The organism is Stenotrophomonas sp. SKA14 (assembly GCF_000158575.1).
Lineage (GTDB): Bacteria > Pseudomonadota > Gammaproteobacteria > Xanthomonadales > Xanthomonadaceae > Stenotrophomonas > Stenotrophomonas forensis.
Genome location: NZ_DS999412.1, coordinates 4,643,653 through 4,699,951 on the forward strand (window position 1 = coordinate 4,643,653; position 56,299 = coordinate 4,699,951).

Annotated in this window: 51 protein-coding genes, 1 other RNA gene and 1 riboswitch (2 of these 53 running past the window's edge); of the genes, 15 read left to right on the top strand and 37 right to left on the bottom strand. The window is 67.0% G+C overall.

The window, feature by feature from the left end; translation table 11 throughout:
* The 8 genes in view from ftsW to mraZ are tightly spaced (at most 14 nt apart) and all read right to left on the bottom strand, a layout consistent with a single transcriptional unit that may run on beyond the window.
* On the bottom strand, positions 1-1,058 hold the 5' portion of the coding sequence (gene ftsW / locus SSKA14_RS21350; protein ID WP_040008918.1) for a putative lipid II flippase FtsW. Its footprint begins 262 nt before the window's first position; 1,058 of the gene's 1,320 nt are visible here — the first part of the coding sequence; it begins with the start codon at positions 1,056-1,058; its stop codon lies beyond the left edge, outside the window.
* A 1-nt stretch (position 1,059) separates the two neighbouring features.
* A complete protein-coding gene (mraY, locus tag SSKA14_RS21355) occupies positions 1,060-2,145 on the bottom strand; it encodes a phospho-N-acetylmuramoyl-pentapeptide-transferase (protein ID WP_004154219.1) in 1,086 nt (361 codons plus the stop codon).
* Positions 2,135-3,529 (bottom strand): UDP-N-acetylmuramoyl-tripeptide--D-alanyl-D-alanine ligase, encoded by a 1,395-nt coding sequence (murF, locus tag SSKA14_RS21360; protein ID WP_008267190.1) that lies wholly within the window; start codon positions 3,527-3,529, stop codon positions 2,135-2,137. Before murF ends, mraY begins: the two co-directional genes overlap by 11 nt.
* Complete coding sequence (locus SSKA14_RS21365) at positions 3,526-5,034, bottom strand: UDP-N-acetylmuramoyl-L-alanyl-D-glutamate--2,6-diaminopimelate ligase (protein ID WP_040008921.1); 1,509 nt, start codon at positions 5,032-5,034, stop codon at positions 3,526-3,528. The genes murF and SSKA14_RS21365 overlap by 4 nt, the downstream gene beginning before the upstream one ends.
* Positions 5,031-6,875, bottom strand: a complete 1,845-nt coding sequence (locus tag SSKA14_RS21370) for a penicillin-binding transpeptidase domain-containing protein (RefSeq protein ID WP_004154216.1) — start codon at positions 6,873-6,875, stop codon at positions 5,031-5,033. The genes SSKA14_RS21365 and SSKA14_RS21370 overlap by 4 nt, the downstream gene beginning before the upstream one ends.
* Positions 6,872-7,135 carry a cell division protein FtsL gene (gene ftsL / locus SSKA14_RS21375; RefSeq protein ID WP_005412242.1) on the bottom strand — a complete coding sequence of 88 codons (264 nt, stop codon included), beginning with the start codon at positions 7,133-7,135 and terminating at the stop codon, positions 6,872-6,874. The genes SSKA14_RS21370 and ftsL overlap by 4 nt, the downstream gene beginning before the upstream one ends.
* Entirely contained in the window at positions 7,132-8,100 is a 969-nt protein-coding gene (gene rsmH / locus SSKA14_RS21380; RefSeq protein WP_008268738.1) for a 16S rRNA (cytosine(1402)-N(4))-methyltransferase RsmH, read from the bottom strand. Before rsmH ends, ftsL begins: the two co-directional genes overlap by 4 nt.
* Positions 8,101-8,114: 14 nt before the next feature.
* Complete coding sequence (gene mraZ / locus SSKA14_RS21385; protein WP_004143635.1) at positions 8,115-8,561, bottom strand: division/cell wall cluster transcriptional repressor MraZ; 447 nt, start codon at positions 8,559-8,561, stop codon at positions 8,115-8,117.
* 323 nt (positions 8,562-8,884) lie between these two features.
* Here mraZ and SSKA14_RS21390 point away from each other — a divergent pair, with 323 nt between their 5' ends.
* The gene (locus tag SSKA14_RS21390) at positions 8,885-9,637 is read left to right on the top strand and encodes an NRDE family protein (protein ID WP_008266329.1); all 753 of its coding nucleotides are present in this window, start codon (positions 8,885-8,887) and stop codon (positions 9,635-9,637) included.
* A 101-nt stretch (positions 9,638-9,738) separates the two neighbouring features.
* Positions 9,739-10,218, top strand: coding sequence for a DM13 domain-containing protein (locus SSKA14_RS21395; RefSeq protein WP_008265547.1), 480 nt, complete (start codon positions 9,739-9,741; stop codon positions 10,216-10,218).
* A gap of 123 nt (positions 10,219-10,341) precedes the next feature.
* Here the strand turns inward: SSKA14_RS21395 and rnpB are convergent.
* An RNA gene (rnpB, locus tag SSKA14_RS23165) (RNase P RNA component class A) lies at positions 10,342-10,693 on the bottom strand.
* Positions 10,694-10,869: 176 nt separating this feature from the next.
* Positions 10,870-11,688 carry a 16S rRNA (cytidine(1402)-2'-O)-methyltransferase gene (gene rsmI / locus SSKA14_RS21400; protein WP_008265809.1) on the bottom strand — a complete coding sequence of 273 codons (819 nt, stop codon included), beginning with the start codon at positions 11,686-11,688 and terminating at the stop codon, positions 10,870-10,872.
* An 81-nt stretch (positions 11,689-11,769) separates the two neighbouring features.
* Between rsmI and SSKA14_RS21405 the strand changes: the two genes are divergently transcribed.
* From SSKA14_RS21405 to SSKA14_RS21415, 3 genes are all read left to right on the top strand, one after another.
* Complete coding sequence (locus SSKA14_RS21405; RefSeq protein ID WP_040008927.1) at positions 11,770-13,491, top strand: penicillin-binding protein activator; 1,722 nt, start codon at positions 11,770-11,772, stop codon at positions 13,489-13,491.
* Positions 13,481-13,849, top strand: coding sequence for a YraN family protein (locus tag SSKA14_RS21410; protein ID WP_040009909.1), 369 nt, complete (start codon positions 13,481-13,483; stop codon positions 13,847-13,849). Before SSKA14_RS21405 ends, SSKA14_RS21410 begins: the two co-directional genes overlap by 11 nt.
* Positions 13,850-14,153: 304 nt before the next feature.
* The gene (locus tag SSKA14_RS21415) at positions 14,154-15,539 is read left to right on the top strand and encodes an FAD-linked oxidase C-terminal domain-containing protein (protein ID WP_008265731.1); all 1,386 of its coding nucleotides are present in this window, start codon (positions 14,154-14,156) and stop codon (positions 15,537-15,539) included.
* 216 nt (positions 15,540-15,755) lie between these two features.
* Here the strand turns inward: SSKA14_RS21415 and SSKA14_RS21420 are convergent, their stop codons facing one another.
* The gene (locus tag SSKA14_RS21420) at positions 15,756-16,316 is read right to left on the bottom strand and encodes a dihydrofolate reductase family protein (protein ID WP_157635995.1); all 561 of its coding nucleotides are present in this window, start codon (positions 16,314-16,316) and stop codon (positions 15,756-15,758) included.
* Positions 16,317-16,785: 469 nt separating this feature from the next.
* Between SSKA14_RS21420 and SSKA14_RS21425 the strand changes: the two genes are divergently transcribed.
* The gene (locus tag SSKA14_RS21425; RefSeq protein ID WP_008265840.1) at positions 16,786-17,187 is read left to right on the top strand and encodes a hypothetical protein; all 402 of its coding nucleotides are present in this window, start codon (positions 16,786-16,788) and stop codon (positions 17,185-17,187) included.
* Positions 17,188-17,277: 90 nt separating this feature from the next.
* On the opposite strand, the gene SSKA14_RS23895 is transcribed toward SSKA14_RS21425, so the two are convergent.
* From SSKA14_RS23895 to SSKA14_RS21445, 4 genes are read right to left on the bottom strand one after another with little or no spacing between them, the layout of a single operon-like run.
* Entirely contained in the window at positions 17,278-18,297 is a 1,020-nt protein-coding gene (locus SSKA14_RS23895) for a type 1 fimbrial protein (RefSeq protein WP_008266536.1), read from the bottom strand.
* Between the two features lie 32 nt (positions 18,298-18,329).
* Complete coding sequence (locus SSKA14_RS23140; RefSeq protein ID WP_157635997.1) at positions 18,330-19,322, bottom strand: fimbrial protein; 993 nt, start codon at positions 19,320-19,322, stop codon at positions 18,330-18,332.
* A gap of 16 nt (positions 19,323-19,338) precedes the next feature.
* Entirely contained in the window at positions 19,339-19,845 is a 507-nt protein-coding gene (locus SSKA14_RS21440) for a fimbrial protein (protein ID WP_008267853.1), read from the bottom strand.
* Positions 19,842-22,397: a fimbria/pilus outer membrane usher protein gene (locus SSKA14_RS21445; RefSeq protein WP_157635999.1), complete on the bottom strand. Its 2,556-nt coding sequence runs from the start codon at positions 22,395-22,397 to the stop codon at positions 19,842-19,844. Before SSKA14_RS21445 ends, SSKA14_RS21440 begins: the two co-directional genes overlap by 4 nt.
* A 296-nt stretch (positions 22,398-22,693) precedes the next feature.
* On the opposite strand from SSKA14_RS21445, the gene SSKA14_RS21450 reads away from it, so the two are divergent.
* From SSKA14_RS21450 to SSKA14_RS21460, 3 genes are all read left to right on the top strand, one after another.
* Positions 22,694-23,203, top strand: a complete 510-nt coding sequence (locus SSKA14_RS21450) for a fimbrial protein (protein WP_008267588.1) — start codon at positions 22,694-22,696, stop codon at positions 23,201-23,203.
* Between the two features lie 53 nt (positions 23,204-23,256).
* Positions 23,257-23,970 (top strand): fimbria/pilus periplasmic chaperone, encoded by a 714-nt coding sequence (locus tag SSKA14_RS21455; protein WP_008267708.1) that lies wholly within the window; start codon positions 23,257-23,259, stop codon positions 23,968-23,970.
* Positions 23,971-24,130: 160 nt separating this feature from the next.
* Positions 24,131-24,502, top strand: coding sequence for a DUF805 domain-containing protein (locus tag SSKA14_RS21460; RefSeq protein ID WP_008267101.1), 372 nt, complete (start codon positions 24,131-24,133; stop codon positions 24,500-24,502).
* Positions 24,503-24,867: 365 nt separating this feature from the next.
* On the opposite strand, the gene thiL is transcribed toward SSKA14_RS21460, so the two are convergent.
* The 5 genes from thiL to SSKA14_RS21485 form a co-directional block, all read right to left on the bottom strand.
* Positions 24,868-25,830, bottom strand: coding sequence for a thiamine-phosphate kinase (gene thiL, locus SSKA14_RS21465; RefSeq protein ID WP_008265095.1), 963 nt, complete (start codon positions 25,828-25,830; stop codon positions 24,868-24,870).
* 120 nt (positions 25,831-25,950) lie between these two features.
* On the bottom strand, positions 25,951-26,430 hold the full coding sequence (gene nusB, locus SSKA14_RS21470) for a transcription antitermination factor NusB (RefSeq protein WP_008266434.1): 480 nt from the start codon (positions 26,428-26,430) through the stop codon (positions 25,951-25,953).
* A complete protein-coding gene (gene ribH, locus SSKA14_RS21475; RefSeq protein ID WP_008266794.1) occupies positions 26,427-26,894 on the bottom strand; it encodes a 6,7-dimethyl-8-ribityllumazine synthase in 468 nt (155 codons plus the stop codon). Before ribH ends, nusB begins: the two co-directional genes overlap by 4 nt.
* A 184-nt stretch (positions 26,895-27,078) precedes the next feature.
* Positions 27,079-28,179, bottom strand: a complete 1,101-nt coding sequence (ribB, locus tag SSKA14_RS21480; protein WP_008265585.1) for a 3,4-dihydroxy-2-butanone-4-phosphate synthase — start codon at positions 28,177-28,179, stop codon at positions 27,079-27,081.
* Positions 28,176-28,778, bottom strand: a complete 603-nt coding sequence (locus SSKA14_RS21485) for a riboflavin synthase (protein WP_040008930.1) — start codon at positions 28,776-28,778, stop codon at positions 28,176-28,178. Before SSKA14_RS21485 ends, ribB begins: the two co-directional genes overlap by 4 nt.
* 74 nt (positions 28,779-28,852) lie before the next feature.
* Positions 28,853-28,997, bottom strand: a riboswitch (FMN riboswitch).
* 230 nt (positions 28,998-29,227) lie between these two features.
* On the opposite strand from SSKA14_RS21485, the gene SSKA14_RS21490 reads away from it, so the two are divergent.
* The 3 genes from SSKA14_RS21490 (at position 29,228) to SSKA14_RS21500 (ending at position 31,633) form a co-directional block, all read left to right on the top strand.
* Positions 29,228-29,848: a hypothetical protein gene (locus SSKA14_RS21490; RefSeq protein ID WP_008265909.1), complete on the top strand. Its 621-nt coding sequence runs from the start codon at positions 29,228-29,230 to the stop codon at positions 29,846-29,848.
* Positions 29,849-29,990: 142 nt separating this feature from the next.
* Positions 29,991-30,647 carry a hypothetical protein gene (locus tag SSKA14_RS23145; protein WP_050413399.1) on the top strand — a complete coding sequence of 219 codons (657 nt, stop codon included), beginning with the start codon at positions 29,991-29,993 and terminating at the stop codon, positions 30,645-30,647.
* Positions 30,648-30,748: 101 nt separating this feature from the next.
* Positions 30,749-31,633: a hypothetical protein gene (locus tag SSKA14_RS21500; protein ID WP_008268430.1), complete on the top strand. Its 885-nt coding sequence runs from the start codon at positions 30,749-30,751 to the stop codon at positions 31,631-31,633.
* A gap of 41 nt (positions 31,634-31,674) precedes the next feature.
* Here the strand turns inward: SSKA14_RS21500 and SSKA14_RS21505 are convergent, their stop codons facing one another.
* A complete protein-coding gene (locus SSKA14_RS21505) occupies positions 31,675-32,772 on the bottom strand; it encodes a hypothetical protein (protein ID WP_008266592.1) in 1,098 nt (365 codons plus the stop codon).
* Between the two features lie 239 nt (positions 32,773-33,011).
* On the opposite strand from SSKA14_RS21505, the gene SSKA14_RS23150 reads away from it, so the two are divergent.
* Positions 33,012-33,596 (top strand): TonB family protein, encoded by a 585-nt coding sequence (locus SSKA14_RS23150; protein WP_157636001.1) that lies wholly within the window; start codon positions 33,012-33,014, stop codon positions 33,594-33,596.
* Positions 33,597-33,635: 39 nt separating this feature from the next.
* Here SSKA14_RS23150 and ribD read toward each other — a convergent pair whose 3' ends face one another.
* The 6 genes from ribD to SSKA14_RS21540 form a co-directional block, all read right to left on the bottom strand.
* On the bottom strand, positions 33,636-34,721 hold the full coding sequence (gene ribD, locus SSKA14_RS21515) for a bifunctional diaminohydroxyphosphoribosylaminopyrimidine deaminase/5-amino-6-(5-phosphoribosylamino)uracil reductase RibD (protein WP_050413401.1): 1,086 nt from the start codon (positions 34,719-34,721) through the stop codon (positions 33,636-33,638).
* Between the two features lie 116 nt (positions 34,722-34,837).
* Positions 34,838-35,359 (bottom strand): transcriptional regulator NrdR, encoded by a 522-nt coding sequence (nrdR, locus tag SSKA14_RS21520; protein ID WP_008268493.1) that lies wholly within the window; start codon positions 35,357-35,359, stop codon positions 34,838-34,840.
* A gap of 138 nt (positions 35,360-35,497) precedes the next feature.
* Complete coding sequence (locus tag SSKA14_RS21525; RefSeq protein WP_008266896.1) at positions 35,498-35,947, bottom strand: hypothetical protein; 450 nt, start codon at positions 35,945-35,947, stop codon at positions 35,498-35,500.
* Positions 35,948-35,974: 27 nt separating this feature from the next.
* Entirely contained in the window at positions 35,975-36,391 is a 417-nt protein-coding gene (locus SSKA14_RS21530; protein WP_008268247.1) for a hypothetical protein, read from the bottom strand.
* 67 nt (positions 36,392-36,458) lie between these two features.
* Positions 36,459-37,712: a serine hydroxymethyltransferase gene (gene glyA, locus SSKA14_RS21535; protein WP_008266020.1), complete on the bottom strand. Its 1,254-nt coding sequence runs from the start codon at positions 37,710-37,712 to the stop codon at positions 36,459-36,461.
* A 172-nt stretch (positions 37,713-37,884) separates the two neighbouring features.
* Entirely contained in the window at positions 37,885-38,358 is a 474-nt protein-coding gene (locus SSKA14_RS21540; RefSeq protein WP_008267952.1) for an RcnB family protein, read from the bottom strand.
* Positions 38,359-38,611: 253 nt separating this feature from the next.
* On the opposite strand from SSKA14_RS21540, the gene ettA reads away from it, so the two are divergent.
* Positions 38,612-40,276, top strand: a complete 1,665-nt coding sequence (gene ettA, locus SSKA14_RS21545; protein WP_005412220.1) for an energy-dependent translational throttle protein EttA — start codon at positions 38,612-38,614, stop codon at positions 40,274-40,276.
* An 84-nt stretch (positions 40,277-40,360) separates the two neighbouring features.
* Entirely contained in the window at positions 40,361-41,677 is a 1,317-nt protein-coding gene (locus tag SSKA14_RS21550; RefSeq protein WP_008268362.1) for an NCS2 family permease, read from the top strand.
* Between the two features lie 39 nt (positions 41,678-41,716).
* On the opposite strand, the gene bcsZ is transcribed toward SSKA14_RS21550, so the two are convergent.
* From bcsZ to SSKA14_RS21600, 10 genes are all read right to left on the bottom strand, one after another.
* Positions 41,717-42,859 carry a cellulose synthase complex periplasmic endoglucanase BcsZ gene (gene bcsZ, locus SSKA14_RS21555; protein ID WP_008266929.1) on the bottom strand — a complete coding sequence of 381 codons (1,143 nt, stop codon included), beginning with the start codon at positions 42,857-42,859 and terminating at the stop codon, positions 41,717-41,719.
* The gene (bcsC, locus tag SSKA14_RS21560) at positions 42,843-46,424 is read right to left on the bottom strand and encodes a cellulose synthase complex outer membrane protein BcsC (protein WP_008266107.1); all 3,582 of its coding nucleotides are present in this window, start codon (positions 46,422-46,424) and stop codon (positions 42,843-42,845) included. The genes bcsZ and bcsC overlap by 17 nt, the downstream gene beginning before the upstream one ends.
* The gene (bcsB, locus tag SSKA14_RS21565) at positions 46,424-48,793 is read right to left on the bottom strand and encodes a cellulose biosynthesis cyclic di-GMP-binding regulatory protein BcsB (RefSeq protein ID WP_008267973.1); all 2,370 of its coding nucleotides are present in this window, start codon (positions 48,791-48,793) and stop codon (positions 46,424-46,426) included. Before bcsB ends, bcsC begins: the two co-directional genes overlap by 1 nt.
* Entirely contained in the window at positions 48,790-51,414 is a 2,625-nt protein-coding gene (gene bcsA, locus SSKA14_RS21570; RefSeq protein ID WP_008266134.1) for a UDP-forming cellulose synthase catalytic subunit, read from the bottom strand. The genes bcsB and bcsA overlap by 4 nt, the downstream gene beginning before the upstream one ends.
* Entirely contained in the window at positions 51,414-52,169 is a 756-nt protein-coding gene (gene bcsQ / locus SSKA14_RS21575) for a cellulose biosynthesis protein BcsQ (protein WP_050413402.1), read from the bottom strand. The genes bcsA and bcsQ overlap by 1 nt, the downstream gene beginning before the upstream one ends.
* Complete coding sequence (bcsR, locus tag SSKA14_RS21580; RefSeq protein WP_040008936.1) at positions 52,166-52,345, bottom strand: cellulose biosynthesis protein BcsR; 180 nt, start codon at positions 52,343-52,345, stop codon at positions 52,166-52,168. The genes bcsQ and bcsR overlap by 4 nt, the downstream gene beginning before the upstream one ends.
* The gene (gene bcsG, locus SSKA14_RS21585) at positions 52,345-53,976 is read right to left on the bottom strand and encodes a cellulose biosynthesis protein BcsG (RefSeq protein ID WP_040008938.1); all 1,632 of its coding nucleotides are present in this window, start codon (positions 53,974-53,976) and stop codon (positions 52,345-52,347) included. The genes bcsR and bcsG overlap by 1 nt, the downstream gene beginning before the upstream one ends.
* Positions 53,973-54,152, bottom strand: a complete 180-nt coding sequence (gene bcsF / locus SSKA14_RS21590; RefSeq protein ID WP_040008940.1) for a cellulose biosynthesis protein BcsF — start codon at positions 54,150-54,152, stop codon at positions 53,973-53,975. Before bcsF ends, bcsG begins: the two co-directional genes overlap by 4 nt.
* Positions 54,149-55,687 carry a BcsE family c-di-GMP-binding protein gene (locus SSKA14_RS23155; protein WP_157636003.1) on the bottom strand — a complete coding sequence of 513 codons (1,539 nt, stop codon included), beginning with the start codon at positions 55,685-55,687 and terminating at the stop codon, positions 54,149-54,151. Before SSKA14_RS23155 ends, bcsF begins: the two co-directional genes overlap by 4 nt.
* A 213-nt stretch (positions 55,688-55,900) precedes the next feature.
* Positions 55,901-56,299: the 3' end of a fimbrial protein gene (locus tag SSKA14_RS21600; RefSeq protein ID WP_040008943.1), read on the bottom strand. Its footprint extends 639 nt past the window's final position; the window shows 399 of its 1,038 coding nt (coding positions 640-1,038); the start codon falls outside the window, past its right edge — the gene reads right to left on this strand; the stop codon is at positions 55,901-55,903.

Genomic DNA, 56,299 nt, shown 5'->3' on the forward strand with positions numbered 1-56,299 from the left:
CCGCCGGAGGAGATCAGCGGCAGGGTCAGGCCCTTGGTCGGCAGGATGCCCAGGTTCACGCCGATCGAGACGAAGGTCTGCATGCTGATCCACAGGCCGATGCCGAAGGCGATGTAGCCGGAGAAGTGGCGCTTCATTTCCACGCAGCGCATGCCCAGCCAGAAGGTGCGGCCGACCAGCAGCGCGTACAGGGCCACGATCACGCAGGTGCCCAGGAAGCCGAATTCCTCGGCGGTGACCGAGAAGATGAAGTCGGTGTGCGCTTCGGGCAGGTAGTACAGCTTCTGCACCGAATTGCCCAGGCCGACGCCGGTCCACTCGCCACGGCCTACCGCCATCAGCGCGTTGGACAGCTGGTAGCCGTCGCCCTGCTGGTCGGCCCACGGGTCCAGGAAGGAGGTGATGCGGCGCATGCGGTACGGCTCGATGATCGCCAGCGCGCTCATGCCGACCAGGCCAATGATCACCGGCATCGACATGCGCGGCATGTTGACCCCACCCAGCACCAGCATGCCGGCGGTGATCGCCAGCAGCAGGGTCGAGGAACCGAAGTCCGGCTGCAGCAACAGCAGCACCACCAGCGCACCGGCCACGCCCAACGGCTTGAGCATCGCCGGCCAGGTCGCGTTGACCTCGTCGCGGAAGCGCACCAGGTAGCTGGACAGCCAGACGATGTACAGCACCTTCACCGCCTCGACCGTCTGGAACTTGGAGATGCCCAGGTTGATCCAGCGGCGCGCGCCGTTGACCGTGCTGCCCAGGCCCGGCGTAAACACCGCCAGCAGCAGCACGAAGCAGCCCAGCAGCAGCATCTGGTTGTACTGCTCGATCGACTTCAGCTCGGTGCGCGCGGCAATCACCGCCAGCACGATGCCGACCGCCAGGAAGATCAGGTGGCGGTTGAGGTAGTAGAACGGGCTGCTCATCAAGGCGATCGAGCTGGACGCCACCATCACCACGCCCACACCGGTGAGCGCGATGATCGCGCCCAGCAGCCACTTGTCGTAGCTGCCTTCGATGGCTTCAAGGCGTGTTGCCTGGCGGGACAGGTCGTTCATCTCAGCGCACCTTCAACGTGGCCAGGCCGATCAGCACGAGCACGACGGAGATGATCCAGAAGCGCACGATCACGCGCGGCTCGGGCCAGCCCTTCAGTTCGAAATGGTGGTGGATCGGCGCCATGCGGAACACGCGCTTGCCGGTCAGCTTGAACGAGGCGACCTGGATCATCACCGACAGTGTTTCGATGACGAACACGCCGCCCATGATCACCAGCACCAGTTCCTGGCGGGTGATCACCGCGATCGTGCCCAGCACCGCACCCAGCGCCAGCGCGCCGATGTCGCCCATGAACACCATGGCCGGGTAGGTGTTGAACCACAGGAAGCCCAGGCCCGCGCCAGCGATGGCCGCGCAGATGATGACCAGCTCGCCGGCACCCGGAATCTGCGGGATCTGCAGGTAGTTGGCGAACACCACGTTGCCCGAGGCATAGGCAAACACGCCCAGCGCGCAGGCCACCAGCACGGTGGGCATGATCGCCAGGCCGTCCAGGCCGTCGGTCAGGTTCACCGCGTTGGAGAAGCCGACGATCCAGAAGTAGGCGATGGCCACGAAGCCGATGCCGGCCAGCGGCAGCGCCACCGACTTGAACATCGGGATGTAGAAGGTCAGCGCGGCCGGTACGTCGGCCGTATAGAACAGGAACAGGCCCGCAGCCAGGCCGAAGATCGACTGCAGCAGGTACTTCCAGCGCGACTTCAGGCCGTTCGGGTCACGGCGGACGATCTTGATCCAGTCGTCATACCAGCCGATGGCACCGAAGCACAGCATCACCGCCAGCACCAGCCACACGTAGCGGTTGCGCAGGTCGGCCCACATCAGCACCGACAGGGTGATGGTGAGCAGGATCAGCGAACCGCCCATGGTCGGCGTACCGGCCTTGGAGAAATGGGTCTGCGGACCGTCCTTGCGGATCGGCTGGCCGCCCTTGAACTGGGCAAGCTTGCGGATCATCGCCGGGCCGAGCCACAGCGACAGGAACAGGGCCGTCAGCGCGGCAAGGATGGCGCGGAACGTCTGGTAGTTGAACAGCCCGAACAGGCTCTCCAACTGCTGCAACCATCGAGCCAGTTCATACAACATGCGGGGATTCCTCTCCTTGCGCCAGCAGCGCTTTGACAATCGTGTCCATGGCGCTGCCACGGGAACCCTTGACCAGGCAGCGCACGCCGGGGTGCAGCTCGTCCTTCAGCGCCTGCGACAGCGCGTCATGGGTAGTGAAATGACGGCCGCCCTCGCCGAAGGCGGCGGCAGCGGCGGCGCTGAGCGGACCCAGCGCGTACAGGCGCTTGAGGCCGGAGGCACGTGCACGCAGCCCAGCCTGCGCATGCAGCGCCTCGGCATCCGGGCCCAGCTCGCGCATGTCGCCCAGCACCAGCCAGCCCTCTTCCGGGGCAGCGGCCAGGGCATCGATGGCGGCGGCCAGTGAACCGGGGTTGGCGTTGTAGCTGTCATCCACCAGCACCGCGCCGTTGCGCAGCTGATGGGCGATCTGGCGGCCCGGCACCGGCTGCGCCTCGGCCAGCCCAGCCGCGATCAGCGCCAGGTCGACGCCGGCAGCCAGCGCCAGGCTGGCCGCGGCCAGCGCATTGCTGACGTTGTGGCGGCCCGGCAGGCCCAGCACCACGCGGGCTTCGCCCATCGGCGACACCAGGGTGAACTGGCTGCCCTGGGCACCGGCGCGGATGTCGCGCGCGGTGATGTCCGCGGTGTGCTCCAGGCCGTAGCGCAGCACGCGGCAGCGCGCCGGCGTGCCGACGAAGTGCTGTTCGAACCAGCGACCGTAGGCATCGTCGACGTTGATCACCGCCACGCCATCGGCCGGCAGCGCCGCGTAGATCGCGCCCTTGGTGACGGCTACGCCGAGCAGGCTGCCCATCCGTTCCAGATGGGCCGGCGCGATGTTGTTGACCAGCGCGTAGCGCGGGCGGGCGATATCGGTCAGGTAGGCGATGTCGCCCGGCTTGCCGGCGCCCATCTCGTAGACCGCGTAGTCGGCATCTTCCGGCGCATCGATCACCGCCAGTGGCAGGCCGATCTCGTTGTTGCGGTTGCCCGGGTTGGCGTAGACCACTTTATGCGCGTGCTGCGCCACCTGCTGCAGGATCGACAGCAGCAGGCTCTTCACGCTGGTCTTGCCATTGCTGCCGGTAATCGCGAACACCTCGGTCTCGCGGTCGCGCTGCATGCCGGTGGCGATCTTCGCCAGCGCCAGCTCGCTGTCGGCCACCAGCACCTGCGGCAGCTCGATCGGCAGCAGGCGCTCGACCAGCAGGGCACTGGCGCCGCGCGCCTGCGCATCGGTGGCGAAATCATGACCGTCGAAACGCTCGCCGCGCAGTGCCACGTACAGGCTGCCCGGGCCGAGGCTGCGGGTGTCATTGCTGACCGCATCGATGGCCACGTCGTCGCCGTGGATCTCGCCGCCGGCCCAGTGTGCGATCAGCGAAAGCAGGGTGCGCTTCATGCGATTCCCTCCCCGGCCTGAGCGGCTAGAACACCCGCCTTGGCAGCCAACGCAGCAGCAGCCACTTCGGTGTCATCGAAGTCATGACGTACGCCATTGACCTCCTGGTACGGCTCGTGGCCCTTGCCGGCAATCAGGATGATGTCGCCGGCACCGGCACGCTTCACCGCCAGGCCGATCGCACGCGCGCGGCTGCGCTGCACGGTCACGGCATCGGCATTCTGGAAGCCGGCCAGGATGTCGGCGACGATCACGTCGCCGTCCTCGCCACGCGGGTTGTCGTCGGTGACGATGACCTGGTTGGCCAGGCGCTCGGCAATGGCGGCCATCTGCGGGCGCTTGCCGGTATCGCGCTCGCCACCGCAGCCGAACACGCAGAACAGCGCGCCGTGCAGGTGGCCGTGCAGGCTGTCCAGCGCCTGTTTCAGTGCGTCCGGGGTATGCGCGTAATCGACCACCACGGTCGGCAGGCCGTCTTCGCCGCCAAGGCGGTTCATGCGGCCACGGATCGGTTGCAGCGCCGACAGCACTTCGGCGATGCGCGGCAGCGGCTGGCCCTGCGCATGCAGGGTGCCGGCCACGGCCAGCAGGTTGTCCACGTTGAAGCGGCCCAGCAGCGGCGACTGCACCGCGGCGCGCTGGCCGTCGATGACCAGTTCGAAGGCGATGCCACGGCCGTCCAGCTGCAGCGCTTCGGCGCGCACGCTGGCATCGGTGGCACCGCGCGAGCTCAGGCCGATCGGCTGCACGCCCGCCGGCAGGCCAGCGAACAGCTGGCGACCGAACGCATCATCCAGGTTGACCACTGCGGCCTTCAGGCCCGGGCGATGGAACAGCCGCGCCTTGGCCGCGCCATAGCTGGCCATGTCGCCGTGGTAGTCCAGATGGTCGCGGGTGAGGTTGGTGAACACCGCCACGTCATAGTGCACGGCATCCACGCGGCCCTGGTCCAGCGCATGCGAGCTGACTTCCATCGCCACCGCACGTGCACCGGCATCGCGCAGCTGCGCCAGCAGCGCATGCATCTGCAGCACCAGCGGCGTGGTGAAGCCGGTCGGCTCGACCGCACCATAAAGTCCGGCACCCAGCGTGCCGATACTGCCACTGGGCGTACCGAGCAGGTGCCAGGCCTGGGCCAGCAGCTGCACGGTGGAGGTCTTGCCGTTGGTGCCGGTCACGCCGACCATCGCCATCGCCCGCGACGGCGCGCCATGGAACTGGTCGGCCATCGCACCCATGCGCGCGCGCAGGCCCGGCACGGCGATCGCATCGGCCGGTGCCGGCAGCTCGGCAGGCGCCGGCGGTTCAAACAGGATGGCGCTGGCACCGGCCGCGCGGGCCTGCTCGACAAAGCCCAGGCCATGCGCGCCGAACCCGGCGATGGCAACGAAGGCATTACCGGGGCGCACGGCACGGCTGTCCAGCACCAGGCCGGTCAGAACGGGGTCATGGCCCACCAGGGCCACGTCCGGAAGCAACTGCGAAAGCAACATCGAAGGACTCATTGCGTGCCTCCCGTAGCGGGCGGCGTCTGGGCATGCGCGCTCGGCAGCGCAGCATCGAATTCAGCGGCGGCATCCACCGGCAGTGCGGCTTCGGCCGGCGGCGCAGGCAGGATCGAGGCCGAATGGCCGACCTTGCCGGACTGCTGGGCGGCCAGCCACGACTGCAGGTCATCCAGCGGCACGTCCATCAGGCGCAGGGTGCCTTCCATCACGTTGTGATAGACCGGCGCCGACACCAGGCCGCCGTAGAACTTGCCGGCCTGCGGGTCGTTGATGACGATGACGGTGGCGAAACGCGGGTTGGTGGCCGGCACCACGCCGGCAAACAGCGCGTTGTAGTGGCCACGCTCGTAACCGCCGGGGCCGGCCTTGCGCGCGGTACCGGTCTTGCCGGCCACGCGGTAGCCCAGCACCGCCGCCTGCTTGGCGCCGCCCTGGGTCACCACTGTTTCCATCATCGCCACCACCTGCTTGGCGACGTTCTCGTCGATGATCTGCTGGCCTTCGTTGCGCTGGCCCTTGACGAAGGTCGGCGCGATCAGGCGACCGCCGTTGGCCAGCGCCGAGTAGGCGGTGGCGATCTGCAGCGGGGTCACGTTCAGGCCGTAGCCGTAGGACATGGTGGTCTTGGTGGTGCCCGACCAGCGCGCCGGGCGCAGCACCACGCCACCGGATTCACCCGGGAAACCGCTGTGCGGCACCGAGCCATAGCCGAAGCGGCGCACGCCGTCGTAGAACACCTGGTCCGGCATCTTCGCCGCGACCTTGGCCGCACCCACGTTCGAGCTGCGGGTGATCACGCCGGTCACGTTCAGCACGCCGTTGTTGCGCGGCACGTCGCGGATGGTGAAGCGGCCCAGGGTCATGTAACCCGGGTTGGTGTCGATGATGGTGTCCTTGGTCACCGCACCGGCCTGCAGCGCGGTGGCGATGGTCAGCGGCTTCATCGTCGAACCCGGCTCGACCAGGTCGGTCACCGCACGGTTGCGGCGCGCATCGGGCAGCGCGCCGGTCAGCGAATTCGGGTTGTAGGTCGGCAGGTTGACCATGGCCAGGATCTCGCCGGTGGTCACGTCCATGATCACCATCGAACCGCCGGCCGCCTTGTTGGCCACCAGCGCGTTGCGCAGTTCCTTGAAGGCCAGGTACTGGATGCGGCGGTCGATGCTGAGGGTCAGGTCCTTGCCCGGTTCGGCGGCGCGCAGCAGATCGCTCTCGACGGTCTCGCCCTTGCGGTTGCGGATCACCCGCTTGGCGCCGGCCTTGCCGCGCAGCCATTCGTCGAACGCCAGCTCCAGGCCTTCCTGGCCGCGGTCGTCGATGTTGGTGAAGCCCAGCACGTGCGCCATCGCCTCACCCTGCGGGTAGAAGCGGCGGAACTCGCGCTGCGCGGCCACGCCCGGAATCTTCAGCGCGACCACCTTCTCTGCCTCGTCCGGATTGATCCGGCGGCGCAGGTACATGAATTCCTTGTCCGACTTCTGCGACAGGCGGCTGCTCAGCTCATCCACCGACATGCCGACCGCCTGGGCCAGCTCCGGGATGCGCTCGGGCGAGCGCAGCAGGTCCTGCGGGTTGACCCAGATCGAGGCGACCGGCGTGGACACCGCCAACGGCTCGCCATTGCGGTCGGTGATCATGCCGCGCGAGGTCTTGATCGGCAGCTCGCGCAGGTAACGGGCCTCACCCTGGCGCTGGTAGAAGTCGCTGTTGATGATCTGCACATAGGCAGCACGGCCGACCAGCGACACCGAGCACAGGCCCAGCGCCAGCGCGACCCAGCGCAGGCGCTGGCGCAGGTTGAAGGCGTTGCGCGGGCGGTTGCGGCCGGTCTTGCTCATGGCCGCACCACCACGATGTCGGCGGCCTCGGGGAACTTCATGCCGAGCTTTTCGCGGGCGATGCGATCGACACGGTTGGCTTCGGCCAGGGTGGCCTGTTCCAGCTGCAGGCGGCCGAACTCCAGGTTGATGTCATCGCGCTTGCGCTCGGCGCGCGACAGCTCGATGAACGTCTGCCGGTGACGGTGACGCACGAACACGACGCCGATCGCCGAGGCCACGGTCGAGGCCAACAGGATGATCAGCAGCAGCCGGCTCATGCATCGGCCTCCCGCTTCTGGGCTACGCGCAGCACGGCACTGCGGGCACGCGGGTTGGCCGCCAGTTCTTCATCGGTGGCCTTGATGGCGCCGCCGATCAGGTCCAGGGTCGGCACGAACACCTCCGCCTCGGGCAGGCGGCGGTTGGCCGGCGGCGCCTTGGCCAGGCGGTTCATGTACTGCTTGACGATGCGGTCTTCCAGCGAATGGAAGCTGATGATCGCCAGGCGGCCACCGGGCTTGAGCCGTTCCACCGCCGCATCGAGGCCGGCTTCCAGATCGGCCAGCTCGCGGTTGATGTGGATGCGGATGGCCTGGAAGCTGCGCGTGGCCGGGTGGATCTTGTCCTTTCCACGTGGCATCACCGAGGCGACCAGCTCGGCCAGTTCGGCAGTGCGGGTGAACGGCTGCTTCTCGCGGCGGGCCACGATGGCACGCGCGATGCGGCGGCTCTGGCGCTCTTCGCCATAGGTCCACAGCACATCGGCGATCTCGCGGTCTTCGACGCGGTTGATCCACTGCGCGGCACTTTCGCCGCTGTCCGGGTCCATGCGCATGTCCAGCGGGCCGTCCTTGCCGAAGCTGAAACCACGCTCGGCCACGTCCAGCTGCGGCGACGACACGCCCAGGTCGAACAGCACGCCGTCCAGGCCGTCGGCCGTCGCATCCCACTGCAGCAGCTGGGCGAAGCTGCCGCGGAAGATGGACACGCGCGGGTCCGGCGCGAAATCGCGCTCGGCTACGGCGATGGCTTCCGGATCCTTGTCCATGACCAGCAGGCGCCCCTCGGGACCCAACTGGGTAAGCACGCCACGTGCATGACCGCCACGACCGAACGTGCCATCCAGATAACGTCCGTTTTCGATCACCCTCAGGCCTTCAAGGACCTGGGTGTACAGGACCGGCAGGTGCACCGCCGGCGACTGCGACACCGGAAGGTGACCGGTCTGCGCTTCTGGGCGCATCCGGGCACCCCGGCTCACAACTTCAGGTCGAGCAACCCATCACCCAGATCCTCGTCAGACAACGTCTGCTGGATCAGGGCCCGATGCGCCTGCTCGCTCCACAATTCGAACTTGTCGCCCATACCGAGCAATACCGCCTTCTTCTCAATGCCCACCGCACCGCGGTGGCTGGCGGGGATGCTGATGCGACCGTTGCCGTCCAGCTCCAGATGGGCGGCCGAGCCGACCAGCTTCTGCTGCAACAGGCGCACGACGCGCTGGGTGTTGGGCTTGGACATCACATCGTCGCGGACCCGCTCCCATTCCGACTCTGCGTACAGCCACAGGCAGCCGGCTTCGAACGGGTTGTAGGTCAGTACGAGACGGTTGTTGCTGGCGCGCGCGACGAGGTCGCGGTAAGCGGTGGGAACCGCCATGCGCCCTTTATCGTCAACTGTGATGGCCGTCTCGCCCTGGAACACGACGCGTGCACCTATCCTTCGCCCGGTGAAACATTGAACCACGAAAACCCACAAAACACCCGGATTTCCCTCTGATGCCCACCTTAGCAGCGGGCCGAGGGTTGTCAACAACTTTTCAGCAGGGAAATCGCCAGCCGCATCAATGGCTTGCAACAACCTTTAGAGAATTGTTCAAGGCTTATCCACAAGTTGCTGATCCGTCTCAATTTTTGAGATTGAACGGAAGTTCAGGGGTGTGGACAGGGCGTGAAACATCGGCTGCGCATTCATCCAGAGCGGGCCAAAAACGGCGCCGGACTGCGCAAACCGTGCACAATGACGCCATGTGCCTGCTCGCTCTTGGCTGGATGCACCACCCGCGCTGGCGGCTGGTGATGACCGGCAACCGTGATGAGTTCCACGCCCGCCCGACGGCGGCGCTGGCCCCCTGGCAAGATGAGACCTCCGTCATCGGTGGACGCGACCTGCGCTCCGGCGGTGGCTGGGCCGGGGTGGGTGCCGCGGGCCGGATGGCGGTGGTCACCAATGTCCGCGATCCGCTGGCCGCCCAGACCGGCCCATCGCGCGGTGCACTGGTGGCCGACTTCCTGCGCGGCCGCGACCCGGCCGCCGTGCACATCGACCGATTAGCGACCATTGCCGGCGCCTATGCCCCGTTCAACCTGCTGCTGGCCGATGGCGACACTCTGGAGTACCTGGGCAACCACCCGGCCGAGCGGCAGACCCTGGGCCCCGGCGTACACGGCATGTCCAACGGCGCGCTGGACGCGCCCTGGCCGAAGACCCGGCGGCTGATGGCGGCACTGTCGGCCTGGCTGCAGTCCGGCGATGGCGAGCTGGCCCCGCTGTGGACCGCGCTGGCCGACGAGCACCGCCCTGCAGACGGCGAGCTGCCCGATACCGGCATCGGCCTGGAACGCGAACGCTGGCTGAGCCCGGCCTTCATCCGTGGCGACGACTACGGCACCCGCGCCAGCACCGTGCTGTTGATCGATGCCGACGGCCACGGCGAGATCCACGAGCGCCGTTTCGGCCCGCAGGGCGTCTCACTCGGCCAGAGTCGCGTCGCCTTCTGACCCTGTACCTGTTTTCTGTGTCTATAAATGTCTGCCTGCACGCCACACGATGACTGCGCGCGGTCCTGCCGCGCACCCGACCGATCCACAGGGAGTCTTCGATGCGTCGTGTTCTTGTTCTTGCTGCCACCCACCTGCTCACCCTCGGCCTCGGCTTTGGCCTGGGCGTCTACCTGCTGCCGATCCTGATCGCCCCCGACGATCCGCCTGCCGCGCAGGTGCAGGACGCCATGGGCAAGGCCACCTACCACACCACCTTCCGCCGCGACCTCAAGGGCAGCGATGCGGTGCACTGGGCCGAAGGCAAGGTCAGCGTCAGCCCCACCCAGGTGGCCTTCGACGGAAAGATGGGGCCAGGGCCGGACTACAAGGTCTACCTGGTGCACGGCTTCGTCGACAACAAGGCTGACTTCCTGAAGGTCAAGGCGCAGTCCCGGCGGATCGGCGAGGTGAAGACCTTCAACCGTTTCCTGGTCGATGTACCTGATGACGTCAACGTGGACGACTACACCACGGTCGTGGTGTGGTGCGAGCGCTTCTCGCAGTTCATTTCCGCAGGGCAGTACCGCACGCCGGGCTGAGACCGGACACCATCCCGGTAGTGCCGGCCGCTGGCCGGCAACAGCACGATGCGTCTGCTGGTGAGGAGGTTGCCGGCCAGCGGCCGGCACTACCGATGTGCGGTTCATGCATATAGAAGAAGGAGGCGGAGCCGGCCGATAAGCCGGGTTCTGTCGTGGACAGTCATTCCTCTAGGCGTTACGTCACCGCAACGCTCAAGCAACCTACCCGGATCCAACGCGGGCCGCGCCAAAGGATCCCTATTTGGTCTTGCTCCAGGTGGGGTTTGCCGTGCCGGTCTGTTGCCAGACTCGCGGTGCGCTCTTACCGCACCATTTCACCCTTACCGGCCTTCCGAAGAAGACGTAGGCGGTATCTTTCTGTTGCACTTTCCGTCGGCTTTCGCCGCCCAGGCGTTACCTGGCACCTTGCCCTATGGAGCCCGGACTTTCCTCGGCACCCCCGAAGGGATGACGCGACTGTCTGGCCGGCTCCGCCAGCGCGCATTCTAGCGCACGCACGCACTTCCTGCCGCGCTGATCGCGGCATCCGGTTCATCCATCCACGCATGGCGTGGATCTACCGATTCCGCTGCCCTGGTGGGTGCGGATTCCGCTCTGGTGGGTGCGGATTCTGCTTTTGTGGGTGCGGACCTTGGTCCGCACGATCCCTCAACTGCCGTACAACGCCTTGCGCGGTGCGCCGGTCAATTCGGCGGCCAGCTTGGCGGCCGTCGACGGCGGCAGGTGTTCGCTCAGCTTGGCGTAGACGCGGCGGCCATGCGCCAGCTGCGCTTCCTCGTCATCGCCAGCGCCCTGCACCATCACCACAAACTCGCCCTTGCGCTGGTTCTCGTCGCCTTCCACCTTCGCCAGCAGACCGGCCAGGTCGCCATCCAGCACGGTCTCGAACAGCTTGGTCAGCTCGCGCGCCAGCACCGCCGGGCGCTCGCCGCCAAAGATGGCGGCCATGTCGGCCAGCGACTCGGCGATGCGGTGCGAGGATTCGTAGAACACCATCGTGCGCACTTCGCCGGCCAGCAGCTGCAGGCGGTCACGGCGTCCGCTGGCCTTGGCCGGCAGGAAGCCCTCGAAGCTGAAGCGGTCGCTGGGCAGCCCGGCCACGCTGAGTGCGGCGATGGCCGCGCAGGCGCCCGGAATCGGGCTGACCTTGATGCCGGCCGCGCGCGCGGCACGCACCAGGCGGAAACCGGGGTCGCTGACCAGCGGCGTACCGGCATCGCTCACCAGCGCCAGCGATTCACCGGCCTGCAACCGCGACACCAGGCGCTGCGACAGCGCTTCCTCGTTGTGCTCGTGCAGGGCCACCAGCGGCTGCTGGATGCCGAAATGGGACAGCAGCTGGCCGCTGCGGCGGGTGTCCTCGGCACAGATGGCGGCCACCGAACGCAGCACCTCCTGCGCGCGCGGGCTCAGATCGGCCAGGTTGCCGATCGGGGTGGCGACGACGTACAGGGTTGGGACACTCATTTCAGCGGTACTCACGGGGCAAGGGTAGAATCGTAGCGTGTACCCGGCCAAGGCCGCTGCCCTCATCGCATGGACCCGATCATGAACAAGCCCGCCGCACGGATCTCCGCCCTGTCGTTGTCGCTGATGCTGCTGGCCGGCTGTGCCACCACCAGCCTGACCAGCACGCCCGATTCGCCGGCCCAGAGCCAGGCGCTGGCGCTGATCGAACAGGGCAAGCCGCGCGACGCCGCATTGCAGCTGGAGGGCCTGGCCGCCACCCTGCGCGGGGGTGCCCGCAGCAACGCCCTGGCCGACGCGGCCTGGGCCTGGCACCTGGCCGGCGACAGCGCCCGCGCGCGCAGCCTGCTCGGGCAGCTCACCGCCCGCCAGCTGACCGGCGCCAGCCTGCAGCGTTACCAGCTGACCGGTGCCGAGCTGGCGCTGGCCGACAAGCAGCCGGCGCAGGCGCTGGCGCTGCTGAAGGACTCCGCCGACAGCGTTGCGGTCGGCCTGCGCACCCGCTGGTTGCTGGCCCGTGCGCAGGCACTGCAGGGCACCGGTGACAGCTTCGGCGCCGCCGCCGAGCGCGCCCGCGCCCATGCCGGCCTGACCGGCAGCGCCCGCAGCGACAACCAGGCCGCCATCGCCGGCCTGCTTGGCACTCTGGATGACGCCACTCTGCGCAGCCGTGCCGCCGCGTTGCCGGCCAACGACCCGCTGTACAACTTCGCCGGCCGCGCACTGATCGCACGCGGTCTGCCGCTGCCGCGGCCGTTCGATCGCGATGGCGCAGCCCAGTTCGATACCAGCAAGCGCGCGCCGGCACTGAGCGATGGCTACCGCCCGCCGGTCAAGCTGGCCGTGCTGCTGCCGCTCAGCGGCCGCCTGGCCACCGCCGCGCAGCCGGTGCGTGATGGCCTGCTGGCCGCCTACTACGGCGAGACCCGCCGCCGCCCGGACATCAACTTCATCGACACCGCCGGCACCCCGGCCGGCGCACTGGCCGCGTATGACAAGGCCGTCGCCTCCGGTGCCGACTTCGTGGTCGGCCCGCTGGGCCGCGACGAAGTGGACGCGGTGTACGGCCGCCAGCAGCTGCAGGTGCCGGTGCTGGCGCTGAACCGCGGCAAGGATGCACCGCCGGCCGGCAGCGCCGGTTTCTCGCTGGCCCCGGAAGACGACGGCATCGTGGCCGCCGAATACCTGCGTGGCCGCGAGCGTGGCAAGGCACTGGTGATCAACAGCGCCGACGACACCGGCCGCCGTGCCGCCGCCGCCTTCGCGCAGCGCTTCGCCCAGCGTGGTGGTCAGGTGGTGGCCACGATCGGCGTCAGCGATGCGGTGGGTGATGTGGGCGCACAGGTGCGCAACGCCGGTCAGGTCGATGCCGTGTTCCTCGCCGTGCGTGCACCGCAGGCGCGCCTGCTCGCACCACAGCTGGCACTGGCCGGTGCCGGCGGCGCCACCCGCGTCGGCACTTCGCAGCTGACTGTCGGCAGCGGCAAGGTGGAAGAAGACGTGGCGCTGGACGGCATCGTCTACCCGAACGAAGCCTGGAACGTGCGCAGCGTGTCCGGCCTGCCGTCGGCCAGCCAGGTCGCCAGCACCCTGCCCAGCGCACGCGGTGCCGCCGGCCGCCTGTTCGCCTTCGGCGCCGACGCCTGGAAGATCACCGCCTACTTGGACAAGCTGTCCAACGAAGGCGGCCTGGACGGCGCCACTGGCACCCTGTTCCTGGACAGCAACGGCAACATCCTGCGCCAGCCGGCGTGGTCCACCTTCAATGGTGGCCGGCCGATGCCGATCGTCGGTGGTCGCTGAGCGCAGCCAACGTGGCTCGGCGGTGGAAGCCGCCGCCGAGCAGCATCTGCAACAGGCTGGCCTGCAGCCACGTGCGCGCAACGTGCGCTATCGCGGCGGTGAACTGGACCTGGTGATGGACGATGCCGGCACCGTGGTGTTCGTGGAAGTGCGCTACCGCGCGCGTTCGGACTTCGGTGGCGGCGCCGCGTCGGTGGATGCGCGCAAATGCCGGCGCCTGGCGCATGCCGCGCAGCTGTTCCTGCAGGACAACCCGGAGTTGGCCAATGCACCTTGCCGCTTCGATGTGGTGGAAGCTAGTGGCGAACCGCCGCAGCTGCACTGGCTGCGTGATGCGTTCCGGTTGGACGACTGCTGATGGCAACCCTCTGCTTTGGTACAGGCCGAACTTGGTCGGCGCCCACCTGCTCTGGTAATGGCCGACCTTGGTCGGCGCTTCTGTGCCAACCAAGGTTGGCACCTACCCAAAGCCGGCAGCCCGGTAGCGGCCGACCTTGGTCGGCGCCCACTTGCTCTGGTAGAGGCCGACCTTGGTCGGCGCTTCTGTGCCAACCAAGGTTGGCACCTACCAAAAGCGCGCAGCCCGGCGGAGGCCGACCTTGGTCGGCGCCCACCAGGGCGCGCCTCCCCGTTGATACCCCTGCTTCCCCGCGAGATCCGTCATGAGTACCGCACTGCCCGCCGCACTGGTTGCCGAACTGTCTGCCCTGCTGGGCGCGGAGGGCTGGCGCATGGACGACAGCGCGCTGGAAGCGAATGCGCAGGACAACTCGTGGCGCCACCAGCGCCCTGCGGCAGTGGCGCTGCCCGCCGATGTGGAGCAGGTGCAGGCGCTGGTGCGTGCGTGCCGCGTGCATGGCATCGCGCTGGTCGCACGCGGCGCAGGCACCGGCACCACCGGTGCGGCGGTACCGTTGCCGGGCAGCATCGTGCTGTCGTTCACCCGCATGGACCGCATCGTCGAGATCCGCGCCGGTGACCGCTGCGCGGTGGTGCAGCCGGGCGTGTTGAATGGCACGCTGCAGCAGGCGCTGGCACCGCACGGCCTGTTCTGGGCGCCGGATCCGTCCAGCGCAGATATCTGCAGCGTGGGCGGCAACCTGGCCTGCAATGCCGGCGGCCCGCGCGCGGTGAAGTACGGCACCAGCCGCGACAACGTGCTGGGCCTGGTGGCGGTCACCGGCACTGGCGAGGTGATCCGCTGCGGCGGCGCCTACACCAAGGACTCCACCGGCTACGACCTCACCCACCTGCTGGTGGGCAGCGAAGGCACGCTGGCGTTGATCGTGGAAGCCACCTTGAAGCTGACCCCGCTTCCGGTCAGCCAGGCCGGCCTGCGCGTGCTGTACCGCGATGCCGATGCCGCCGCTGCCGCCGTATCGCGGTTGATGTCGCAGCCGGTCGTGCCAACCCGACTGGAATTCATGGATGCACGCAGCCTGGAACTGCTGCGCCTCAACGGCGCCGAAGTGCCCGAGGCCGGCGCGATGCTGCTGGTCGAAGCAGATGGCGACCACGACACCCTGCCCTACCTGCTGCAGGCAGTGGCCAGCGCCGCTGAAGGCGACGGCATGATCGCGCTGGACGTGGCGATGGAAGGCCGCGCGCGCGACCAGCTGTGGGCCGCTCGCAAAGCCCTGTCGCCGGCACTTCGCAGCGTCGCCCCGGGCAAGATCAACGAAGACGTGGTGGTACCGGTATCGCGCATTCCCGATCTGGTAGCGGGTGTGCAGGCACTGGCACGCGACTACACGCTCACCATCGTCACCTTCGGCCATGCCGGCAACGGCAACCTGCACGTCAACATCCTGTACCACCCGGAGGATGCGGATGAGAACGCCCGCGCGCATGCCGCACTGCCGAAGATCTTCGAACTGACGTTGGCGCTCGGAGGCACGCTGTCCGGCGAACACGGGATTGGATTGGCCAAGCGCGATTTCATGGCCCAGGCGTTCACCCGCGAAACGCTGGCGGCGATGCGTGCGATCAAGTCCGCGCTTGATCCGGATGGGATTCTCAACCCGGGCAAGGTGCTGCCGCCGGTCTGAGGGCGTGCAACGCTTTCGTAGAGTCGAGCTTGCTCGACTACCTTTGCGCCCGGCGTAGAGTCCAGCTTGCTCGACTGTTGTCGGCTGCAGTCGAGCAAGCTCGACTCTACGAAGAGCAGACGAGCTTGGGCTCGGCTCTACCGGTGCCCCTCAATGTCGCCGCGGGTGCGCTGCACCGCATACATTCTGTCGACGATCACGCGCAGCAGGTCTGCTCTAGCGAACGACCTCGTACGTCGTGCGAACCAGTCCATCGTCTGTCGCATGACTCCCCCGCACCACCAGTTGCAGCTCGGTTTCCAACTCGCCGAACAAGGAACGCCCCGCCCCGAGCACGACGGGTGCGACCGAGATCGTGATCTCGTCAACCATATCCGCGCGCAGAAACGCTTGAATGGTGCGGCCGCCATCGATGTACACGTCCTGGACGCCCAGGTCTTCAAGAAGCCGAGTCGCCTCTTCGACAGATCCTGCCACTCGCACACGCGGGTCATCGATCTGGCCACGCGTCGTCAGTACGACCACCTGCATACCCTCAAACGGCCACTCGTCAAACCCGGCGACAGTCTCGTAGGTGGCCCGCCCCATGACGATGGCGTCAATCTTCTCAATGAAGGTGTTCCAGATCAGTGCTGGATGCTCGATCGTCCCGTTGATCTTGTGGCGGCGTGCTGGCATGTCGGTCAGCCAATCAAGCGTACCGTCGTCGCGGGCGATCTTGCCGTCGACACTTGTGCCGATGAACACCCGTCCGCGCCAGGTTCGAGCCGTAGTCATTTCCATCTCCATCAATCGGTTGGGGGTGAGAGGGTACAGGCTTCAGCAGGGAGCGATCCCGAACCGGTACAGCCGTCCTTTCAGTTCCCCACAAGACATGTCGCGATCTGCACGCATTGACGACTTTCGCCACGTCGCTGCAAACATTCGTATTTTTTCTACTTTCCAACTTTTCTCATTGGCAGCACTGGTGCTGCATGCGAATCATGTGCGGCCACCGACAACGGGTGGCACGGGCTTCCAATCCCGTTGGATAAGTATGTTGTTTACGCTTGCCTGTCGGCGTCGTCCATTCCCTCTGGGCGGCGTCGGCAGGCATTCTGTCCGCGCACTTATGGCGGGCGGTGCGTGGGGGCCTCGTGCCCGCCGGCGTTTCGCATACTTACCACCGGTATTGGAACCACGCATCGTCCGCCGCCCTTGCTGTTAAGCAGGGCGGATCCTTCGCGTAACGTATGAGGAAGCTGCCATGAGCGCCAATCGCTACCCGTTCCTGTTCGCCACCCTGGGCGATCTTGCCAACCAGCTGCCCGCTGAGATTGCCGAGCCGCTGGAAACCACCCTCGCCGCGAACCCTGCCGCCAACGGCATCACCCTGCTGGATTGCCTGCAACGCATCCGCGAGGTGGAGGCGGCCGATGGCCAGCCCCTACAGCGGAAGGGTCGTTCATCTGGCCAGTGCATGGCGTTGGCGCGCATCAACCGCGCCAACGCCGGGCTTACGGTGCTGCTGGAACTGCTGCATGCCAGCGAGCGCGTGCGTCTGGATGGTGAAGAAGCGCAGCAGGTGGGCAACGACGTGCGCGAGGGCCTGCTGCTGGCGTGCAGGGGGTTGTCGGAATATGTGGATACGCAGGTCTACGTAGCCTGACCGACGCCACCGGGGCTCCTGTAGAGTCGAGCTTGCTCGACTGCTCTCGGCCAAGGCAGTCGAGCAAGCTCGACTCTACAAAAGCGGGGCTCAGCGGTAGGTGGCGGTAATCACCGCTTGGCCTTCCACCACGCCGCCATGGAACGTACCCGCCTCGCGGTAGTAGCGCGCAGCCAGGGTGACGTTCTGACGTCCGTTCTGGGTGAGCGGAATCGTCCAACTGGTGCCCAGGTCCACCGGCGCGCCTTCGCGCAGCAATTCTACGCGCACCGCGCCGGCAGTGCTGTTTGCGGTGGGCGTCAGGCGGCTGCCGGTATTGCCCGGCAAGTTGGCGTCGGTCAGTACCACCTCAATGGGGAACGCGCCATTGCAGTCCATCGCCACGTTGAAGTCACGCTCGCCTGCATGGCTGCCGCTGGCGGGAAGATCGGCTGCGGCCACGTCCACCAAGGCAACTGGCGTGTCAGACAGCTTGCAGGTGGGTATACGCAGATTGGCCGTCATTGTGATGGTGTCGGTCTTGACGAAGGCGGGGTACAGCGGCGACTGCCGGCTTACAGTTCCCAGCTGTATGGAAGGCACTGGCTCCATAATGCCTCCACGAGACACGGCGGCCATCGTCACTTTCGAGCCGCGGCCACTGGAGTCCAGTGGCTTTGAAGGAAAATTAATCGTACCGCGGATATCCAGCGGCTGCGGCTCCTCGCGAATACTGCCAGAGCCCGTCCACACATGGTGGGAGAAAATCAGCAAGGGTGAACGTGGGTAAGCAATCAAACCGAAGGCTGGATAGGTTTTCCCATACACCGTGACGTTGCGAACGAACTCCAGGCCGGGAAGGACTGAGGTTACATCCATGGGAACTGCCTGGCTGTACGAGCACCCGGTCAGAAATTGGGCATTGCCGCTTCCCCCAGTGAAGTTAGCGATCAACTTATCCTGTTCCACGTCATCCCAGGCGTCGATCACCATCGTTACTGCTCCACCTGTACTGTACTGGCCGGTGCAGGCAGCTGCAGTGGCCGAGGCCAGCAGACCCAGTGCTATCCACGCGCAGCGGCTACGGACGATGCGTCGCTTCGGCTCAAGCTTGAATGTCGGAATTGCCATCGTCTTGCGTCCTGTCAGATAGAGAGAAACGGCTACCGGTAAGTAGCGGTGATCACCGCCTGACCTTCCACGTCACCGATCTTCAACGCGCCCGGCACGCGGGTGTAGCGCGCCTGTAGATCGATGTTCTGTTCACCATTGCCCGATGCACCGTGGTCCCATTGCTGGCCGAGCTTCACCGGCACGCCGTTGCGCAGCAGTTCCACCTGCACGCCCTCCGCTGTTGCATGGGCGGTCGGCTTCAGCAGGCTGCCGGTGGCGGTGGGGTCATTCGCATCGGTCAGCGTCAGCTTCACCGGAATGCCCGCCGCTTCGCACTGCATCTTCACCGGGAAGGTCTGCTCATGGCTGCTGTCGCCTACCGCACCCACTACGTCAGCACTGATCTCGGTAAGCGTGAACGCCGTGTCGCTGAGGCTGCACGTGGGTTGCTCGATGTTTACCGTTACATACACCGCGTGCCGGTTGGAGTAGGTGAACTGGGTATGTTGTGCCACCTCGGTACCCAACTGGGTCAGCGGAACCGGCTGCATGCCCGCACGTGCCACCACACCCAGGTGAGGGTGGGAGAACAGTTGGTTGTTCGTTACCGTATAGGAGGTAACTGGCGTTCCCACACCTTCCTTGGCGGGAATGCGCTCGAAGCCACCTGGAGCACCGGCGCCGGAGGTTTTAATGTTCATCGGAAAGAAGAACAGAGGCGACGTCGCGCTCAGTTCATACGTGACGTAGGTCTTGCCCTGGTAATCGATGGTCGATACGGCCTTCAGCCCGATGCCCTCCAGCGACACCTCCAACTGGTGCGCTCGGGGCGTGCCACAGCCATTCATCCAGGTGGCCGAGCCGGAGAGCATCGTGATGGTGCCCGGCGCATCGGTGGATTTGAGATCGGCGGTCAGATAAGCCGCATTGCTGCCCGACGACGTACAGGCCATGACATGGGCGCTAGCCAGTGACAATAGCGCCGCAGCAACGACGCGCAGCCGGGTGCGGGCGCTGGAACGAAGAAGTACGGGCTGTTTCACGGGACGACTCCCTGTACTACTTGTAGTCGGCGGTAACGGTGATCTGGGCCCTGACTGCACCTGCCACCAGCGGCGTTCCGGCCTTGCGGAAGTAGCCCACACCCATATCCAGCTTGGCCGTGGCTGTGCCATTGACGGCTACTTGTTTCGTCCCGCCGTTCTTGAAGAAGCTCGGGCCGGTGGGACCATCCAGCAACGCCACCGCGACGCCCGTTGCCCCGCCCGTGGGCGCGTCATTCTTCCAGTGCCCGTCCTGTGCGGCGTCGCCGGTACCATTGAAGGTCAGGTCGATGCTGCCCACGCCTACACAACCGGTGAAGTTGAGCGTGGCTGTCTTCAGGCCATTGTCATGCCCGGCCTTCAGATCGGTGGCGTCGATGTCATCCAGCGTCAACGGCGCAATGGCCATGGTGCAGGTACCCGGCAATACCTTGCCGGTAACGGTGATATTGGCCGTATCGGCATGGGCCAGCGGCGCGGCGCCGAACAGCAATGCAGCGAGAGTCAGGTGCGAAGGTTTCATTGGGAAGCTCCGGTAGTTGAAGAGGGAACATCGTCGGCCAGTAGTTCCTGACCCGGCGCCAGACAGCGCGCCTGTGCCCAGTACTGGCCGTGTGCATCGGGGGTATCGGGCATGGCGTAGTGCAGGCGGCAGGCGATGCCGTCTTCGGTCTGCACATGCACCAGCCCGGTGTTTTCCAGCCCACGCAGGGCCACCACACCACCTTGCCCCACCTGGCCCAGCACCCGCCCATCGGGGTGGGCAATCTGCGCGCCGTAGGGCAGCGGCTGGCCGTCGGCATCGCTGGCGTCGATCAGCCACAGGCGATCGTTGCGGGTCTGGAAGCTGACCTTGACGATGCTGCCGGCGCTGGGCGCCACGCGCTGCGAGCTGGCCTGCACTTCCACGTCCAGCGGCAGTGCGGCGGTATCGAGGTGTACCTGGTTCCAGCGGTAGGGGCTGGTATAGGGCAGCACGGCATAGCCGTTGCCGGCCACGGTGACGTTGCGGCCACTGCCCACCTTCGCGCCCTGCGCGCCCTGCGCTTCCACCAGCGCGAAGCTCTCGCCCAGCGACGGGCCGAAGTTGATGCCGCCCCGGTGCAGTACCACGCTACCGGTGGCCCCGGCATTGAAGCTGCTGCTGCCGTTGGCGTGGCTGTAACCGGCGCTGAGATCGGCATGGCTGCCCTGGTAGTTGGCGTAGGCGTTGTAGCCGCTGCTGCCCTGGCCACGGTTGCCCGACAGGCTGTAGGACAGCGCGCGGTCTTCGCCCAGGTTGCCGTTGACGCCCAGCTGCTGCTGGCTGCCCAGGCGGCTGTCGCTGTAGGTAGCGGTGGCGCGCGGGGCGTTGCCACTGCGGCCCAGCGGCACGCTCAGCATGAATGACAGGCGCGTATCGGGTGCGCCGTTGGCCATGCGGTAGCGCGTGGCAGACAGCGTGTAGTTGGCGCTGCGGTAGCTGCTGTGGAAACCCAGCTGCAGATCGTTCTGCTTGCCCGGCCGGTTCCAGTAGGCGACGTGGCCGCCACTGACATACAGCTGGCTGCGCTGGCCGATACGCTGCGAGAAGTTCACCTGGAAGCGCTGGCGGGTGCGCATGACGAACGCATCGGCCGCCTGCGGGCGGTCGAACGACAGCTGCGACACATCGGTGAGGGTGAGGAAGCCTTCGGTGCTGTAGCGGTACGCGGCCAGGCCCAGGTTGGTGCCGGTGCGCGCCACGCTGCGCTGGTAGTTCACGCGATAGCTGCGGCCGCTCTGCGCCGGCAGGCCCGGCACGTTGGCGCGCGCATGGGTGATATCGGCACCGATGGCGCCGAACGGTGTGTTGAACGCTGCACCGGCCAGGCCGGCCTGGTAGTGCTCGGCAACCTGCACCCCGCCCAGCAGCGTCATGCGGTTGCTAACGCCACGCGCGTAGGTGCCTTCGGTGAAGCGCAGCGCGTTCTGCGCCAGGCCGGTATTGCGCAGCGCGCCTGCGGTGACGCTGAAACGCTGGCTGCCTTCGCGCAGCGCCTGCGGCACGGCAGAGAACGCGACGGTGAAGCGCTCTTCGCGGCCATCAGCCTCGGTGACGGCTACTTCCAGATCGCCGCTGCCGGCATTGGGGTAGAGATCGTCGATGGCGAACGGACCCGGCGCCACCGTGGTTTCGTACAGCACCGCGCCGTTCTGGCGGATGGTGACGCGTGCGTTGCTCTGCGCTACGCCACGCACCACTGGCGCATAACCGCGCAGCGAATCGGGCAGCATGCGTTCGTCGGTGCTTATACGCACACCGGTGAAGCCGACGCTGTCGAACAGTTCGCCACCCGTGTTGGCCTGGCCCAGCGTGAGCTGGCTGTTCCAGCGCGGAAGATCACGCTGCAGCGTGCTGTTGAGCGTGGTGAAGTGCGTGCCCTGCGGGCTATGGCTGAGCGAACTGCGGTGGCGCAGCCGCCATGCCCCCAGGTTGAGGCCGGTAGTGATGCCCGCGTAGGTATTCTGCTGGCCCTGGTTGCGGTAATGGTTGACGCTGTAGCCGAGGAACGCAGCGGTGATGCCGTGGTCGCGCAGTTCCGGCGCGACGAAGCCGCGCGCCTGGCGCTGCAGCGCGACCTGCGGCAACGAGATATCCAGGCGCAGCTGGCTGTCGTCGTAGCGTACGCGTGCGCCCTCAATCACTGCCTCTACATCGACGCAGTGCGATGTTTCTGACGCTTCCACGGCCTGGCGGGAGGCATCGCTGAGGCCCAACGCCAGCAGCAGATTTGCCGGCACGCAGGGCCGAGCGACATGTGGTGTATCTGACGCCACCAGATCGATGTCATCGCGTCGGATGAACTCGCCGTTTAGATGGATATCGACGTTGTAGCGACCCGGCTCCACCGGATTGCCCATGCTGAAGCGCGCCAGGTCTTCGCCGACGAAACCACTGGCGAAGCCTTCGCTGAATTCCACTTCTCCACCGGTGCGCGCGTGCGCCGGCATTGCAGCGGCAAACGCCAGCGTGGTGCTGATGGCAGTGGCAAGCGCAGTTAGGCGCAGGGGCTGTCGCGCGGAACTGCAGCAGTTGGAGGAAGACAGGCGCATAGCGTCGACGCGGCCGCAGTGCAGCCCCGGTAGTCGTGGGAGGCGTGCAGACTAGGGCGCGACCGTGCTGGCGGATATGCAACTACTTGCAGTTTTCAGTGGATGTAAGCGTTTGCAACTAATTGTATGGAGTGCGGGCGACGTCGGGCCGAACATGCGCCGGGCAGAAAAACGGGCGTGCCTCGTCCCGCGTCGGTAACGGATCTGCCGACAGACATCACGCCTCCTGCCCCGGCCACCCTTCGCACAGATGAGGGTGGCGTTCCCGATTCCATCATTTGTTGAAGAGCACACCCATGAAGAACCTGAAGACCCCGATGGCACTGGCCATCCTGCTGGCCGCTGCCCCGGCCGTGAATGCTGCTGATCTGACCATTACCGGCGAGATCGTTGAAACCACCTGCACTGCCACCATCAATGGCGGCGTGGCGGTGACGATGGGCAAGATGGATCTTGAAGACCTGAAAGGCAACGATCGCATTGGCCGTCGCGATCTGGACGTGGAAGTGGCCTGCCCGGGCGCCAGTGGCTCGCACGATGTGGCCGTGAAGTTCAGCGGCCCGACTACTGCCGACGGCGCGCTGGAGCTGACGACCGGTGGTGCCGCAGGCGTGGCGTACAAGATCTTTGACACCACCGATACCCAGCTGAAGATCAACACTGCGCCGACCCAGTTCGTCAACGTCACCGATACTGCACCGAATACCGTCAAGCACAGCGTCTGGTACACCAAGACGGGCGCTGCTGATGATGTGGTGGCCGGCGTGGCCAACGCGACCGCGCAGATGGACATCGTCTACAAGTAAGCGCACGCCGCCCGGCGGCGTGCTGCCGGGCGGTTCTTTCCGAGGAAACTTCGATGAACCTTCGCGCATGCGCGGCAGTACTGGCATTGGCCGGTGCTTCCGCAGTACTTCCGGCCTCTGCTGCGGTGACGCTGCAGGGCACGCGGGTGATCTACGACGGCAGCAAGGGTGCGGTGACGGTGAACGCCAACAACCGCGGCGACAACGTGGCCCTGGCCCAGGTGTGGCTGGACGATGGCGATGCCAGTGCCAAGGCGGGCAGCCAGAAATTGCCGTTCGTGCTGACGCCCACCACGCGCCGCATCGATGCCGGGCATGCGCAGGCGTTCCGGCTGACCTACGCACCGATGGCCGCTGCGGCGCTGCCGACGGACCGCGAATCGCTGCTGTACTTCAACCTGCTGGATATTCCGCCCAAGCCGGAGAATGCGGAAGGCAGGAACCTGCTGCAATTTGCGGTGCGCACGCGAGTGAAGCTGTTCTACCGGCCCGCCGGCTTGCCGGGCCATGCGCGCGATGCGGCAGCGGCGCTGGAATGGCGTGTTGAAGGTGGAGCGTTGCAGCTGCACAACCCCAGTGCGTATCACGTGACGCTGGCCAACCTGGCGCTGCCCGATGGCAAGACCATCGAAGTGGACATGGTGCCGCCGGGCGAGCGCATCAGCCTGCCTGTGCCGAAGGGCGCCACGGTGCCGGCCACGCTGAAATTCCAGTGGCTGGATGACTACGGAACATCGCGCGATGCCGAGGCGAAGATCGCCCGTTGAATATGTAGAGCCGAGCCTATGCTCGGCTTTCTTATTTGCGCCAGGCAGCCGAGCGTGGGCTCGGCTCTACAGAAATTCGTGCTGCGATTGCAACAAGTTGCATGGAGTACCGTTACCCCAGCAGCGATAGTGCGCGCTTCCTTTTTTTGAGAGAGTGCCGATGCACAAGATGATGATTCCGATGAACCGCTATGCGCAGTTCAGCGGGCGCGCCAGCCGCAGTGAGTTCTGGTGGTTCCAGTTGTTCATCGTAATTCTCTCGCTCCCGCTGTATGTGCTGAGCTTCATTGCGGGTTACACCCAGTCGGGCACGCTGGCGCTGGTTTCGACAGGTTTGAGCGTGGTGATGTGGCTGGCGGTGATCGTTCCGCTGATTGCGGTGACCGTGCGCCGCCTGCATGACACCGACCGCTCCGGTTGGTGGTATCTGCTGATGCTGGTGCCGGTGGTGGGCCTGGTGGTGCTGGTTTTCTTGCTGCTGCCGGGCACGCCGGGCGAAAACCGTTTCGGCGCGCCGGTTCCGCACGTGTAATTGCCATGCATGGGTAGGTGTCGACCTTGGTCGACACGGCGTTGGTACGGACGCCGGACACATTCGTGCCAACCAAGCCCACGGCATTGGTAGGTGTCGACCTTGGTCGACACGGAGTTGGCACGGACGCCGGACACATTCGTGCCAACCAAGTCCATGGCTTTGGTAGGTGTCGACCTTGGTCGACACGGTGTTGGCACGGACGCCGGACACATTCGTGCCAACCAAGGTTGACACCCACCAGAGCAATTCCGGCACGCCCCGCATGGGTAGGTGTCGACCTTGGTCGACACGGTGTTGGCACGGACGCCGGACACATTCGTGCCAACCAAGGTTGACACCCACCAGAGCAGGTATTGCTGCTTCTACGCGAAGTGCTGGTAACCGCCGCTGGCGGCTTCGCCATCCACCTGTACGCCCTGCCCTTCGGCAATGCGGCCGATGCGGGTAAGCGGCAGGTCCAGCGTCTGCGATAGATACATCAGCGCGTCGCGCTGATCGGCGGCGGCGGTGAAGCACAGTTCGTAGTCGTCGCCGCCGCGCAGCGCACACTCACGTGCTTCCTCGCGACCGAGCAGCTCGCGCAGCTCCGGCGAGATCGGCAGCATGTCGGCATCCACATGCACGGCCACGCCACTGCGTGCGGCAATATGGCCGGCGTCGGCCAGCAGGCCGTCCGATACATCCACGGCCGCGTGCGCAAAGGCACGCAGGCGCAGGCCGAGGGTTACACGCGGCGTGGGCCGCAGCAGGCGCAGGCGCAGGTGTTCGTAGTCGGCCAACAGCGTGGCGGCGGCCACGTTCAAAGCGCCCTGCTGCCAGAGCTTCAATGCGCCGGCGGCATCGCCCAGCGTGCCACTCACCCAGAGATCGTCACCCACCTGCGCGCGATCACGACGCAGTGCCTGGCCGCGGCCCACCTGCCCCATCGCGGTCACCGACAGCGACAGCGGGCCGCGCGTGGTGTCTCCGCCAATCAGCGCGATATCGTGCTGGTCAGCCAGTGCGAAGAAACCATCGGCAAAGGCTTCGATCCAGTCTTCGGAAGTTTCCGGCAGCGACAGAGCCAGCGTGCACCAGGCCGGGCGCGCCCCCATCGCGGCCAGGTCGGACAGATTGACCGCCAGGGTCTTCCAGCCGATGTCGAAGGCGGGGGTTTCCACCGGGAAGTGCACGCCGCTGTTGAGCGTATCGGCGGTGACCACCAGCTGTTCGTTGGCGCGCGGCTGCAGCAGTGCGGCGTCGTCGCCGATGCCGAGCAGGATGTCGTCGCGCTCCAGGGTGCGGGCGCGGATGCGGTCGATGAGGGCGAATTCGGCCAGGGACATGGGGCGTTCCCGCTGTTGTACGTGCCGCGCAGTGCGCGGTGGGCGGTAGTGCCGGCCGCTGGCCGGCAACCTCAGGATCCCTGCAGCTGCCGGCCAGCGGCCGGCACTACCACAGGTGGGTCAGTGACCCGATTCGACCTTGCGCCATTCCACGGCGGCACGATCCAGCACGCCGTTGACGTAGGTGTGGCCATGCTCGGAACCGAAACGCTTGGCCGATTCGATGGCTTCGTTGATGACCACGCGGTACGGCACGTCCAGACGGTAGCGCAGCTCGTAGCCGGCCAGGCGCAGCACGGCGCGTTCGATGGCGTCCACTTCTTCGATGCCACGGTCCAGGTACGGGCCGAGCGCTTCGTCGATGTCGCGGCGGTTGTCCAGCACGCCATGCACCAGCGCTTCGAAATAGGCCAGATCGGCGATTTCGCGGGCCTGCTCGTGGGCGAACTGGGCGATCAGCGACTGTGCGTTGCCGCCGGAAATCTGCCAGGCATACAGCGCCTGCACAGCACGACGGCGCGCGCGCGAGCGCAGCACCGGATCGACGCCATCGCGGCGGACGGGTTTACCGGAGGGCTTGCCCTGGGTGTTCTTGTTCATGGCAGTTGCTCCAGCAGGTTGACCATTTCCAATGCGGCGAGTGCGACTTCCTCGCCCTTGTTGCCGTGGCTGCCGCCGGCACGTGCCTCGGCATCCTCAGCGCGTTCCACCGCCAGCACACCGTTCAGCACCGGCACGCCGAAATCCAGCTGCACGCGCATCAGGCCTTCGGCGCAGCGGTCGGCCACGTGTTCGTAGTGGCGGGTATCGCCACGGATGACGCAGCCCAGGGTGAGGATGGCGGCGTGTTCATGCGCGGCGGCCAGGCGTGCAGCCACCAGCGGCAGTTCCCAGGCACCCGGCACGCGGATCACGTCGATGTTGGCTTCGCTGATGCCGTTGCCGGCCAGGCTCAGGCGGGCGCCCGCGACCAGCGCGTCGGTGATGCGGGCATTCCAGCGGCTGGCCAGGATGGCGAAGCGCGCCGACTCGGGAGTGCGAAGATCGCCTTCGTAGTGGCTCATATGCGGCTTGGGGGACTCGATAAGGGGGTGATTCTACCGTGGATGGGCCCCGGCCGTGGCCGGTGGGCGCGCGGGGACGTGCCGGCCAAAGGTCGGCACCCACCGTTGGCGGAGGCGTGGTAGTGCCGGCCGCTGGCCGGCAATCCCGGGGATGCGGTTGCCGGCCAGCGGCCGGCACTACCCATTACAGGGTGACCGTCTCCACCACTTCCAGGCCGTACCCGGCCAGGCCGACCTGGCGGCGCGGGGTGCCCAGTACGCGCAGCTTGCCCAGGCCCAGATCGGACAGGATCTGCGCGCCGGCACCGTTGCGGCGCCACTGGCCCACGTCCTTGTCCTTGCCCGGCACCACCGGCGCCGGCTGCTGGCGCAGGCGGGCCAGCAGGGCCTCGCCATCGCGCGGGGCCGACAGCACCACCATCACGCCCGCGCCTTCGGCATCGATCGCACGCAGGGCATCGGTGGCGGCCACGCCGAAATCGTCGCGGCGCCAGTGCAGCAGGTCGGCCAGCGGGTTTTCCACCTGCACGCGCACCAGCGTGGGGCTTTCCGCGTCCGGGGTGCCACGGACCAGGGCGAAATGCAGGTCGTGGGCGATGCGGTCGCGGTAGGTGACGAGCTTGAACGGGCCGAATTCGGTGTCGATGTCGCGCTCATCGACGCGCTCGACGGTCTTTTCGGTAGCCAGGCGGTAGGCGATCAGATCGGCGATGGAGCCCATCTTCAGGCCGTGCTCGCGGGCAAACACTTCCAGTTCCGGACGGCGCGCCATGCTGCCGTCCGGGTTCAGGATCTCCACCAGCACGCCGGCCGGCTCCAGCCCGGCCAGCATGGCCAGGTCGACGCCGGCTTCGGTGTGGCCGGCACGGGTCAGCACGCCGCCCGGCTGGGCGATCAGCGGGAAGATGTGGCCCGGCTGGTGCAGGTCGGCCGGCCTGGCATTCGGCTTCACCGCGGTGCGGATGGTGTGCGCGCGGTCGTGCGCCGAGATGCCGGTGGTGACACCCTCGGCGGCCTCGATGCTGACCGTGAAGTTGGTCTGGAACTGCGCGGTATTGGCCTGCACCATCGGCGCCAGGCCGAGATCGGCGGCGCGGGTACGGGTGAGCGGCAGGCACACCAGGCCACGGCCGTGGGTGACCATGAAATTGATGTCCGACGGCTTGACCAGCTCGGCGGCCATGATCAGGTCGCCTTCGTTCTCGCGGTCTTCGTCATCGACGATGACCACCATGCGGCCCAGGCGGATCTCTTCCAGGATTTCCGGAATCGGGGCGAAATTCATGCGCGTGCTCCTTCGCCCAGGAGGCGTTCGACGTAACGGGCGACCAGATCGATTTCCAGGTTCACCGCACTGCCCACGCCCGAGGCGGAGAAGGCGGTGTTGGCCACGGTGTGCGGGATCAGGGCGACTTCAAAGCCTTCGTCATCCACTTCGTTGACGGTGAGGCTGACGCCGTCCACGCAGATCGAGCCCTTCTTGGCGATGTAGCGGCGCAGCGAAGCCGGTGCGGCAAAGCGCCAGCGCTGCGCGCGCGCGTCTTCATGGATGGACAGCACCTGGCCGAGGCCATCGACGTGGCCGCTGACCAGATGGCCGCCGAGGCGGTCGGTCGGGCGCATCGCGCGCTCCAGATTGATGACCGCGCCCTCGTCCAGCTGGCCCAGCGTGGTCAGCCCCAGGGTCTCGGTGGAGGCATCGGCCTGGAAGCTGCTGGCGTCGAATGCAATGACGGTGAGGCAGACGCCGTTGATGGCGATGCTCTCGCCCATCTGCACGTTGTCGAACGGCAGATTCCCGACATTGAAGGTGAAGCGGACATCGCCGCCGATGGATTCGCGTGCGGCCAGACGGCCGACGCCTTCGATGATTCCAGTAAACAAGTAACGTTCTCCGCGAAAAGTGAGCGAAAAACGCCGCAAGGCAAACAGGCGCACGCAGGGCATGAGCCCTGTGGCACCGTCTTCTTTCATCCGGACTATGACCGTCGGCTCCGGCATTGGACCGGATCTGCTGACCCCCGGCGTAGGCCGGGGCGCTCGCGGGCTCGTGCTTGCGCACCTACCGCCGGTGGGGAATTGCACCCCGCCCTGAAGACGTTTGTGTACCGGCGAACCGGCACCGGTAGTGTACCAGCCGCCTTGCCGGGGTCGCGCAGGGCCGGGCCATCCCACGTTCAGCTGTGACCGACGTCGCGTTGCTGACCATGCCTTCGCCCCGTGGCTCGCATTCTGTAAAAATTTCATTAAAATTCGTCGCCGGACGACATGAGGTCGCCACGGGCCGCCCGCTGGGCAGGCTCGCCAATGGACTGATATTCACAGGAATTCCCATGCGCAAGATCCTGATCGTGGCCGCTCTGCTGGCCGCCGCCCCCTTCTCGGCTTCGGCCGATGCCCTGAGCTACACCTACGTGGAAGGCGGCTGGACGCAGGTCAAGGTTGACGACAACGCACTGGACGACCCCAAGGTCGACGGCGCCTATCTGCGCGGTTCGTTCGCACTCTCCGAGCAGGTGCACGTGTTCGGCGGCTGGTCGCGTACCCGCAAGACCTACCACTACAACGACGGTTCGCTGAAGCTGGAACTGGACCAGCCGGAGCTGGGCATCGGCTACCACATGCCGTGGACCGACCGCGTCGACTTCACCGCCGACGCCGCCTGGGTGCGCCAGAACGTTGAGCTGACCGATCGTTACTACGGCTACTCCGAGCGCTTCAAGGACCACACCAACCTGGGCCGCGTCACCGTGGGCCTGCGCGGCAAGCCGTCGCGCATGACCGAAGCCTGGGTCAAGACCGGTTACATGGACGGCGGCAACAACTTCAAGGGCACCTGGGTGGGCACCCTGGGCGGCCAGATCAACTTCACCAGGACCTGGGGCCTGGTGGGCGAGATCTCCGGCTACCGTGACGTCACCCAGTACTCGGCCGGCGTGCGCGCCAGCTTCTGATCCAACGATCGCTCCTCGTCGTGCGATCGAACGGGCCCCGCAAGGGGCCCGTTTTTTTTTGGGGCTGTCTTTTCAGACAAATTGCATGGTGTCCGGCGGCCCTCTGCCGCAGGCTGCGGCTCTTCCCCATTCTGGATGGATGATGCTGGCCTATCGCCTCCCCCTGCTGCTGTGCCTGCCGCTTGCCGCGCAGGCCGCCACCGCGGAAAAACTGAGCCCGGAACAGGCCTTTGACCTATATGCCCGGGCCCTGCTGGAAAGTGATGCCCAAGCCGCAGAAGCCCTGGTCCGCGCGCTGCCCGCCGACGGCCTGTGGACTACCGATATGGTTCGGGGACTTGCCCATTTCGAAGCGAAAATGCGCGCAGCGGTAACCGGGCAAAGCGATGAGGCGGAGGAGGTCCCGGCCGCACTTACCGAGGCGATGGTCGCCCAGATCACCAGAACATTTGCCAGGAGCCACTGCCGGGCAGTGCCTGGACAGGTCATTGCCGAAAATGCACCGGGCGGGAAGGTGCGGGTCACATTCACCTGCCAGGTACCGGTGTGGGATACGGAAAGCGGTCTGCTGGCCGAGCCGGACATCCAGCAGAAACTGCGGGACGATGAGGTTTTTGCTACGTATCTGATCGCATCGGAGCTGCGCATGGCAGAGCTGCATACGATTACCGGCACCGCCGTGCTGGAAGGAAGCGCCGAGATGGGATATTTCCCAGGCGGCGGCATGATGCAATCCCTTTCCCCGGTGCTGTTCTCGGTCTTTCCCGCAGCACTGACCGATGCGCTTCAGGACGAATAGTGCGGTGTTCGCATGGCTTGCACACCCGTGCCAACGAATTCGCGTGCAGATGCGCTAGTCTTTCGCGCCTCTGCACTACCCACTGGAAACGGAACACCGTCATGAAGACTTCCCTGCGCAACCTGCTCGCCAGCGCCCTGCTGTGCGCCCCTGCGTTCGCCAGCGCCGCACCAGCCACGCTGTCGCCCGAGCAGGCCTTCGACCTGTATGCACGCGTGCTGCTGGAAGACGACGCCGCCGCCACCCGCAGCCTCAACGACGCTCTGAAGCCCGCTTTTGAAGGCAAGGACGCCGTGACCCCGACCCCGGGCGCCCTGGCCAAGGCATTGGCCGAGCCCTGGCAGACCGTGCTGGCCAGCACCGGCGCCAAGGTGGACGCCGCCGCCACCGAAGCGCTGTACGCCAAGGCACTGCGCGATTCGAAGTGCCGCGCCACCAAGAGCGTGATTGAAGACAACGAATACGTGGAAGACCAGAAACTGGCGCGGATCAGCTACAGCTGCCAGCTGCCCGACCTGGGCAAGGTACGCCCGCTGTTCGCCGCCAGCCTGGCCGCCGATGCCAGCCCGGCCGTGCGCAAGCAGTTCACCGATGCCTACACCCAGGCACTGCAGACGGGCGCGCGCGTGCCGGTCAGTGGCAACTTCACCCTGTACCCGGCCAAGGACAATGGCTATTGGTACAGCGGCAATTTCGATGATCTGGTCGGCACCGTGGCCGGTGCTCTGGCGCCGTTCGAAGAGTGGATGCAGGACGCGCAGGCGGCCAGTGCACCGAAGGTGACCGGCGTGCCGGGCTGCGACCTGCTGCTGCAGCAGCACCGCGCGTGCGTGGCGAAGATCGCACCGGAACAGATCAGCGGCGTGGATGCGATGGCCGAGGAACTGAAGGCCAAGGCGCAGGTGCAGTCGGCCGAGGAAATGACCCAGGAATGCAAGGCACTGCGGCCGATCGCCGAGATGATGTGGACCGACGCGTGCGCGTAAGGTGGTAACGCCGGGCACTGCCCGGCGGTTCCGCATTACTGTCATTGTTCGTCATCGTCGTCCGGATGTTCGCCGAACTCCGGACGATTCTGCTGGTAATCACAGCCATGCAGGGTCTTGCCGGGCTTCCAACCGCGCGCGATGCGTGCGCGATCTTCCAACCACCCGTCGGCTGCGGTGTGGGTATCGTGGAAGCCGACGAAGGCGATCTCGTCCCAGCCATCGTAAGGGGGCAGATCCCACTCTTCTGCCAGCGCTGCGGCGATGTCGCCATCGAGTTCCGCGTACAGGGTCGGGCCGACCTTGACGAAGCGTGAGACGGGCCGCCCAGCGATCATCACCGGCGCCGGTGGTGCCCACCAGCTATACCCTTCTTCATCCTCTCCGTCTCTCCAGCCCTTGAAGCGTGCGTCAGTGCTGTGCGCAGACATGGCTACAGCCCAGCCCGCCGTATAGTTGCGCAGCGCATCGGCCTTGCAGCTCAGCACGTCATCGAGCTCGGTGGCGATATCCACCCCCGAAGCAAACACCACGTCAGGTTCCTTGCCGCGCCTGCGCAACTGCTCCATGCGTGTGTCGTAGCGATCCTCACAGCCAAGCAGCACAGCTCCGGGGTGGCTGGAAATACGCGATGCGGTCATCGAGCGTACCTGGAATCCGATGTCGCCCGTGTTGCGAAGTGACAGCTCCCGCACGTGGATGTGCGGCGCCACCGTTGCACTCAGTGGCCGCATCTCCAGCTGACGCGACATCTCCTCCAGCGTGACGCCCTCGATGATTGCCATCACGGCCTCGGAAAGAACAGCAATTCGCGTGGTTGAGTGACCGAACACCGTGATCGGTTCGGGCAGGACCACCTCGTGCAGTGACGCGTTGGGCTGCTCGACAACACCCCATGTATCGAATGGGCGCGCGACCTCGTTGCCCAACGCGACCGCCCACAGGTGGGGCGACAACAGCTTCTGCACCGAAGCAGGCGCACGGCATTCAATGATGGCGGTCAGGTCCTGCAGGGCCTGTGACTGTGTGTAGGCACGCGCGGGAGCCGGCGCTTCCTCATCTGCGGAGACGACAGGTGAAGCTGACACGCCGAGCAGAAGCAGCGCCGAAAGCAGCAGATTGCGGTTTGGGTGCAGCATGACAGTTACCGACGGGAGACAGCCGGTGACTGTGCGTGCGTAGTGCACGGTTTGATATGAAGATTGTTGCAAACAACGGCATCAAGATCGGCGTGACGTCGCCCGGTCATTTTCAGACGTGTTGCATGGTCAAGTGGAATTCGCCGGTGCATGCTGCCTGATTGATTCACAGTACTGCCTTGCCCTGTACATGCCTCTATTCGCCACAGCAATCGCCGTCACGCTCTGCCAGGATGCCAATGAACACACCCACGCGTGGAAGGCTCATACCGGAAATGGTCATGCCACCTAACGCGCGATGGGCAGGACTTCTACCAGCGCTGTTCGCGTTGACCGCCTGCCCGCAGCAAGCGGACAGCGATGTCGCGCGCGAAACTGCACGCAGCAGGCTGCAAACCGATGCCCCGCGCTGCACGGAAGATGACGACCTCGTGGCCTGCCTGCGAAGGTACGCCTCTCCCCCGCGCAAGGTATTCACAGCACGTGCCGATTGCAGTGCATTCACCCAGCGGGGTGACTCGGTGGCGATCGAACCCACGACCCGGGCCGCCCACCCGGCGCATTTTCCAGACAGGGTGCGCAGCAGCGGTAAGGTACACCTGCAGATGCGGGTGGAGGCCAGTGGCCGACTGGCCGGATTGCGTGTGCTGGAATCCAGCGGCCATCCCCAGCTTGCCGAGGCGGCGATGGCCGCTGCCAGGGACTGGTGCTATCTGCCCGCACACCGCGATGGCCGCGACACCGGCGGCGATGTGGAGGCATGGTTCCACTTCAACGTCGTGACCTGGCCGCAGAACGGCAATGCGCCACAGGAAGAAGCGTAAGGGCCCCAGCGCCGACCCAGGCCGTCCTCTACCAGAGCATTACGCGCGCAGCAGCAACCGCAGGTCCTCACCCACCTGGCGCTGATCGACCACGCGCAGGCGGCGCTGCTGGTCCATCGCATCGATGCCGAGGCCGGCCAGCAACGGGCGGCCGCTGTCACCCAGCAACGTGGGCGCCAGGTACAACAGCAGTTCGTCTACCCAGCCACCGCGCAGCAGCGCGCCAGCCAGGGTCGCGCCCGCTTCGGTGTGCACTTCGTTGATGCCGCGGTCGGCCAGCAGCGCCAGTACCGCGCCCAGATCGAGATGCCCATGGCGCAGCGCCACGCTGGCGAATGCGGCGTCGGCTGCATCGGGGGGACTGACGATCGCGTTGTGCAGGTACAGCGTTGGCGTCCCACCCTCACGCACGCGGCTGCATTCCAGCGACCGCAGGCGCGAATCGAGCACGACGCGCAGCGGTGGCATCACTTCGGCATCGGCCAGGCGCACGGTCAGCATCGGATCGTCGGCCAGCACGGTGTCGGCGCCGGTGAGGATGGCGCCGGCACGCGCGCGCCAGTGCTGTACGTCTTCGCGAGCCGCCGCGCCGGTGATCCACTTCGACGTGCCGTCCGCCATCGCGGTGCGGCCATCCAGGCTGGCGGCCAGCTTCACCCGCAGCCAAGGACGGTTGCGCTCCACGCGCGACAGGAAACCCTTGTTGAGCTCGCGTGCCTGCGCGGCCATCAAGCCTTCAGACACGTCGATGCCGGCCTCGCGCAGCAGATCGAAGCCACCGCCATCGACCTTCGGGAACGGATCGCGCATCGCCGCGACCACGCGCGATACGCCGGCTTCAATCAATGCCAGCGCGCAGGGCGGTGTACGCCCGTAGTGCGCGCAGGGTTCCAGCGTGACGTAGGCGGTGGCACCGCGCGCTTCGCTGCCGGCCTCGCGCAGCGCGAACACTTCGGCATGCGGCCCACCGGCACGCTGGTGCCAGCCCTGCCCGACCACGCGTTCGCCATGGGCGATGACACAGCCGACCATCGGGTTGGGGCGGGTGGTGTAGGCACCGCGCTCGGCCAGACGCAACGCGTTGGCCATGTGCTGGTGGTCAAGGACGGAGAACGGGGTGGTCATGGCGCCATGGTAACGCCGCAAGCGTGGATGCATGCCATGCCGTCTCTGTGCCAACCAAGGTTGGCACCCACCGAAGCAGGTATCTGTGCCAACCAAGGTTGGCACCCACCAGGGCGTCAGCCCTTCTTCTTCTTGGTCAGGGCGATCACATCGCCCAGCAACTGCAGCTGTTCGGTGCTGGACGGCAGCTCGCGTTCCAGCTTCTCGATCTCCTCGCGGAAATCAGCCACGTCCTCGAAGCTGCGGTACACCGAGGCGAAACGCACATAACCCACATGGTCGAGCTTGCGCAGTTCGTTCATCACGAACTCGCCGACCTTGATCGAGGGCACTTCGCGCTCGCCGCTGATGCGCAGCTGGTGAACCACCGCGCGCACCGCCGCTTCGATCTTGTCTTCGGCTACGGCACGCTTCTGCAGCGCGCGATCGAAGCCGGCGCGGACCTTGCGCTGGTCGAAGGCTTCGCGGGTGCCATCGCTCTTGACGATGGCCGGCAGCTTCAGTTCAACCGTTTCCAGGGTGCTGAAGCGCTCGCCACAGGCCTCGCATTCACGCCGACGACGGATCGTCGCGCCGTCTTCGGAGACGCGCGAGTCGATGACCCGGGTATCGGCATGTTGGCAGAAGGGGCAATGCATGGATCGCTTGGCTCGCGAGAAGACCTGCGGCCACGGTCGTGGCAGCGTCGCAACGGTACCTGAGAAGCGCCGCAGCAGCAAATGCTGTCTGCGCGGAAGTGACTGCGCAACAGGCCAATACCGCCCACAGCTGTCGCCTCAGCCGCCCTGGGCGGTTGCAGCGGCACTCGAGCGCCAGCGCAACCACGCCAGATGTGCGGCCGGCAGCAGGAACGGCGGCCCCAAGCCCAGGTAGCTCAACAGCGCGAATTCGCCGTCCTTGAACACCAGATGCAGGGTGACGGCGACCACCGCCAGCGCGGCCAGGACACCCAGCAACAAGCCCAACCACGCCACAGGCGACGATTGCCGCAGGCCGGTGCGGCCGCGCCACAGGAATACACCGCTCAGCCACAGCCATGACAGCAGGCCGATGATCCCGCCCAGCGACCACAGCAGCAGCATTGTGGGTTCGTTGCCAGACAGATACTTGCCGTCCAACACGACCATCAGGCCCAGCACCGCGACGGTTCCGCCGGCGGCAAAGGCAGGCAGGCCCAGTACGAGCCCTCCCACCGCGACCATCCGTTTGTGCAGGCCCTCATCCATGCATCCGGTTTCCTTCCGTGGGCCGCGTCACGGGCGGCGTTTGAGCCACAGCAGCATCGCAGCCGGCACCAGCAGTGGCGGGCCGAACAGCAACAGGCCAAAGCCCTCCGCGCGTTCGGTCAACCCGACCACCACGCCCAGTACGGCGATGGGCACGGCAACCAGCGCACCCAGCAGCAGGCCCCACCACCCGATGCGGCTCACGGCCCGCAGGCCCGGCCGGCCGTGCAGCAGAAAATCGACGCTGATACGCAGCCAGACAACGATGCCCACGGTGCCGGCAGCGCCCAGCAGCACCATCAGCAACCGGCTCGGCAGCCGGGTTTCCTGCATCAGGCCGGCGTACACGCCCACCAGGGCGACAATGCCGCCCAGCAGCGCTCCTGGCAGGCCAAACACCACTGCCAGCGCGGCATACAGATATCTGAGGCGGCGCTCGTCCATGCGCGGGTGCTCCGATGCCGGGGTCAGAGCCCTTCCCGCGGGAAGGGTTCCGACCCCACAGGACCGATCAGCCGTAGACCGGGTACTTGCGGCACTGCGCGCTGACCGCGTCGCGCACGCGGGCGATGACGGCGTCATCGGCCGGTGCATCGAGCACGTCGGCGATCCAGTTGGCCAGGTCCACACAGTCCTGTTCGACGTAGCCGCGGGTGGTCACCGCCGGGGTGCCCAGGCGCAGGCCCGAGGTCACGAACGGCGAACGCGGATCATTCGGCACCGAGTTCTTGTTGACGGTGATGTGGGCCTTGCCCAGCGCGGCTTCCGCGTCCTTGCCGGACACGTCCTTGCCGATCATGTCGACCAGCATCAGGTGGTTCTGGGTGCCGCCGGAAACGATCTTGTAGCCACGTGCGATGAGCGTGTTGGCCATCGCCTGGGCATTCTTCACCACCTGCTGCTGGTAGGCCTTGAAGCCCGGCTCCAGCGCTTCCTTGAAGGCCACGGCCTTGCCGGCGATGACGTGCATCAGCGGACCGCCCTGGATGCCCGGGAACACGATCGACTGCAGCTTCTTGACCAGGTCTTCGTCGGCGCCCTTGGCCACGATGATGCCGCCGCGCGGCCCGCGCAGGGTCTTGTGGGTGGTCGAGGTGACCACGTGCGCGTGTTCCAGCGGGCTCGGGTAGACGCCAGCGGCGACCAGGCCGGCCACGTGGGCCATGTCGACGAACAGGTAGGCACCGACCTTGTCGGCGATGGCGCGGAAGCGCGCCCAGTCGATCACCTGCGAGTAGGCAGAGAAGCCGGCCACGACCATCTTCGGCTTGTGCTCCAGCGCCAGGCGCTCGACTTCGTCGTAATCGATCAGGCCCTGGTCGTTCACGCCGTACTGCACGGCGTTGAACAGCTTGCCGGAAGCATTCACCTTGGCACCGTGGGTGAGGTGGCCGCCGTGCGCCAGGCTCATGCCGAGGATGGTGTCACCCGGCTGCAGCAGGGCGAAGTACACGGCCTGGTTGGCCTGCGAGCCACTGTGCGGCTGCACGTTGGCGTAGTCGGCACCGAACAGCTGCTTGAGGCGGTCGATGGCCAGCTGCTCGGCGATGTCCACGTATTCGCAGCCACCGTAGTAGCGCTTGCCCGGGTAGCCTTCGGCGTACTTGTTGGTCAGCTGGCTGCCCTGGGCTTCCATCACCGCCGGGCTGGTGTAGTTCTCGCTGGCGATCAGCTCGACGTGGTCTTCCTGACGCTGGGTCTCAGCGGCAATGGCCTTGGCCAGTTCGGGATCGTAGGATTCGATGCGGACGTCACGCGGGAACATCGGGTACTCCAGCAGGCAGGGAAAGGGGTACGACTCAGCCCTTGATTGTAGCCCCGCACCGCGCCGCTGGGGCCGAAACGGACGGGGCCGGCATCCCCGAAGGAATCCGGCCCCGTATGGTTTCGCCTGCCGTATCAGTAGATCCACGCCATGCGTGGATCAGACCGCCGACTCAGCGGCCGCTGAGCACGTACTGGGCGATCACGCCGGTGGCGATGGCCACCAGCAGCATGTTGCCGCGGTCATCGCGGATCCAGTGGTGGCCATAGGGCGGGCGGCGCAGGTGGTAGCGCGGGTAGTCGTTCACCACGTAGACCGGGCCGGAGTAGTAGTTGCGATAGGGCGAACCGACGCGCCAGCCGTAGCTGCCATAGCGCGGCGGCGGTGCGGGCCGATAGACCACCCGCGGCGGTGCCGGGCGGTAGTAGCGGTCGTGGTCGCGGTGCCAGTCGCGGCGGTCACGCTCCCAGTCGCGCCGGGCCTCGCGGCGGTCGCGTTCCCAGTCACGGCGATCCTGGCGCCACTCGCGGCGGTCTTCGCGCCATTCACGGCGGTCCCGGTGGTCGTTGTCGGCGAAGGCCGGGGCGACGGCACCCAACGCCAGCACAGAGGCCACGGCGCCGGCCATTACTCGATTGATGCGCATGTCAGACCTCTGCTTGGGTGGGTGGTGAGCCCATATTGCGCACCTGATCTGAACCGTTTCCGGCTGGAAACGCTTCCCGCTGCGGGACTGTGACCGAGTATTCAGGCGATAGCCAGCCCGGCGCCCCCTGCCCGGCGCGGCCCGGAAGCGGTTCCGGCTATAATTGGCGGTACACCTTTTCAGTCTGTGCCCGCTGCCGCAACGGGATGTTCCCGTGACGGACCGGGCGCAGGGCCGCGCCTACGGAGACCTCATGTCCTCGCAATACATCTACACCATGAACCGCGTGTCCAAGGTGGTCCCGCCCAAGCGGCAGATCATCAAGGACATCTCGCTGTCCTTCTTCCCGGGCGCGAAGATCGGCCTGCTGGGCCTGAACGGTGCCGGCAAGTCCACCGTGCTGAAGATCATGGCCGGCGTGGACACCGATTTCGAGGGCGAGGCCCGCCCGCAGCCGGGCATCAAGGTCGGCTACCTGGCGCAGGAACCGGAACTGGACCCGACCAAGACCGTGCGTGAAGCGGTCGAGGAAGGCGTGGGCGAAGTGCTGCAGGCCCAGGCCGCGCTGGACGCGGTGTACCTGGCCTATGCCGAGGAAGGCGCCGACTTCGACGCGCTGGCCAAGGAACAGGAGCGCTTGGAGGCGATCCTCGCCGCCGGTGACGCGCACACCCTGGAAAACCAGCTGGACGTGGCCGCCGATGCGCTGCGCCTGCCGCCGTGGGATGCCGTGGTCGGCAAGCTGTCCGGTGGTGAGAAGCGCCGCGTGGCGCTGTGCCGCCTGCTGCTGCAGAAGCCGGACATGCTGCTGCTCGACGAACCGACCAACCACCTCGACGCCGAGTCGGTGGAGTGGCTGGAACAGTTCCTGGCGCGCTACACCGGCACCGTCGTGGCGGTCACCCATGATCGCTACTTCCTGGACAACGCCGCCGAGTGGATCCTGGAACTGGACCGCGGCCGCGGCATTCCGTGGAAGGGCAACTACACCGACTGGCTGACCCAGAAGGACGAGCGCCTGAAGCAGGAAGACAACCAGGAAAAGGCCCGCCAGAAGGCGATCCAGAAGGAACTGGAATGGTCGCGCCAGAACGCCAAGGGCGGCCGCACCAAGGGCAAGGCCCGTCTGGCCCGCCTGGAAGAGCTGCAGTCGGTCGATTACCAGAAGCGCAACGAGACCAATGAAATCTTCATCCCGCCGGGCGAGCGCCTGGGCAATGCGGTGATGGAGTTCAAGAACGTCTCCAAGAAGTTCGGCGACCGCCTGCTGTTCGACAACCTGAGCTTCCTGGTGCCGGCCGGCGCCATCGTCGGCATCATCGGCCCGAACGGTGCCGGTAAGTCGACCCTGTTCAAGATGATCACCGGCCAGGAAAAGCCGGACACCGGCGAGATCGTGGTCGGCCCGACCGTGAAGCTGTCCTACGTCGACCAGAGCCGCGATGCACTGGAAGGCAACCACAACGTCTTCCAGGAAATCGCGGGCGGCCTGGACATCCTCAACATCAACGGCATCGAGATCCAGTCGCGCGCCTACATCGGCCGCTTCAACTTCAAGGGCCAGGACCAGCAGAAGATGGTCGGTTCGCTGTCCGGCGGTGAGCGTGGCCGCCTGCACATGGCCAAGACCCTGCTGCAGGGTGGCAACGTGCTGCTGCTCGACGAACCGTCCAACGACCTGGACATCGAAACCCTGCGTGCGCTGGAAGATGCGCTGCTGGAGTTCCCGGGCAACACCTTCGTCATTTCGCATGACCGCTGGTTCCTGGATCGCATCGCGACCCACATCCTGGCGTTCGAAGGCGACTCGCACGTGGAGTTCTTCCAGGGCAACTACCGCGAGTACGAAGAAGACAAGCGCCGCCGCATGGGCGACGACGCTGCGCCGAAGCGCCTGCGCTTCAAGGCGCTGAAGTAAGGCAACAGGAAAGGCCGCGCTCGCGCGGCCTTTCTCTTTACTGTGGGTCGCCCGCTCGCTGGCGACACCTTCGCGAGAATCCCCATGTCCCTGTTCGAACGCCTGTTCCAGCTGCAGCAGCACGGCACCACCGTGCGCACCGAGCTGCTGGCCGGTGTCACCACCTTCCTGACGATGTCCTACATCGTCTTCGTGAACCCCGAGATCCTCGGCACCACCGGCATGGATGCCGGTGCGGTGTTCGTGGCGACCTGCCTGGCTGCCGCGCTGGGTTCGGCGGTGATGGCGCTGGCCGCCAACTTCCCGGTCGGCATGGCACCGGGCATGGGCCTGAACGCGTTCTTCGCCTTCACCGTGGTCGGCGCTGCCGGCCTGCCGTGGCAGCAGGCGCTGGGTGCGGTGTTCATCTCCGGCCTGGTGTTCCTGGTGCTGTCGCTGACCGGCGTGCGCGCTTGGCTGGTGTCGGGCATTCCGGCATCGCTGCGTTCGGCCATCGTGGCCGGCATCGGCCTGTTCCTGGCGATCATCGCGCTGCAGAAATCCGGCGTGATTGTCGGCAATGAAGACACGCTGGTGGCGCTGGGCCCGTTGAACACGGCGCCGCCGCTGCTGGCACTGGCCGGCTTCCTGTTGATCGCGGTACTGGAAGCACGCCGCATCCGCGGCGCGATCCTGATCGGCATCCTGGCAGTGACGGCCGCAGGCTGGGCATTGGGTGATGTGCAGTACCAGGGCCTGGTGTCGTTGCCGCCGAGCCTGGCCCCGACCTTCCTGCAGCTGGACCTGCCTGGCCTGCTGCACCACGACGGCGGCGCGCCGATCGCGGTGCTGCTGCAGGTGGTGCTGGTGTTCGTGCTGGTGGAGGTGTTCGACGCCACCGGCACGTTGTACGGCGTGGTCGGCCGCGCCGGCCTGCTGAAGCTGCCGGGTGCGCAGAAGCGTTTCGGTCGTGCACTGCTGGCCGACAGCACGGCGATCGTCGCCGGTTCGATGCTCGGCACCAGCAGCACCACCGCCTTCGCCGAAAGCGCCTCGGGCGTGCAGGTGGGCGGCCGTACCGGGCTGACCGCGCTGGTGGTGTCGGCGCTGTTCCTGGCCGCGCTGCTGTTCTCGCCGCTGGCGGCGATGGTGCCCAGCTATGCCACTGCGCCGGCGCTGCTGTTCGTGGCCGGATTGATGCTGCGCGAACTGGTGGAAGTGGACTGGAGCGACCTGACCGAATCGGTGCCCGCCGCGCTGTGTGCGCTGGCGATGCCGTTCACCTACTCGATTGCCAACGGCCTGGCGTTCGGCTTCATCGCCTACGCCGCGCTGAAGGCGGGCACCGGCCGCTGGCGCGAAGTGCACCCGGCGGTGTGGCTGGTGGCGGTGCTGTTCACCCTGCGCTACGCGCTGGAGTAAGCGGCGCCGGCATGCACCCGGCCCTGCAGCGCGCGCGGCTCACCAGCGCGGCTGCAGCCTGCCGTCGGCGTTGAAGCGCCAGCGCCCTTCGGCCCAGCCCAGCCCGAACAGGCTGAGCATCTGCGAGTAGTACGCCGGGGCATCGGCGCGCTGCTGCTCGGCGCTGGGCAGGCTGGCCTGCAGTGCACGGGCGCGCTCGTTTTCTCCCTGGGCCAGCAGATACGGCAGCAACGCCGCGCGGAAGCCGTAGTTGCCTTCGCCCTGCCCCTGCCCGCTACGGGTGTCGATCTTTTCCCACATCGCAGCACCGCTGCGCAGGCGCTGCAGGGGGCCGGACAACGCAGCCAGCTGCGGCCGGAACAGCGGATCGCGCGGCGCGGTCATGCCCGCCCAGGCGTAGCAGCGGATCGCATCGTAGCTGCCGACCGCACCCTTCACCGGGTCGGCCACGAAACCGCCGGCCTGCCAGGCCGTCCAGTCCGGCGCGAATCCGTGCGGACTGCTCTGCTGCAGCATCCGCACCGTGTTTGCCGCCAGTGCCGGCCACGGCCCCTTGCGGTCAACCGATGCAAACCGTCGCAGCAGCGGCAATGGCAGATAACTGGGGTTGATCCGGGTCGCATCGCCTTCGACGAAGCCCTGCGGGCCGGGCAGCAGCATCGGGCCCAGCCCCGGCAGCTGCACGATCTCGCGCTCGCGCACCTGCTGCAGCATGCCTTCGGCGATGGCCTGCAACGCCGGACGCCGCCACAGGCGCGCACCTTCCAGTAGCGCATAGGCCAGCCACAGATCCGAATCAGAGGCGGGGTTGCTGTCCAGTACCTGCCAGCCCCCCTTGGCATCCCGCCCCCACAGCCAGGCCGGCAGGTGCTGGCGCATGTCACCGCCGGCCAGATTGTCCTGCGTCCAGGCCAGGATGCGATCGAACAGGGTCTGGTCATTGGCGACCAGCGCAAAGAACAGTGCATAGGACTGCCCTTCGGAGGTGCTGCGCTGATCATCCTGGCTGCGATCGATCATGCGCCCGTCGCGGCTCAGGCTGCTGTCGAGCAGCACCTGCCACGCGGGCCAGCGCGATGCCGATGGCGCCGGTTGCGCCTGCGCGGCACCCCAGCCGAGCAGCGGCACTGCCGCGGCCGCCTGCAGCAGGCGCCGGCGGTGCAGGTCAGCGGAATTCGCCATAGGGCACCAACGGAGAGACCGGCAACGGCAGGTTGCCCTGCCAGGGTTTGAAGGTATAGCGCAGGTAGAGCTGGAACGAGTTCGGCGAGAAGTCGCGGCTGCGCTGCAGGGTACCGGCGGCGCCCAGCACGAAGTGGTCACCCAGCCGGCGCTCCACCGCACCGTACAGGCGGTAGCCGGTGCCGGTGCTCTTGCTGTCGCCGGTGTACAGGCCCGCCTGGTCCAGTGTCAGCGGGCCGTATTGCGGTTCCAGCTGGGCGATCACGCGTTCGATCAGCGCCTGGTCCGGGTAACGGCTGATCGAGGACGTCCGCGCGCTGGACACGCTCACCGATCCATCCAGGCGCACCGACCAGGTGGCGTTGCGCCAGGCGAAGCTCACCGGCAGGCTCAGCGATGCGTAGCGCTGCGGGCTGTAATAGCCGCCCTGGCCCAGCGAGTAGCCGCCCAGGTCCTTCTGGTAACGCCAGTACATCGCGGTGGTACCGATATCCAGGCGCATGTCGGTGCGCTGGATCAGCTTGTGGTACCAGCCAACCATCGCACGGGCGCGCGTGTTGTCCACCACGTTCTCGCCGGTCAGGCGATGCCAGCTCCAGTTCGACCAGACGCCATTGCGGCCGCCCTGGTCGTAGCCCAGGCTGAAGGTCAGGCCATTGGCGGTGACACCGCCCCAGCGGATGCCGCTGCGCGGGTCGTATGCACCGGCCTGCGACAGCAGCGAATTGGTCATCGGCCGCCGCGATACGGTGGCTCCCCAGCCGAAACGGCCCAGGTCTCCATTGAAGGTGAGGCCGCCGAGCCAGTTGCCGACCGCATAGTTGGACGGGGTATGGCCGATATCGAAATTCCAGCGATCGTCGAGCGTGCGCCAGCCGACGGCGAAGCCGGCACCGGACGTGCGTTGCTGATGCACGAACCGGGTGCAGCCCGGTGCACGCAGCCGCGTGCCGTCGGCCTGGACCAGGTCCAGATCGCAGCTGCCGAAGTCTTCGTCGTAGGTGCCATTGGCATCGGTCTGGAAGCGCCCAGCATCGAACTGCACCTGCTCGATGCGCGCCCAGCCCAGCCCACCGGCGAACGGCGCGTCGAGGTGCGCGATGCGGGTATCACGCGACAGCCGCGAGATGCCCGGCGTGCCATCGCTGCGGCGGCCCGTATCCTGCATCACGGTCAGGGTGGGATTCTCCTGCTGGTACAGGGTTTCGACATCACTGCGCAGGCTGCGACGCAGCCAGTCGTCGCCTGCGGTCTCGCGGCTGGCCAGTGTCAGCGCGCGGTTGTCGCGCGGTGCTGCCTGTGCCGGTGCCAGCAGCCCGTTGCCAGCCATGGCCTGCGCGTACATGTCCAACGCCTGCTGTGGATCGTCACGGCGAACCAGCCGTGCCGCGTCGCGCCAGGACTGTGCGTCGGGCGCGGTCCTGCGTGCCAGCAGCGCACGCAGGATCGCGAGCGCCTTCGCGTCCTCGCGCAGGTCGGTCCAGATGGTGGCGAGCTGGCGCTGCTGCCCCGTCGCCTCATCGGCAACCTGGGGCGGTGCATCCTGCATCTGGCGGCGTGCGCTGGCCAGGTCGCCGCTGCCGATCCAGGCCTGGATCCGGCCCAGCTGCGCATCGACGTTGTCCGGTTGTGCCGCCAGCACGCGCTGGTAGTAGTGCAGTGCCTGCGCGTGGTCACCGCGCAGGCGGGCCCACTCGGCCAGCAGCATGTCGTTGTCGGTGCTGGGCGGTTGCTGCAGCAGCAGGGCGATGGCCTCGGCCTCCCTGCCCTGCGCGCGCAGCTCCCACAGATGGTCGGTCAGCTGCTGCCGGTGCAGGCGCGCCGACAGCGCGCGGATGTCATCGTCCCACTGTGCCTGGGGCAGTGCATCGAGCACGGCCAGTGCCTGCGGCAGGCGATCGGACCCGGACAGGTACAGTGCCTGCGCATAGCGCGCCTCTGCACTGCCGTTGCGCCGGGCCATGTCGGCCACCACGGCATCGGCCTCCTGCTCCCGGCCTGCCGCACGCAGCTCGTTGCCGAGGGCATAGGCCAGCCAGGCATCTTCGGGCAGTTCCGCGCGCAGCTGCGTTCCCAGTGCGATGGCCGTGGCGGCATCGCCGGCAGCCAGCGCCTGCTCGCGGCGTTCGCGCAGCCGCGTGATCTGCAGCTGGCGCAGGTCTTCGGCATACAGCTTGCGCTGTGCAGCGGGCAGCGCGTTGATGAACGCCTCCAGCCGCTGCGGATCGGTGCGGCCATACAGCTGCACCAGCTTGCGCACCACGTTGGCATCGTTGGGCGCGATCCGCCGTGCACTCTGCAGCTGGCGTTCGGCAGCCGCATCGTCACCGCGCGCGACGGCGACGTCGACCAGGCCCAGCACAGCATTGACGTCGCGCGGCTGCTGCCGCCGTGCCTGCGCGTACAGGCGCTCCGCTTCGTCCAGGCGGCCTGCCTTCAGCGCAGCATCGGCCTGGTCCAGCTGCAGCCAGTAGCGGGTGCTGGCGATCAGGTCGCGCCACTTGTCATTGCTGTCGCCGGCCGGTGTCGCCTGCACCGCGCGCTGGAAGTAGGTGATGGCCTGCTCGCGGCGGCCCTGGCGCATCAACGCCATGCCCAATCCGCCAAGCAGGCCTGGCTCGCGTGGATAGCCTCGCAGCGCCTGCAGAAAGGCGCGCTCGGCGTCTTCATTGCGGCCCGCGTCCAGCAGCTGCTGGCCGCGCAGCCCGGCACGCCAGGCCGGGTCACTGACCCGCTTGTGCTGGTCCGCGTAGCGCTCGCGCACCAGTGCGATGTCGGTAAATGTGGGATTGCGGGTGATGAAGTCCTGCAGGCGGCGCACGCTGCGTTCGTCGGCCGGCTGATCCTTCAGATAGGCCCATTCGGCGTCGGCGGCCATGCCGCGCGCTTCCGGGTTGCGCCCCATGCGTTGCAGCGCCGCCAGTGCCTCGCTGTCGCGGCCCGCAGCGAACAGCAGCTGCGACAGTGCCTGCAGCAGGGTGACATTGCCCGGGTAGCTGCGATCCAGCTCGGTGAGCGCACGGATCGCGGGTGCACGGCCTTCGGCCTGGGTACCGCGAAGCCGCCAGTATTCCAGGCCCAGCTGCAGGCCCGGCGGATCGTCGTTGAACAGGCGCCGGTAGATCGCCAGTGCTTCCTCGCTGCGACCACCGGCGGCGAACAGGCGGGCCTGCTGCAGTTCCTGCTGAAGGTCGCCGCGATAGGCCTGCCACAGGCGTTCGCCCGCCGCCAGCTCGCGGCTGCCTGCGCCGATCTGGCGCAGCCGTGCCAGCGTGGCTTCGGCATCGTCCAGCTTCTGCTGCGACAACTGCACTTCCAGGATCGCCACCAGCGTGCCGCGATCATCCGGTGCCAGCATCCGCAGCCGCGCCAACGCGTCTTCGATCAGGCTCTGGCGGCCGGTGGCCTCGCCGATACGCACCTGCTGCAGCAGCCACTGGCGTTGCTCGGCCACCGTGCCTCCCGGTGTGGCCGGCAACGCCTGTGCCGCGCACGGGCCGGCACCGGCCAGTCCCAGCAGGACCAGCCCCGACGCCGTCACCAGCGGGTGCCGCGTGCGCGCCATCAGTGCCCCGGATCCAGGCGTTTGGCGGCCACCCAGCGCAGCGTGCGCCACAACAGGAAGGCGAACATCAGCACCACCAGCGTGGCCAGCACCGCCAGCAATGCGGGATGGTCGGCCAGGTGGTACCACAGCAGCAGCCACCACGGCAGCGCGCCAACGTAGTAGTGCTCACCCACGAACTGGCTGTGGATGCCGGACGTGCGCAGGATCGCCACCGAGCCGGCAATTGCCTCGCGCTTGCCGGTATCGCTGAGCGCGTCGTCGAGCAGGCCATAGTCCGCGGCATTGCTGGCGGCCAGCGAGACGATGCTGCGCTGGGCATGATGCGGCGACTGCATGCCGATGATCGCGGCAAACGGTGCCTGCGCGGTCACCGCAACCTCGGTCACCGCCGGGTCGCCATCACGGCTGCCACGCCGTGCCTGCTCCATCGCCTGCTGCGGCGAAGGCGACTGGCCGTTCAGCAGCCGCGTGCGCTGGTCATCGATCAGCAGCGAAAGCTGTTGGCTGCCGCGCAACTCGGCCGGCAACGCACCCAGCATCAGCAGGTCCGCATCCAGTGCGCTGGCCTGCTTCCAGTCATCGGACAGGCGCAGGCCGTAGGCGGGGTAGCCGGTCTGCACGCCCAGGCCACCCACCAGGTTCAGCAGCAGGCTGACCTGCGCCTCGCTGGCAGCGGGCGGCACCAGCACGACGGTCTCGGACAGGTCGGCCATGCGGGTGAACGGGAAACCGCTCAGGGCGAATGCAGACAGGTCCGGCAGGCCCATGTAGTGATGGAAGCCGGAGAAGTCGATGGTTGAATCTTCCTCGATCGCCGCCTGCAGGTTCGGTGGCAGCACGGTCTGGCAATGATCGCGCTGCGCGCTGCCCATCACGCTGGCGAAGTTGAAGTCGAAGCGCAGCTGGTTGCGGTCACCCAGCTTGAGTGCAGGAATCAACAGGCGTCCATCGTCGGCACCGGCATCACCGGCCAGCACCGGCAGACGGATCTCTTCCAGGCCCTGCTTGCCGGTGCGCCGCACCAGCGGGAAGCTGGAAATGAACTGATCGTTGATCGCAACGCCCAGCCGCGACTCGTCGCTGCCGAAGGGCGGCGTGTAGCGGTAGCGCAGGTTCAGCGGAATGCCCTGGTTGCGCCAGATGAACAGATCCGGCGGCAGGTTGAGGTTGACCGTGATCGGCTGCGGCGACACGCCGTTGGCATGCAGCTGCTGCGGATAGTCCAGCAGTTCGGCCAGGCGCACGGCGCGGTCGGTGCGCACCCAGTTCGGGGCGTCGTACGGCTTGCGCGGGGCCAGCGGCTTGATCTCGTCAATGCTGACCTGGCGCCCGCGGAACAGCACGTTGCCGGCCGCCATCGCAGCCACTGCCTTCTGCAGGTCGTCATCGTTGCGGCCCAGCACCAGCAGCAGCTTGCGCTGCGGGTCGTCCGGCAGTGCCATCAACTCGATCACCGGGCCCTTCACCGGCGCGTGGTTGCCGATCACCGCGGGGAATTTCCCGTTCACGGCCAGCACCACCGCATGGCCCTTCTCGGGCAGCGCGCCGAAGCTCACCGGGAACCGCGCCTGCCGCCACCAGCCGGCGAGGCTGCCGAAGTACGACGACATCACCGCCGCCGCGCGCTGCTGTGCCAGGCTCGGGGTGCCGGTGAACACCACTGGCAGTTCGAGCCGCGCGGTGTCGCGCGGATCGAAGAACGGCAGCGGGAAGTTCGCCAGGTCGTCCTGCATCGCCAGCGGCTGCCCACCCAGGCGCAGGGTGCTGTTGCTGGACAGGTTGACCCACAGCGAACTGTGCGTGGGTTCTTCGCAGATGTCGGTGTAGTGGCCGACGAACTCCAGCCGCACCTGGTTGAAGTCGGCGATCAGCCGCGCATCCAGCGGCAGCTTGGCCTGCACCGGGCGACCCAGCTGATCGTTGCTGATCGGCACCACGCCCATCATCGCGTCGTTGAGGTAGACCCGCAGATGCGACAGGGTCGGCAGCAACGACGGCGAAGGCGTGAAGCTCAGGTCCAGTTCCGCATCGCGCACCAGGCGGTCGCGGCGGACCTGGAACTCGAACGTGGTGGCGTTGCGCACGCCGGACAGCAGGGTGTCCTGGCGCCGCCCCAGCTGGGCGAACGTGCTCTGCCGCTGCCAGGGCCAGGCGCTGCCGGCCCAGGTCTGCGTCAGCGCCGCTGCCTCGGCCGGAACCGCGGGGGTGGCCGAGGTCGTGGGCAGCGCAGGCGGCGCTGCCACCGGTGCGGCATTTGCCGGTGCGGGCGGCGGCACCGGGACCGGAGCAGGAGCGCTGTTGCCGGATGCCACCGGCAGGGCCAGCAGGGGCAACAGCAGCCAGCGCAGAGAAGACGGAATGCTCATGGACGAAGCCCTGGATCAGCGGCTGGGTCAGCCGGGTGGGAAGGAAGCGGACGTTGCGGGGCAAAGCTGGCGAGCCATCGCAGCAGGCGACGATTCCAGTGTGCCGGGCGGTCGAGGTCGAACGGAGTGAAATCGCCCATCCGGCGGTAACCGCGCCAGCCCAGGACCAGCACGCTCCACAGGCTGCGCGGCAGGCTCTTGGGTTGATAGCCGGCATGCCAGTCGAGCCACGCGTCCGCGCGCGCGAACGTGCACTGGGCGAACTCCACGCGCTGGCGCTCGTCCTCGAACAGCAGCAGCAGGCCCAAGCGGTGGCCGACGGTGCGCTGCACGCGTGCCGGGAAAGCGAATTCACGCCGGCCGCGACCCAGCAACACCTGTACCTGCTGGCCTTCGGCGAGCTGGGCATCTTCGCCCAGTTCGACGCCAACGCCATCATTGGAGTAGTCCTGCAGCACGCCACGCAGGCGCCGGCCATCGGGAATCTCCAGCGCCATCGGCAGGCGGGTGGTGACGCGATGCGTGCGCCGCACCTGCTGCACCTCGGCGGCCACGGCCAGCGCTCCACCGATGATCAGCAGGTTGTACAGCACCCACAGCGAGCTGACGACCACCGTGCCGCGTTCATCGGCCGGCCCGTGCATGAACCGCCACACCGCAAAGCACAGGCCCAGCACGTTCAGCAGTGCCAGCACCAGATAGGGCCGCGCCACCCGCCAGTCGAAGCGGTCACCGGCCTGGGTGCCGCCCTTGTCGGTGACGTTGAACTTGCCGCGCCCCGGGCTGAACAGTGCCACCGTGGTGGGCCGCGCGATGTACCAGGCCAGCACGGTCTCATACACCTCGCCCCAGAACGGGCGGCGGTACTTGCCCTGGATGCGGGCATTGGTGAGGCTGGCATGGGCCATGTGCGGCACCACGAACAGCAGGATGGCCAGCGCCGGGGCGTAGATGATGTAGACGTGCAGCAGCAGGAACGCCAGCGGCGCGGTCAGGAACACCAGCCGCGGGATGCCGGCAAGGAAATGCAGCATGGCGTTGGCATAGCAGAAGCGCTGGAACAGGCTCAGCCCCTTGCCCAGCAATGGGTTGTCGATGCGGAAGATCTGCACCATGCCGCGCGCCCAGCGGATGCGCTGGTTGACGTGCGCGCCGAGGCTGTCGGTGGCCAGCCCGGCCGCCTGCGGGATGCGCAGGTAAGCCGAGTTCCAGCCCTTGCGGTGCAGGCGCAGGGCGGTATGCGCATCTTCGGTGACCGTCTCGGTGGCGAAGCCGCCGATCGCATCGATGGCCTCGCGCCGCAGCACCGCGCAGGAGCCACAGAAGAACGCCGCGTTCCACAGATCGTTGCCGTCCTGCACCAGCCCATAGAACAGCTCGCCCTCGTTGGGATCGCTGCGGAACACCTGCAGGTTGCGCTCGAACGGGTCGGCGGAGAAGAAGTGATGCGGGGTCTGCACCAGCGCCAGCTTCGGGTCACGCAGGAACCAGCCACAGGTGATCTGCAGGAACGAGCGCACCGGCAGATGGTCACTGTCGAAGATCGCCACCAGCTCGCCATCGATCAGGGTGAGCGCATGGTTGAGATTGCCGGCCTTGGCGTGGCGGTTGTCGGTGCGGGTGATGTAGTTCACCCCGGCGCGCTCGGCGAAGGCACGGAACTCCTCGCGCTTGCCGTCATCGAGGATGTGGATGCGCAGTTTGTCCGCAGGCCAGTCCAGGCCCATCGCGGCGTATACGGTATGCCGTACCAGCGCCAGGTCTTCGTTGTAGGTGGGAATCAGCACGTCCACCGTCGGCCATTGCCGCACGTCGGCCGGCAGCGGCGCAGGTCGCCTACGCAACGGCCAGGCGACCTGCACGTAGCCCAGCATCAGCACCAGCCAGGAGTAGGTTTCCGCAGCCAGCAGGATCACGCCGCAGACCAGGTCGAAGGTGCTGTTCCAGTTCAGCGTGGCGGTATAGCGCCACCACAGGTAGCGGCAGGACACGGTGATCGACAGCACCACCAGCACCAGCGTGGCGTAGCGGCCCTGCATGCGCCGCACCAGCAGGGCGATGATCCACAGCAGCAGCACGAACACGAACTGCGCGAAGTAGGTGAACGGCTGGGTGATGCACAGCGCCGCCAGCGCGAGCGTGAGCAACCCGATCAACAGCGTCAGCAGATGCCGCGAGCGCGGCGACAGGGCGCGGACACGCTGCCCGAACCAGCCTGCGAAACGGCTGTTCCAGAACTCGCTGGGCGCATCGCTCATCGCCCGCAGATAGCGCAGGCGGCCTCGGCCTGCGGCGCCGCGAAGCTCGGCAATCCGCTGGCGGTTGGCTTCGGCCAGGCGCTGCCGCCGCTTCGACGCCTTCGGCACCAGCCGCACCAGTGACAGCCAGGCGGCCTGGATCAGCAGACGCAGCGGATCACCCGGACGCCAGCGACGGTCACCCTGGATCTGCGGGAAGGCGTTGCGCAGCCGCGGCGCGATCGACTGCCAGGCCGGCCCTTCCAGGCGCAGGAAGGCCCACCCGGTCCATTGCAGCAACCACAGCAGCGCCCGCGTCGGCCAGGACGCATGCACCCGCTCGCGCAGGCGCCCCCAGCCCAGGTAGTAGACCCGGGCGCCCATCAGGGGCCGCCTTCGCGGTGCTGCCGCCGGGCCGCTTCAGCCAGGCACCACAGCACCAGGCCGTCGACGTCGGCCGCGGCCAGCGAGTTCGCTGCATAACGGCCCAGCGGTTGCTTGCTGGCGAGTGCGGCCGGCACCCGCGCATCCTCATGCAACGGCTGCGGCACCAGCCGCCTGGCATGGGTGTGCAACCACAGCTGCATCAGATCGCGCTGCACCGGAACGGCCGGGTCGTAGCGGTTGGCCAGCACCAGGCGCTCGTCGTCCGGCTGCCGTTGCAGGACCACATGACTGACCGGATCGACGCAGGCCAGGCGCAACGGCAGGGTGCAGCGCGCGTGCTGGTTGATGGCCGCCGCATGTGCCGGCAGGCGCTGTGGCAGATCGAACAGCACCCAGTCGAACTGGGGCTGCAGCAGCGGCAGGCGATCGGCCCAGGTTGAAGGCGCCTGGCGCAGCTGCTGCTCGACCTGCATCGCGCCCTCGGCATCCACCCGGCCATAGGGCAGCACGGCCAAGCCGGGCGCGATGGCATAGGCGGCATCGCGCCAGTCGCTGCCGTCCAGCTGCGCGCGCGCCCAGCCACCGTCGACATCGGCGGGCAGGCCCAGATGCAGGCCGAGCATCTGGTCGGGACTGCATTCCACCAGCAGCACGCGCTGGCCCTGGGCATGCAGGCCCTGCCCCAGCGCGGCCAGCACCGTGGTCACGCCGGTGCCGCCGTGGACGCCCTGCAGGGACAACATGTTGCTCATCCGCGCCGCTCCAGTTCCGCCAGCAACGGCCAGCGCGCCAGCGCCTGGGCACGCTCATGCTGGGCCGAGAAATCCACGTAGGGCAGCTCCGGCATGTCCAGGCTGCGGCGCAGCAGATCGATGTCGTCCTCTTCCACGGACAGGGTGGCGGGTACGGCAAGAATGTCGGCAGGCATCAGCGCGCATCCTCCGGGTAGGGGCTCCAGGTCTGGCTGCCCTGCAACTGCAGCCAGGGTTTGCCGCCGTAGTCGATGACCTTGGCGCCTTCGTTCTCCGACACCGAGGGCGTCTGCGGCAGGCCCTTGAGCAGGCTGTCCCAGTTGCGCTCGCTCGGCGGCGACTGCGCGTTGAGTGCGTAGACGCGCGAGACCAGCTCGGACACGGCCAGGTAGCTGCTCGGCTCGGGGATGTGGCGCGGGCCACCGGCCGCCGGTGCGCCCATTCCGACCAGCTTGACGCCCACCGGCACGTGGGTGATCGACGGGCTGGGGATCTCGCGCATGCCCGGAATCTGCATGCGGTCCCCGTGCAGCGCGGCGCCATGTTCGGGGACCACCACGATCATCGCGCGCCGGCCGCTCTTTTCCACCGCATCGACAAAACCGGCCATGTCACCCAGCACCATCTCCGCGCGCGCCTTGTAGTCGGCGGCATTGGAACGGCCATCGGCACCGACGATGCGATTGCCGTCATGCAGCGAGATCGTGTTGTAGAACAGCGCCACCTGCTGCGGGGCTTCGGCCAGCCGCTGTTTCCACCAGGCCATCAGCACATCGCCATCGCGGCGCAGTGGCGACTTGTCGAACGCCACCAGCGCCTTCGGGAAGGCGCTGATATCCATCGGCTGTGCCTGCAGCCCACCGTACTGGTGCAGCTCGCCGATGAAGTCGTCGAAGTGGCCATCGTGGTTCATCGCCAGCTCGCTCTGGAAGCCCAGCCGCTGCAGGTTCGAGAACAGCTGGCACTCGGCAGGCACCGGGTCGAACAGCTTGGTATGCGAGGTCTGGCCACAGCTGGCGCGCAGCAGGCGGATCGCTGCCGGGCCGCTGTAGGCGGTGGCCGAATTGAAATCGTCGAACACCACGTCCATGTGGTCGAGCAGGTTGTTCTGGCGCAGCCCGACTTCATCCAGGTCGCTCCACGCCAGCGAGCAGATGTTGAGGATGATGACGTCGAACGGAGCACCGCTGGCCGGCGCCGGGAAGCTGGTCTTCAGGCTGGCCTGCTGCTGGTAGAAACTGGTCAGCCACGCATTGAGCGTGTCGTTGTTGGCAGGCGGCAGCCCCCCTGTCGTCGCCCCAGCGGTCCCTGTGCTGGCCGCCGTGGCGGTGCCCTGCCCCCAGTTCCAGCCGGCCGGCATCGGTATTGCCATGACGGCCAGGCCGAGCATGCCCAGCACGCTCAGGGTGGTGATGCGCAGCCACGGCTTGAGCAGGAAGTAGGCCACCAGCAGCAGCGCGAGCACCGCCACCATCTGCCAGTTGATGAAGCGCTGGGCCAGTTCGAGCCAGTAGTCGGCCGAGAAATCCAGCACGCCCGGTTGCACCAGCAGGCGCTGGAACGGTGGCCACCAGGTGTCCTGGTAATAGAGCGCCACGCCCACCGGCACGGCCACGACGGTGCGTGCGATGCGTGCCCAGCGCCAGCGCAGCGGAACCAGCAGCGCACCCAGGAACAGCAGGTTGGGCAGGATCTTCAGGTCCAGCGCGCCCATCCAGGCCAGCACCACCTTGGACAGGAAATACAGGTTCCAGCCACGCAGGTCGGCCCATGCGAACGGAGATGCGGGAACGTTCTGCGGACTCATGCAGCGCTCCGCGGCGCACGCTGGCGCACGCCGGCGCGGCGCAGGTGGCGGGGCGGCAACCAGCGCGTGGCTCGGCGGCGCAGCCCGCGCCACAGGGTGCCCAGCATGGCCCCGAAGGGAATCATCACGACCGCGCAGGCGACGATCAGGGTCCAGAGTTGCTGGTCGGTGGTCATGCGGTATCTCCCAGCCGCAGCGGCTTCGGGGCAACGACGGCCGGCGCTTCCCGCACCGGAGCCACTGCGGGCAAGGCAACCGGCGCCTCGGGCAGCAGCTCGACGTCCGGATCGCTGCCGCTCGGGTTCATGGCGGCGATGTCGTATTCGGCAAGGCGCTGATAGCCGTCAAACAGTTCGCGCCAAGGCAGGCGGAACAGATTGCCCAGCGCCTGCTCGACCGCATCGCGGCGGCAACCGAACAGGAACAGGCGGACCTGCCCGCGATAGACACAGGCAAGATCACCCTGGCGGCGGATGCGCAGCTGCTGCAGGGTCTGTTCGGCGCGCAGGCCGGCAACCGGCTGCAGGGCCAGCACCGCGCTTTCTACCGCACTGCCGTCCTGGTCGATGCGTTCTGCGGCGATCTGGCGGAAACGTGCGGCATTGACCAGGCCGCTCAGCGACGGCGGCCGATGGGCGCGGATCAGCGGCTCCGGGTCATCGGCCAGCTGGCCCTGCCAGCGCTGCCGCTGCACGGTTTCCAGCAGCGTCAGCAGTCGTGGCAGCGGCGTGTCGGCCGGCACCACCAGGCTGCACCCGCACTGCATCAGCAAGCGTTCGTCGGCGTAACGCAGGCAGGGCTGAAGCTCGCGCACGACCAGCTTCAGGGCGGTGCCGCGCTCGCGGCGCAGGCGGTGCAGCAGCCGGGCCAGCGCGTCCACCTGGGCGTTCTCGTTGATGGCCAGCACCACGGTGGCCTCGCGCGCCTGCAATGCGGCCGGCAGCAGGCCGGCCCAGCCCTCGTAGAGGCGCCATGCGGCGGACAGCGGCGGCGCGCCCTCCAGCACTTCGGCCTGGGCCAGGAAGACGTCGCGATCACTTCCGCTGGCAAGGCTGGCAGCCTCGCCACCGGTATCGGCCTCGGCCACGTGGCGCAGGCCCGTCCCCTCCTGCAGCACGCCAAAGGAACGCTGCGCAACCACGCCATGACTGTTCGACCAGTAATGCAGCAGCAGCTGCAGGGCACCGCGATGCGGGTGCAGCTGGGCCACGCCGGCGCAGGCCCGGTTCAAGGGCAGCAGGCGCGGTGCCAGGGTGGCGACTTCGCCATGGCAGAGCAGCAGCACGATCTGGCCGGTCTGCCCCGCCCAGCGTTGCAGCCGTTCGCACCAGCGCGCCAGGCGCGTGTCATCCCAGCCATCCAGCGCAGCAACCGGAAACTGCACCAGGCTGAGCCCGGTAGCGGCGGACGCCACGCGCGGCAGGTCCGCCGGCAGGCCACGCAGCGCCTGCTGCATGCCGTGGTGGGAACGCTGGAACAGGCGAAGGCGTGCCGGTCCTTGATCGTCCGCCAGCAGCGACAGCATCGGCTCGGCGCCACGGCCCAGCGTCACCAGAACGGCGTCCTGCAGCGCAGCGGCGGTGGACAGCACGCCGGCACCGAGCAGGTCGGTCGGCGCGCTGCCGGCCGCGACGACCCAGTACAGGCCGCCCCCGCGCATCTCAACGAACTCCGAAGGCAATCCGGCAATGGCAAGGTGGGCTGCTGTCACGCCGGGTCCTTTCAACGCCCCTCAACCGGGCGGAAGGCCCGATGGCGGAGACGCTGCGGTGAAGGGAAGGTCATTTCCATGACGCACATCACATTCATGTTTCTGTACGGTCATGATAGCTCCGATCTTCACGTTTGCGGCATCAAGACGCAGTCAACGCCGCCTGCGGAACAGGCGACGTGCGGGGCACTGCTCAGCGATGGAAAAGCGCTGTTACTCGTACTGGATCGTGAACGTTGCCTGCCCGTTGGCGACACCGGCACCGACAGTCCCGGCCTGGGTCTGCACGTAGCGGGCCCGCAGCGGCAGGCTCATGACACTGGTACCCGGCGCGGTGGTGCCGACATTGATGGCCTGGCCGAAGCGGACTTCGCGTTCGGTGCTGCCGTCACGCTGCACCATCTGGATGCCGATGCGGGTCGCGCTGTTGGTGGCCGCGCTCAGCTTCAGAACCCCGGGCATGTTCGAACTGTCCTGGTCGGCATCGAGGCGGATGCCGATCTTGCTCTGGTAGGCGGCAACGTTGCTGCCCTGGCAGTTCAGGCGGATCTCGAAGTCACGATCGACCGCGCGCGAACCGACGCCGGTGAAGCTGGTGTTGGGCACGCTGCC

Bases quoted from the DNA above. Each gene is read 5' to 3' on its own strand.
- mraY (WP_004154219.1), bottom strand. From the start codon at position 2,145: ATGTTGTATGAACTGGCTCGATGGTTGCAGCAGTTGGAGAGCCTGTTC.
- murF (WP_008267190.1), bottom strand. From the start codon at position 3,529: ATGAAGCGCACCCTGCTTTCGCTGATCGCACACTGGGCCGGCGGCGAG.
- SSKA14_RS21365 (WP_040008921.1), bottom strand. From the start codon at position 5,034: ATGAGTCCTTCGATGTTGCTTTCGCAGTTGCTTCCGGACGTGGCCCTG.
- SSKA14_RS21370 (WP_004154216.1), bottom strand. From the start codon at position 6,875: ATGAGCAAGACCGGCCGCAACCGCCCGCGCAACGCCTTCAACCTGCGC.
- ftsL (WP_005412242.1), bottom strand. From the start codon at position 7,135: ATGAGCCGGCTGCTGCTGATCATCCTGTTGGCCTCGACCGTGGCCTCG.
- rsmH (WP_008268738.1), bottom strand. From the start codon at position 8,100: ATGCGCCCAGAAGCGCAGACCGGTCACCTTCCGGTGTCGCAGTCGCCG.
- SSKA14_RS21390 (WP_008266329.1), top strand. From the start codon at position 8,885: ATGTGCCTGCTCGCTCTTGGCTGGATGCACCACCCGCGCTGGCGGCTG.
- SSKA14_RS21395 (WP_008265547.1), top strand. From the start codon at position 9,739: ATGCGTCGTGTTCTTGTTCTTGCTGCCACCCACCTGCTCACCCTCGGC.
- rsmI (WP_008265809.1), bottom strand. From the start codon at position 11,688: ATGAGTGTCCCAACCCTGTACGTCGTCGCCACCCCGATCGGCAACCTG.
- SSKA14_RS21405 (WP_040008927.1), top strand. From the start codon at position 11,770: ATGAACAAGCCCGCCGCACGGATCTCCGCCCTGTCGTTGTCGCTGATG.
- SSKA14_RS21415 (WP_008265731.1), top strand. From the start codon at position 14,154: ATGAGTACCGCACTGCCCGCCGCACTGGTTGCCGAACTGTCTGCCCTG.
- SSKA14_RS21420 (WP_157635995.1), bottom strand. From the start codon at position 16,316: ATGACTACGGCTCGAACCTGGCGCGGACGGGTGTTCATCGGCACAAGT.
- SSKA14_RS21425 (WP_008265840.1), top strand. From the start codon at position 16,786: ATGAGCGCCAATCGCTACCCGTTCCTGTTCGCCACCCTGGGCGATCTT.
- SSKA14_RS23895 (WP_008266536.1), bottom strand. From the start codon at position 18,297: ATGGCAATTCCGACATTCAAGCTTGAGCCGAAGCGACGCATCGTCCGT.
- SSKA14_RS21440 (WP_008267853.1), bottom strand. From the start codon at position 19,845: ATGAAACCTTCGCACCTGACTCTCGCTGCATTGCTGTTCGGCGCCGCG.
- SSKA14_RS21445 (WP_157635999.1), bottom strand. From the start codon at position 22,397: ATGCGCCTGTCTTCCTCCAACTGCTGCAGTTCCGCGCGACAGCCCCTG.
- SSKA14_RS21450 (WP_008267588.1), top strand. From the start codon at position 22,694: ATGAAGAACCTGAAGACCCCGATGGCACTGGCCATCCTGCTGGCCGCT.
- SSKA14_RS21455 (WP_008267708.1), top strand. From the start codon at position 23,257: ATGAACCTTCGCGCATGCGCGGCAGTACTGGCATTGGCCGGTGCTTCC.
- SSKA14_RS21460 (WP_008267101.1), top strand. From the start codon at position 24,131: ATGCACAAGATGATGATTCCGATGAACCGCTATGCGCAGTTCAGCGGG.
- thiL (WP_008265095.1), bottom strand. From the start codon at position 25,830: ATGTCCCTGGCCGAATTCGCCCTCATCGACCGCATCCGCGCCCGCACC.
- nusB (WP_008266434.1), bottom strand. From the start codon at position 26,430: ATGAACAAGAACACCCAGGGCAAGCCCTCCGGTAAACCCGTCCGCCGC.
- ribH (WP_008266794.1), bottom strand. From the start codon at position 26,894: ATGAGCCACTACGAAGGCGATCTTCGCACTCCCGAGTCGGCGCGCTTC.
- ribB (WP_008265585.1), bottom strand. From the start codon at position 28,179: ATGAATTTCGCCCCGATTCCGGAAATCCTGGAAGAGATCCGCCTGGGC.
- SSKA14_RS21490 (WP_008265909.1), top strand. From the start codon at position 29,228: ATGCGCAAGATCCTGATCGTGGCCGCTCTGCTGGCCGCCGCCCCCTTC.
- SSKA14_RS23145 (WP_050413399.1), top strand. From the start codon at position 29,991: ATGCTGGCCTATCGCCTCCCCCTGCTGCTGTGCCTGCCGCTTGCCGCG.
- SSKA14_RS21500 (WP_008268430.1), top strand. From the start codon at position 30,749: ATGAAGACTTCCCTGCGCAACCTGCTCGCCAGCGCCCTGCTGTGCGCC.
- SSKA14_RS21505 (WP_008266592.1), bottom strand. From the start codon at position 32,772: ATGCTGCACCCAAACCGCAATCTGCTGCTTTCGGCGCTGCTTCTGCTC.
- SSKA14_RS23150 (WP_157636001.1), top strand. From the start codon at position 33,012: ATGAACACACCCACGCGTGGAAGGCTCATACCGGAAATGGTCATGCCA.
- ribD (WP_050413401.1), bottom strand. From the start codon at position 34,721: ATGACCACCCCGTTCTCCGTCCTTGACCACCAGCACATGGCCAACGCG.
- nrdR (WP_008268493.1), bottom strand. From the start codon at position 35,359: ATGCATTGCCCCTTCTGCCAACATGCCGATACCCGGGTCATCGACTCG.
- SSKA14_RS21525 (WP_008266896.1), bottom strand. From the start codon at position 35,947: ATGGATGAGGGCCTGCACAAACGGATGGTCGCGGTGGGAGGGCTCGTA.
- SSKA14_RS21530 (WP_008268247.1), bottom strand. From the start codon at position 36,391: ATGGACGAGCGCCGCCTCAGATATCTGTATGCCGCGCTGGCAGTGGTG.
- glyA (WP_008266020.1), bottom strand. From the start codon at position 37,712: ATGTTCCCGCGTGACGTCCGCATCGAATCCTACGATCCCGAACTGGCC.
- SSKA14_RS21540 (WP_008267952.1), bottom strand. From the start codon at position 38,358: ATGCGCATCAATCGAGTAATGGCCGGCGCCGTGGCCTCTGTGCTGGCG.
- ettA (WP_005412220.1), top strand. From the start codon at position 38,612: ATGTCCTCGCAATACATCTACACCATGAACCGCGTGTCCAAGGTGGTC.
- SSKA14_RS21550 (WP_008268362.1), top strand. From the start codon at position 40,361: ATGTCCCTGTTCGAACGCCTGTTCCAGCTGCAGCAGCACGGCACCACC.
- bcsZ (WP_008266929.1), bottom strand. From the start codon at position 42,859: ATGGCGAATTCCGCTGACCTGCACCGCCGGCGCCTGCTGCAGGCGGCC.
- bcsC (WP_008266107.1), bottom strand. From the start codon at position 46,424: ATGGCGCGCACGCGGCACCCGCTGGTGACGGCGTCGGGGCTGGTCCTG.
- bcsB (WP_008267973.1), bottom strand. From the start codon at position 48,793: ATGAGCATTCCGTCTTCTCTGCGCTGGCTGCTGTTGCCCCTGCTGGCC.
- bcsA (WP_008266134.1), bottom strand. From the start codon at position 51,414: ATGGGCGCCCGGGTCTACTACCTGGGCTGGGGGCGCCTGCGCGAGCGG.
- bcsQ (WP_050413402.1), bottom strand. From the start codon at position 52,169: ATGAGCAACATGTTGTCCCTGCAGGGCGTCCACGGCGGCACCGGCGTG.
- bcsR (WP_040008936.1), bottom strand. From the start codon at position 52,345: ATGCCTGCCGACATTCTTGCCGTACCCGCCACCCTGTCCGTGGAAGAG.
- bcsG (WP_040008938.1), bottom strand. From the start codon at position 53,976: ATGAGTCCGCAGAACGTTCCCGCATCTCCGTTCGCATGGGCCGACCTG.
- bcsF (WP_040008940.1), bottom strand. From the start codon at position 54,152: ATGACCACCGACCAGCAACTCTGGACCCTGATCGTCGCCTGCGCGGTC.